General features: G+C 30.1%; 57 protein-coding genes and 1 other annotated feature (2 of these 58 only partly in view). Of the genes, 5 read left to right on the forward strand and 52 right to left on the reverse strand.

Features of this window, described 5'->3' with window-relative positions:
* The 26 genes from B5X81_RS10850 to B5X81_RS10970 all read right to left on the reverse strand — a co-directional run.
* A protein-coding gene (locus B5X81_RS10850; protein ID WP_079491691.1) for a zf-HC2 domain-containing protein crosses the window boundary here: on the reverse strand, nucleotides 1-523 show its 5' portion. Its footprint begins 191 nt before the window's first position; 523 of the gene's 714 nt are visible here — the first part of the coding sequence; it begins with the start codon at nucleotides 521-523; its stop codon lies beyond the left edge, outside the window.
* On the reverse strand, nucleotides 520-990 hold the full coding sequence (locus B5X81_RS10855; protein WP_079491693.1) for an RNA polymerase sigma factor: 471 nt from the start codon (nucleotides 988-990) through the stop codon (nucleotides 520-522). The genes B5X81_RS10850 and B5X81_RS10855 overlap by 4 nt, the downstream gene beginning before the upstream one ends.
* Nucleotides 991-1,902: 912 nt before the next feature.
* Entirely contained in the window at nucleotides 1,903-3,168 is a 1,266-nt protein-coding gene (locus tag B5X81_RS10860) for a radical SAM protein (protein ID WP_170917377.1), read from the reverse strand.
* Nucleotides 3,169-3,666: 498 nt separating this feature from the next.
* Entirely contained in the window at nucleotides 3,667-3,912 is a 246-nt protein-coding gene (locus B5X81_RS10865) for an ATP-binding protein (RefSeq protein WP_079491697.1), read from the reverse strand.
* Nucleotides 3,913-4,059: 147 nt separating this feature from the next.
* Nucleotides 4,060-4,962, reverse strand: a complete 903-nt coding sequence (locus tag B5X81_RS10870; protein WP_079491699.1) for a DUF3298 domain-containing protein — start codon at nucleotides 4,960-4,962, stop codon at nucleotides 4,060-4,062.
* Nucleotides 4,963-5,010: 48 nt separating this feature from the next.
* Complete coding sequence (locus tag B5X81_RS10875; protein WP_079491700.1) at nucleotides 5,011-5,523, reverse strand: sigma-70 family RNA polymerase sigma factor; 513 nt, start codon at nucleotides 5,521-5,523, stop codon at nucleotides 5,011-5,013.
* Nucleotides 5,524-5,855: 332 nt separating this feature from the next.
* Nucleotides 5,856-5,993 carry a CRISPR-associated endoribonuclease Cas6 gene (locus B5X81_RS28755; protein ID WP_139380317.1) on the reverse strand — a complete coding sequence of 46 codons (138 nt, stop codon included), beginning with the start codon at nucleotides 5,991-5,993 and terminating at the stop codon, nucleotides 5,856-5,858.
* 557 nt (nucleotides 5,994-6,550) lie between these two features.
* A complete protein-coding gene (locus B5X81_RS10880) occupies nucleotides 6,551-7,174 on the reverse strand; it encodes a class I SAM-dependent methyltransferase (RefSeq protein ID WP_079491702.1) in 624 nt (207 codons plus the stop codon).
* Nucleotides 7,175-7,311: 137 nt separating this feature from the next.
* Nucleotides 7,312-7,947, reverse strand: coding sequence for a hypothetical protein (locus B5X81_RS10885; protein WP_079491704.1), 636 nt, complete (start codon nucleotides 7,945-7,947; stop codon nucleotides 7,312-7,314).
* 42 nt (nucleotides 7,948-7,989) lie between these two features.
* Nucleotides 7,990-8,745, reverse strand: coding sequence for an AAA family ATPase (locus B5X81_RS10890; RefSeq protein WP_079491705.1), 756 nt, complete (start codon nucleotides 8,743-8,745; stop codon nucleotides 7,990-7,992).
* Nucleotides 8,746-8,960: 215 nt separating this feature from the next.
* A complete protein-coding gene (locus B5X81_RS10895; RefSeq protein WP_079491707.1) occupies nucleotides 8,961-9,668 on the reverse strand; it encodes a DUF5131 family protein in 708 nt (235 codons plus the stop codon).
* Between the two features lie 11 nt (nucleotides 9,669-9,679).
* Nucleotides 9,680-10,132 carry a hypothetical protein gene (locus B5X81_RS10900; protein WP_079491708.1) on the reverse strand — a complete coding sequence of 151 codons (453 nt, stop codon included), beginning with the start codon at nucleotides 10,130-10,132 and terminating at the stop codon, nucleotides 9,680-9,682.
* Nucleotides 10,133-10,340: 208 nt separating this feature from the next.
* A complete protein-coding gene (locus B5X81_RS10905) occupies nucleotides 10,341-10,844 on the reverse strand; it encodes a GNAT family N-acetyltransferase (protein WP_079491710.1) in 504 nt (167 codons plus the stop codon).
* 480 nt (nucleotides 10,845-11,324) lie between these two features.
* Nucleotides 11,325-11,732 (reverse strand): DUF5673 domain-containing protein, encoded by a 408-nt coding sequence (locus B5X81_RS10910; protein ID WP_139380303.1) that lies wholly within the window; start codon nucleotides 11,730-11,732, stop codon nucleotides 11,325-11,327.
* 292 nt (nucleotides 11,733-12,024) lie between these two features.
* On the reverse strand, nucleotides 12,025-12,231 hold the full coding sequence (gene thiS, locus B5X81_RS10915; RefSeq protein ID WP_079491713.1) for a sulfur carrier protein ThiS: 207 nt from the start codon (nucleotides 12,229-12,231) through the stop codon (nucleotides 12,025-12,027).
* Complete coding sequence (locus B5X81_RS10920; protein ID WP_079491714.1) at nucleotides 12,213-14,105, reverse strand: aldehyde ferredoxin oxidoreductase family protein; 1,893 nt, start codon at nucleotides 14,103-14,105, stop codon at nucleotides 12,213-12,215. Before B5X81_RS10920 ends, thiS begins: the two co-directional genes overlap by 19 nt.
* Before the next feature lie 110 nt (nucleotides 14,106-14,215).
* A complete protein-coding gene (locus B5X81_RS10925) occupies nucleotides 14,216-15,427 on the reverse strand; it encodes a M20 metallopeptidase family protein (protein WP_079491716.1) in 1,212 nt (403 codons plus the stop codon).
* Between the two features lie 204 nt (nucleotides 15,428-15,631).
* Complete coding sequence (locus B5X81_RS10930) at nucleotides 15,632-16,297, reverse strand: ribulose-phosphate 3-epimerase (RefSeq protein ID WP_079491717.1); 666 nt, start codon at nucleotides 16,295-16,297, stop codon at nucleotides 15,632-15,634.
* Nucleotides 16,284-17,603, reverse strand: a complete 1,320-nt coding sequence (locus tag B5X81_RS10935) for a PTS galactitol transporter subunit IIC (RefSeq protein ID WP_079491719.1) — start codon at nucleotides 17,601-17,603, stop codon at nucleotides 16,284-16,286. The genes B5X81_RS10930 and B5X81_RS10935 overlap by 14 nt, the downstream gene beginning before the upstream one ends.
* Before the next feature lie 15 nt (nucleotides 17,604-17,618).
* Nucleotides 17,619-17,897 (reverse strand): PTS sugar transporter subunit IIB, encoded by a 279-nt coding sequence (locus tag B5X81_RS10940; RefSeq protein ID WP_079491720.1) that lies wholly within the window; start codon nucleotides 17,895-17,897, stop codon nucleotides 17,619-17,621.
* Nucleotides 17,898-18,107: 210 nt separating this feature from the next.
* Nucleotides 18,108-18,575 carry a PTS sugar transporter subunit IIA gene (locus B5X81_RS10945; RefSeq protein WP_079491722.1) on the reverse strand — a complete coding sequence of 156 codons (468 nt, stop codon included), beginning with the start codon at nucleotides 18,573-18,575 and terminating at the stop codon, nucleotides 18,108-18,110.
* Between the two features lie 11 nt (nucleotides 18,576-18,586).
* A complete protein-coding gene (locus B5X81_RS10950) occupies nucleotides 18,587-20,539 on the reverse strand; it encodes a BglG family transcription antiterminator (RefSeq protein ID WP_079491723.1) in 1,953 nt (650 codons plus the stop codon).
* A gap of 12 nt (nucleotides 20,540-20,551) precedes the next feature.
* Entirely contained in the window at nucleotides 20,552-21,064 is a 513-nt protein-coding gene (locus B5X81_RS10955) for a YjbQ family protein (RefSeq protein ID WP_079491725.1), read from the reverse strand.
* 3 nt (nucleotides 21,065-21,067) lie between these two features.
* Nucleotides 21,068-21,748, reverse strand: a complete 681-nt coding sequence (locus B5X81_RS10960; RefSeq protein ID WP_079491726.1) for a triose-phosphate isomerase — start codon at nucleotides 21,746-21,748, stop codon at nucleotides 21,068-21,070.
* On the reverse strand, nucleotides 21,741-22,583 hold the full coding sequence (locus B5X81_RS10965; protein ID WP_079491728.1) for a class II fructose-bisphosphate aldolase: 843 nt from the start codon (nucleotides 22,581-22,583) through the stop codon (nucleotides 21,741-21,743). Before B5X81_RS10965 ends, B5X81_RS10960 begins: the two co-directional genes overlap by 8 nt.
* Before the next feature lie 606 nt (nucleotides 22,584-23,189).
* Entirely contained in the window at nucleotides 23,190-23,624 is a 435-nt protein-coding gene (locus tag B5X81_RS10970) for a MarR family winged helix-turn-helix transcriptional regulator (protein WP_079491729.1), read from the reverse strand.
* 265 nt (nucleotides 23,625-23,889) lie between these two features.
* Here B5X81_RS10970 and B5X81_RS10975 point away from each other — a divergent pair, with 265 nt between their 5' ends.
* From B5X81_RS10975 to B5X81_RS10985, 3 genes are read left to right on the forward strand one after another with little or no spacing between them, the layout of a single operon-like run.
* Nucleotides 23,890-24,639: a gamma-glutamyl-gamma-aminobutyrate hydrolase family protein gene (locus tag B5X81_RS10975; RefSeq protein ID WP_079491731.1), complete on the forward strand. Its 750-nt coding sequence runs from the start codon at nucleotides 23,890-23,892 to the stop codon at nucleotides 24,637-24,639.
* A 12-nt stretch (nucleotides 24,640-24,651) separates the two neighbouring features.
* The gene (locus B5X81_RS10980) at nucleotides 24,652-25,827 is read left to right on the forward strand and encodes a M20 metallopeptidase family protein (RefSeq protein ID WP_079491732.1); all 1,176 of its coding nucleotides are present in this window, start codon (nucleotides 24,652-24,654) and stop codon (nucleotides 25,825-25,827) included.
* Nucleotides 25,828-25,874: 47 nt separating this feature from the next.
* On the forward strand, nucleotides 25,875-27,287 hold the full coding sequence (locus B5X81_RS10985; protein WP_079491734.1) for a YfcC family protein: 1,413 nt from the start codon (nucleotides 25,875-25,877) through the stop codon (nucleotides 27,285-27,287).
* Between the two features lie 361 nt (nucleotides 27,288-27,648).
* Here B5X81_RS10985 and B5X81_RS10990 read toward each other — a convergent pair whose 3' ends face one another.
* Both B5X81_RS10990 and B5X81_RS10995 read right to left on the reverse strand, forming a co-directional pair.
* Nucleotides 27,649-28,650, reverse strand: coding sequence for a choloylglycine hydrolase family protein (locus tag B5X81_RS10990; RefSeq protein ID WP_079491735.1), 1,002 nt, complete (start codon nucleotides 28,648-28,650; stop codon nucleotides 27,649-27,651).
* 320 nt (nucleotides 28,651-28,970) lie between these two features.
* Nucleotides 28,971-29,798, reverse strand: a complete 828-nt coding sequence (locus B5X81_RS10995) for a MerR family transcriptional regulator (RefSeq protein ID WP_079491737.1) — start codon at nucleotides 29,796-29,798, stop codon at nucleotides 28,971-28,973.
* A 92-nt stretch (nucleotides 29,799-29,890) separates the two neighbouring features.
* On the opposite strand from B5X81_RS10995, the gene B5X81_RS11000 reads away from it, so the two are divergent.
* The gene (locus tag B5X81_RS11000) at nucleotides 29,891-31,216 is read left to right on the forward strand and encodes an MATE family efflux transporter (RefSeq protein WP_079491738.1); all 1,326 of its coding nucleotides are present in this window, start codon (nucleotides 29,891-29,893) and stop codon (nucleotides 31,214-31,216) included.
* Nucleotides 31,217-31,368: 152 nt separating this feature from the next.
* Here B5X81_RS11000 and B5X81_RS27820 read toward each other — a convergent pair whose 3' ends face one another.
* Nucleotides 31,369-31,518 (reverse strand): hypothetical protein, encoded by a 150-nt coding sequence (locus B5X81_RS27820; RefSeq protein ID WP_208985040.1) that lies wholly within the window; start codon nucleotides 31,516-31,518, stop codon nucleotides 31,369-31,371.
* Between the two features lie 451 nt (nucleotides 31,519-31,969).
* Between B5X81_RS27820 and B5X81_RS11005 the strand changes: the two genes are divergently transcribed.
* Nucleotides 31,970-33,505 carry a recombinase family protein gene (locus B5X81_RS11005; RefSeq protein WP_079491740.1) on the forward strand — a complete coding sequence of 512 codons (1,536 nt, stop codon included), beginning with the start codon at nucleotides 31,970-31,972 and terminating at the stop codon, nucleotides 33,503-33,505.
* An 8-nt stretch (nucleotides 33,506-33,513) separates the two neighbouring features.
* Here the strand turns inward: B5X81_RS11005 and B5X81_RS11010 are convergent, their stop codons facing one another.
* The 23 genes from B5X81_RS11010 to mnmA all read right to left on the reverse strand — a co-directional run.
* The gene (locus tag B5X81_RS11010) at nucleotides 33,514-33,954 is read right to left on the reverse strand and encodes a sigma-70 family RNA polymerase sigma factor (protein WP_079491741.1); all 441 of its coding nucleotides are present in this window, start codon (nucleotides 33,952-33,954) and stop codon (nucleotides 33,514-33,516) included.
* A gap of 92 nt (nucleotides 33,955-34,046) precedes the next feature.
* Nucleotides 34,047-35,741, reverse strand: a complete 1,695-nt coding sequence (locus B5X81_RS11015) for a peptidoglycan D,D-transpeptidase FtsI family protein (RefSeq protein ID WP_079491743.1) — start codon at nucleotides 35,739-35,741, stop codon at nucleotides 34,047-34,049.
* Nucleotides 35,742-35,800: 59 nt separating this feature from the next.
* Nucleotides 35,801-36,448, reverse strand: a complete 648-nt coding sequence (gene udk, locus B5X81_RS11020) for a uridine kinase (RefSeq protein ID WP_208985041.1) — start codon at nucleotides 36,446-36,448, stop codon at nucleotides 35,801-35,803.
* A gap of 1 nt (nucleotide 36,449) precedes the next feature.
* Entirely contained in the window at nucleotides 36,450-37,685 is a 1,236-nt protein-coding gene (locus tag B5X81_RS11025) for a peptidase U32 family protein (protein WP_330397370.1), read from the reverse strand.
* On the reverse strand, nucleotides 37,678-38,349 hold the full coding sequence (locus B5X81_RS11030; RefSeq protein ID WP_334293309.1) for an O-methyltransferase: 672 nt from the start codon (nucleotides 38,347-38,349) through the stop codon (nucleotides 37,678-37,680). The genes B5X81_RS11025 and B5X81_RS11030 overlap by 8 nt, the downstream gene beginning before the upstream one ends.
* Nucleotides 38,350-38,487: 138 nt before the next feature.
* Nucleotides 38,488-39,531, reverse strand: coding sequence for an endolytic transglycosylase MltG (mltG, locus tag B5X81_RS11035; protein ID WP_170917379.1), 1,044 nt, complete (start codon nucleotides 39,529-39,531; stop codon nucleotides 38,488-38,490).
* A 224-nt stretch (nucleotides 39,532-39,755) separates the two neighbouring features.
* Nucleotides 39,756-40,352, reverse strand: a complete 597-nt coding sequence (locus B5X81_RS11040; RefSeq protein ID WP_079491749.1) for a lysine exporter LysO family protein — start codon at nucleotides 40,350-40,352, stop codon at nucleotides 39,756-39,758.
* A gap of 2 nt (nucleotides 40,353-40,354) precedes the next feature.
* Nucleotides 40,355-40,642, reverse strand: a complete 288-nt coding sequence (locus tag B5X81_RS11045; protein WP_079491751.1) for a LysO family transporter — start codon at nucleotides 40,640-40,642, stop codon at nucleotides 40,355-40,357.
* Between the two features lie 185 nt (nucleotides 40,643-40,827).
* Nucleotides 40,828-42,495 (reverse strand): ribonuclease J, encoded by a 1,668-nt coding sequence (locus tag B5X81_RS11050; protein ID WP_079491752.1) that lies wholly within the window; start codon nucleotides 42,493-42,495, stop codon nucleotides 40,828-40,830.
* 511 nt (nucleotides 42,496-43,006) lie between these two features.
* A complete protein-coding gene (locus B5X81_RS11055; RefSeq protein ID WP_079491754.1) occupies nucleotides 43,007-43,441 on the reverse strand; it encodes a Fur family transcriptional regulator in 435 nt (144 codons plus the stop codon).
* A gap of 100 nt (nucleotides 43,442-43,541) precedes the next feature.
* Nucleotides 43,542-43,715, reverse strand: a complete 174-nt coding sequence (locus B5X81_RS27415) for a hypothetical protein (RefSeq protein ID WP_170917380.1) — start codon at nucleotides 43,713-43,715, stop codon at nucleotides 43,542-43,544.
* Nucleotides 43,716-43,816: 101 nt separating this feature from the next.
* A complete protein-coding gene (gene sfsA, locus B5X81_RS11060) occupies nucleotides 43,817-44,518 on the reverse strand; it encodes a DNA/RNA nuclease SfsA (RefSeq protein ID WP_079491755.1) in 702 nt (233 codons plus the stop codon).
* A gap of 132 nt (nucleotides 44,519-44,650) precedes the next feature.
* Complete coding sequence (locus tag B5X81_RS11065; protein WP_079491757.1) at nucleotides 44,651-44,896, reverse strand: DUF1292 domain-containing protein; 246 nt, start codon at nucleotides 44,894-44,896, stop codon at nucleotides 44,651-44,653.
* 67 nt (nucleotides 44,897-44,963) lie between these two features.
* Nucleotides 44,964-45,383, reverse strand: coding sequence for a Holliday junction resolvase RuvX (gene ruvX / locus B5X81_RS11070; RefSeq protein ID WP_079491758.1), 420 nt, complete (start codon nucleotides 45,381-45,383; stop codon nucleotides 44,964-44,966).
* Between the two features lie 17 nt (nucleotides 45,384-45,400).
* Nucleotides 45,401-46,348: an aldo/keto reductase gene (locus B5X81_RS11075; protein ID WP_079491760.1), complete on the reverse strand. Its 948-nt coding sequence runs from the start codon at nucleotides 46,346-46,348 to the stop codon at nucleotides 45,401-45,403.
* 96 nt (nucleotides 46,349-46,444) lie between these two features.
* A complete protein-coding gene (locus tag B5X81_RS11080; protein WP_079491761.1) occupies nucleotides 46,445-48,607 on the reverse strand; it encodes a hypothetical protein in 2,163 nt (720 codons plus the stop codon).
* A gap of 37 nt (nucleotides 48,608-48,644) precedes the next feature.
* Nucleotides 48,645-48,920: an IreB family regulatory phosphoprotein gene (locus B5X81_RS11085; protein WP_079491763.1), complete on the reverse strand. Its 276-nt coding sequence runs from the start codon at nucleotides 48,918-48,920 to the stop codon at nucleotides 48,645-48,647.
* A gap of 63 nt (nucleotides 48,921-48,983) precedes the next feature.
* The gene (gene alaS / locus B5X81_RS11090; protein ID WP_079491765.1) at nucleotides 48,984-51,635 is read right to left on the reverse strand and encodes an alanine--tRNA ligase; all 2,652 of its coding nucleotides are present in this window, start codon (nucleotides 51,633-51,635) and stop codon (nucleotides 48,984-48,986) included.
* 60 nt (nucleotides 51,636-51,695) lie between these two features.
* Nucleotides 51,696-51,976, reverse strand: a binding site (T-box leader).
* Nucleotides 51,977-52,216: 240 nt separating this feature from the next.
* On the reverse strand, nucleotides 52,217-54,568 hold the full coding sequence (ppsA, locus tag B5X81_RS11095; RefSeq protein ID WP_280175266.1) for a phosphoenolpyruvate synthase: 2,352 nt from the start codon (nucleotides 54,566-54,568) through the stop codon (nucleotides 52,217-52,219).
* 476 nt (nucleotides 54,569-55,044) lie between these two features.
* Nucleotides 55,045-56,271 (reverse strand): AI-2E family transporter, encoded by a 1,227-nt coding sequence (locus B5X81_RS11100; RefSeq protein ID WP_079491768.1) that lies wholly within the window; start codon nucleotides 56,269-56,271, stop codon nucleotides 55,045-55,047.
* 146 nt (nucleotides 56,272-56,417) lie between these two features.
* Nucleotides 56,418-56,603 carry a hypothetical protein gene (locus B5X81_RS11105; RefSeq protein ID WP_079491769.1) on the reverse strand — a complete coding sequence of 62 codons (186 nt, stop codon included), beginning with the start codon at nucleotides 56,601-56,603 and terminating at the stop codon, nucleotides 56,418-56,420.
* Between the two features lie 86 nt (nucleotides 56,604-56,689).
* On the reverse strand, nucleotides 56,690-57,229 hold the full coding sequence (locus B5X81_RS11110) for a PRC-barrel domain-containing protein (protein ID WP_079491771.1): 540 nt from the start codon (nucleotides 57,227-57,229) through the stop codon (nucleotides 56,690-56,692).
* 130 nt (nucleotides 57,230-57,359) lie between these two features.
* Nucleotides 57,360-57,671, reverse strand: the final stretch of a protein-coding gene (gene mnmA / locus B5X81_RS11115) for a tRNA 2-thiouridine(34) synthase MnmA (RefSeq protein WP_079491772.1). It continues 792 nt past the right edge of the window; only the last 312 of its 1,104 coding nucleotides appear in the window; its start codon lies off the right edge, out of view — the gene reads right to left on this strand; its stop codon occupies nucleotides 57,360-57,362.

A 57,671-nucleotide genomic window follows, 5' to 3' on the forward strand; every position in this document is an offset into this window, starting at 1 on the left:
GCTTAACTTCATTCTTATGTGGCTTTGAGAAATATTTAGTCCAGATAGAATCAGTGTAGTAAACAAAGACAACATCTTGCTCTATACCATTTTTTTCAATTGTCTTAGTATACGTATATATGCAATGATAGTCTTTGCTATTAAATAGGATATTAATCACTCCATCGTCTGCTATATCCACACTTAACAGTTCATCTTCATACAAAATTGGAATCTCATAGTGAAATATAAGAGAAAAACCTGCTAAGAATACTACAATTGCACATAACACTGAAACTGCTGATATCATCATTGTTTTTCGAAATAGTTTCTTTTTGAGTCCTTTTAATCTATCAAATTTTGCTTGCTCCGTTGCTTTCTCAATATTACTTTGAATGAAATCATTATTCATACTGTCAAGATATTTTTTACAATCATTACATTCTAGTAAATGTTTCTCAACCATACTACGACTTTCGTTACTACAAACATCATCATGATAGAGAGGTAATAAGTCTTTAACTATTTCACATAAATTTTTCATTTTAAGCCCTCCTTAATTTTAAGCTTTGCACGATAAAATGTGACTCTTGCCCAGCTTTCTGTTCTATCAAAAAGCTCAGAGATTTGTAAAAATGATAATTCCCCAAACACTCTTAAAGAGAAGACCTCTTTATATGGTTCATTTAAAAAATGGAGTTTTTTGTGTATCTCCCACGCTGTTTCTTTATTCATTAACTTTTGCTCTATACTTTCACTTTCTTTTTCTTCATAAGGTTTATCTATAACACGCTTACTCTTTCGGTATAGTGAAAAGTAAGTGTTTTTTGCTATTTGGCACAACCAAACTCGCATTTTACAGTTGCCTTCAAATTTATCTATACTTCTCAAAGCTTTAAAAAACGTTTCTTGAGTTATTTCATTTGCCAAACTATCATTACGACATAGTGACAAAGCATATTTATAAACATCACCAAAATATTGAGAATATATTTCTTCAAATTCAGTCACAATTTCACCTCTCTTTCATTCATAAGACCCATGGAACTAAATTTCGTTACAATTTTTCAAAAAAAATTTAAGCGTGCTGTTTGACACGCTTGCAAAATGTATGTAAATTGCTCTAAATAAGTCTCTTGATTTCTACTAAAGATTAATTTCCTTATTTCTGCTACAAATATGAACTTTTTTATGATTAAATCAATTTTAATTTCTTTGCATATTATACCATGTTTTGATAGCACCTGACTATAAAGCATTATACGCATTTCAATTCCAAAAATGCAAAATTTAGATTCTATTATATCCTCTACAAAACTATTATTTATGGTCTATTTCTATTTTACCAAAGTCAAATATCATTAAATGAATGTTAAATAATATGGTTTACTATAAATAAGATAAATCTTTTGTTAGAAGACAACTTTGCCACAAAAAGAAAGCAGGTAGGCCTACGCCCTGCTTTCTTTCACTTTACTGCATTAATTAATGCTGCAAAAGCTACAATTAATTCTGTCCCGATATTGTTGATATTAAAGATTTTTTAATAGAACGTTAATATTAAGATTCCATTTGTCATATTCAACAAAAAGTCCAGATCATTCCCAGTTTCTATCTTTTCTTTTACATATATTCTAACGCTACCACATTCTTTACATAAATCAGCATAGAACCATTAAATTTGCGAAGTAAAGAAATTAATGACTTTAACATCTTAATATTTGATTGGTCAAAAACCTTCTAATATTCTTTGCGAATCATGCGTATTCTTGAAAAAACATATTGTACCATATTCTCAGATTAATTTTAAGTGATTCCTTAGAGTAATAAATTTCAAAAAGTCACTTCTAAATTATGTAATAACATATAACAATATTAAATCTTTAAAGGCCCCTCGTAAAGTAATTTCACATGCTGTAATACTTAACAAGCGTTGTTGTCTCTTATTTCTATAACCTTTGAATCTGCCTTTTCTTGTAATAAAAATTCGTATATATCCTCGGGTTTAAGTGGAACCTTATCACATATATCTTTAAGTGTAGATCTTTTTTCAATAGCTCTAAGTATCTTTATTCCCTCGTTTGTGTATTCAGTAGTTATACCTAGATTAGGATAAAATATCTCGGACTCTATAATAGCATAAGGCTTACATAGCTCAAAACTCACTTCATAGGGAAGATCAAAACTTCTTAATCTCTTTAATGCCTCCTGACATAAACTTGGCATAGTTTCCCTTGTGCTGAATGGACATGGTATACAAACATCTTGATATTTACACTCATTACATACTTTATTAATATTGTTTTTATGTAGACTTTCTAGAAATGGCTTCATAGATTCTCCAAAATCATTATTCCAATTATCTCCATTTTCAACGTTTATATTAAAGTTTGTATATGTCTGACATGGAGATATGTTACCATATGGATCTGCATATATTTCACTAGATAATGCTGTACACCCAGAGCTATCTGTAGATAAGTTTGAGCCAGTTTTTTTGTTGAAATATTCATTTATAATAGGAAATTCATTTAAAATAGAAAGCTTTACACCTGGATTTTTTATACCATATCTTAATAAATCCTCAAAAAAATCTAAAGTTTCACTAGTCTTCATTTCAAGTAAATCCTTATTTATATAAGCATTTCCAGCGAGTGTTAGCTTTGTAACCTGATATATTATATCCAAGTCCTTGGTTAGCTCTATAAAAGAATAGATATCATTTTTATTTAATTTATTTGCCACAAAATTTATACCTAGCTTAACCTTATTTTTTTTATTTCTATTTTTATTTAAATTATCTAAATACTTAAGAGAACTTATAGCTCTTTCCCATGTACCCTCACCTCTTATAAGATCGTGAGTATCCTTAAGCCCCTCTATACTAATAAATAGGGATTCAATATCGCAGCACATTATATTATCTAAAAGAGATTTGTCAACTTGTCCATTAGTTATGATTAACACCTTCATATCCTTTGAATTTAAATAACTTATAATATCAACTATATCCTCATGTATAAGTGGCTCACCGCCTATCAGATTAACAGCATCAACAAAATCACTGACATAGTCTAATAACTTTTTATAATTTTTATACTCTGATTTATTATCCTCAAGCAAATCAATAGCAGCACAATGCTTACACCTTAAATTACACTTATTAGTTATATCCCATGTTAATCTCAATCTATCACCCCATATATATAATATATTGTGGGGCTGGCTCATATATACAGAGTCCAGCCCCCAATCCTCTATAAAATTACACTTTAAATACTACCAGCAAACGTCAGTACAATGTCCTCTAGGATAAACATTCTTAGTACTCTTTTTAACTTTCTTTTCTTTAACTTTAAACATAAAATCTCTCCCTTTTGATGTTTTTTTATTGATTGATATACATTAAATAAGACTTAATATATAAAGCACAGCTTAATTTAAAAATATATCAATCTACTAATACAATAACTATGTACCTATATAAAAATTTATACATACAATTTATATTTTTTATAAAATTTTGTTAATATAAACTAAAAGAAACATAAGCATAAATTTCAGCACATCTTTTGATTAGAAATCTCGCCAGCATATTCTATTTATCTCAACCATATAACAAAAAACCACAAAATATAGTGTTTTGTGGTTTTTTCAAAACAATGATTACAAGTTCACTTATTAATTCTAATAATATACGGGGATGGCCCGACTCACTAGCTCTTCCTTTGTCATTCCTGTACCAGTATCAGAAACCTTTAAAAACCTATTTTCCTTATCATCAGTAACTTTTATATAATAATTCTCTTTATTAAAAGTTAAAGAATCATCGGTTAAATCCTTACAATATATCTTGTCAATTGTATCGCTAGAATTAGATATTAATTGTCTTAAAAATATTTCTTTGTGGGTATAAATGGAATTAATTATCATATCCAATAGCCTTTTAGACTCTGCTTTAAACTCCTTTTAATAGCTAAATATAATATTTAAAAGAAATATTTAGAAAGGAAATTCTTTTCTTAAAATAGTTTCCTTGTTATATTTATTAACAATACCTTTACTCTAACTTCTAAAAACTTATTTAATATACTCACTACCTGCTAAAATATCTTTAATTACATCCGTTGGAATAACAAATTCTGGATTGCCCATATATCCAGCAGCAACTTCATATTTATCAAATACAACTACCAATTTTCCATCTTCATTAATATAAAAGTTTTGCTCCTTAGATATTTTTTCAAATCCTTCCATAGGCTCTTCATCAGTGTCATCTGCAATCCAATAAGTCTTATCTTCATGATCCTCCATCTGTGTTCTCATTTGGCTGATAATATTTTTACTTATTACTTCTATATAGCTACCATCTTTAAATAAGCTAGGTAGCGTTATTAGAACTTGTTTCTTTTTATCGATAGTATCATATTTTAATTCTGTATAAGAAGATCCAGCTGTCTTTACCACATATCGTTTTATAGAAAATACCAAATCATTATCAGTAATTATTTCATATCCAGCATCTACACCAATATTTCCTCCCCCCTTTTCTTTTAATTCTTCCATTTCCGCTATAAATTGATCATACAATTTTTTATTCTCTTCTATATATTTTTCATTTAAACTATTCTCCAGCTCTTGATTACCTAAGCCTTGTATTCGTGGTACTTTTATATCAGCATTAAATTTCTCCTCATCCACAGTATATTCTTTAAAAGTCAATACTTTTACCATTTCTCCAACAATCGGCACCTTGGATAAATTATCTGCAAATACTGAACTTGTATTAATTCCTACTGTTAACACCCCTATCGTAGCAGCAATAGAAGCTGCTATTGTTACTGTTCTTTTAAATTTATTTTTTCTTTTCTTCATATTTGCACTGCTCTCCTTTATAGCTTTTCTAACAACATAGTCTAATTCTTTTGGAATAGGTATATCCATATATTCCTTTTTCAGACGCTCCAGATTTTTATCTTTCATGTCGAAACCTCCTATTAACTTTTATAATAATCCTTTTTATTTCATTTTTTATAGTGCATTGGATATCAACTTGTTTTCATTCTTCATTTTAATTTGTAGTTTTTCAAGACCTTTATATAAGCGAGTTTTTACCGTATTTACATTCTCATCTAATATTTCAGCAACTTCTTTCAGTTTTAAGTCTTCAAAGTATCTTAATATGATTACACTACGGTATTGATTAGGTAAATCATCTAATGCAAGCTTTAAATCAAAGTCTTCATACTTGTCTACCTGACCCGAATCATATCTACACAAAGTATCTTCTTCTACTACTACAACTCTTTTTTTCTTTCGTAGAAAATCTAGTGAAGTATTTACTATAATCCTATAAAACCAAGTTTTTATGTAGCTGGGGTTTTTTAAAGAATCAATTGATGAAAAAGCTTTATATATTGACTCTTGAACAATATCCATAGCATCTTCTGAATTTTTCACATAACTATATGCTAGTCTATAATGATTATCTTTAAACTTGATTACATAATCTGTTATTTCTTCTTCCAAACTATTTCTTTTCATGAAACATAATTGCTCCTTTCTTCTATTTAAGATACGTATCTTAGTTAACTTACACTATATAGACGGCTATGTCTTATAAAAAGTTTTAAAATTATTTTTTTTTTAATAAAGGGTACCGGATACCATCCAAATCTTTTGAACCTTTTATATTGTTATCCACCCCTAATAGTAAAAAAAACTCCGGGAGGTCAACAACAACTATTTTAATTATAAATGAAATAGTAATTGCAATGTATAAATAGGTTTTTATAGTACCTACTAGGAATTATGCAATTTTAAAAAACTGTCTGATTTATATTAGTTCTAAAACAGACAGTTTTTTGCAGTTTTTCTTATACATTCTTAATATGGTTTATACATTCAAATCTTTGAAATTTTTTTGAACATAGGCCACATCCTATAGCAATATTTAGAAATCTTGTATTTCTTTCTAACTCAAAGTATCCGCTCCATCCCTTTATTCTAACTATTTTTCACTGAATTTTCTGGCGGCTTGAATTTTTAGTTTAAAAAATCAAAATTATAATATAATATAATTGAAGGGAGCTTCAGAGCTCTACATTAAACAATCGAAAATACATTGTTAAAAATGTCGGCAACTATTCCATCGGGCATCACCCCTTTATCTTCTGTTTATGCTCATCATCAGCTCCCATGATATGTACAAACCCATTTTCTTGCATCTGCAATGGGTTTAAATCCATCACCAAGATATCCTAGTCTATATTTTAAAATTCTAAACCCAGCTTCTGAATATAGATTATCATTACTTACTCTTGGTCTTGAATAAGAAATAAATATTTATAATATATATCTTAAAGTAAATACCTCGAGTGTTACCAATTAGAATGAAAGGTACCAGGTATCTTTTTATTTGTAGAGGGAACTAGATGAAATAGAAAAGAAATTAAAAAAACAAAAGAAAATTTACATTAACAGGGATTAAAACGCCTAGATTTTAATCTAAATAAAAAGATTAAAGACTAGACGTTGTTTTTTAAGAATATTATAAGAATTGTAGGGGATTTTATTTCTTTTTAGCAGAAATAAGTAGCATCATTGGTCTACGTAATTCATCTTGCATTTCAGAACTATCTTTTAACATAGACTCCTCTGGCTTAGGTTCTATAAGCTTTGTCACTTCAAAATTAGCCATAATCAAGTTATTGATATAAGTAGTTAGTGTTTTATGATATTTTATAACTTCTTCGCCTAAGAAATTGGCTTTGCGAATACCTTCTATAAAATATCGATCTACAGGCCAGTGTAAGCGATTGCCTTGTTCATCATAATACCATTCTTGATTTCCATATGATGTAAATATTGGATGTTCAACTGAAAAAATAAATTCTCCACCACTTGAAAGACAATAATTTATTTTTTTACAAATGTCATCAAAAGACTCGATGTAATGAAAAGTGAGAGAACTAATTACAACATCAAAGGTATTTGGATGATAATCTATGTCTTCGATAGGCTTTTTTATGTACTCAATTAGTGGAGATGTAGTCATCTCCTGAGCTTTTTTTAACATCCTTTCGGATATATCAATACCGATTACAGATTTTGCTCCTTGCTCAATTGCATATCGGCAATGCCAACCAAAGACACATCCTAAATCCAAAACATGTTTTCTATATATGCCTTTGATTGTTTAAGAGCCATATGTGCACTACGATTGGGTCTGAATCCATAGCTATATTCAGAGAACTCTTTATCAAATACTTTATTTAATACCTAAGCGGTAATATACCTTCAAGAACTTTTAGAATGCTTTTTATTCATAGACTATTCATTACAGTAGTCACTTGAAAATGAAAAATCCAGTACATACTTATAATTTTCATTTCCTGTATATTCTCCCGTTTTATTATCTCGTCTACAAGAATCAACATGATGAATTTCTTTACCATTATTAGTGATTTCAAATATTTCTACTTTTGTATACTCTTCATTTTTTCTAAATACACATACATTAGGATTTTCACAGTCATTTAATCGATTAATGAAAAGCTTATGTATTTGCAGGATAGGTTTATCATTTACATCCCCGCCCTCATATTGAATCACTGCATTGCCATCATTTAAGTTTACAATTAATATTTTTTCATTTTGTTGGTCTAGTTGATCAGTTGAAACATATACGTAATGGTTATCATCTAGGAACTCACCAAACATGACCTTTCGATTCTGTGTGTTTTTTAATGTTTCTGTGAATTTATTGATTAATTCCTCTTTTTCTTTTGTGTCCAGTTTAGTATTTTGCTTATTCTCATTTTGTTGCTCAATTGCTCCCTTATCCATTGATTTATCAACATCAATTTCCTCCGTGGCACTTACTTTGTTTTCATTACTACATGCTGCTAATGTAAAAATAAGTGCTACAATTAATAGAACTTTCCCTACTGCGATTAATTTTTTCATAATTTCATCCTCTTTTTCTATATATTATATTACTATATAATTTTATCTCTCCTCCATTAATATATCTAACATCTTTTGTTTATTATTAATGAAAGAGCTCATGACTTGATAATGCTCCGTTTCTTCATATTTAACTTCTTTAAAACCATTGTTTATCTCATAAATAACTGAATTAGGATATGCCATTATTATTGGTGAATGTGTAGCTATTATAAACTGACATCCCTTCTGAACTAATTCATGCATTCTTGTTATCATAGACATCTGTCTTGATGGAGATAAGGCAGCTTCAGGTTCATCCAATATATATATCCCTTCTCCTCTAAACTTATTAATGAATAATGAAAAAAATGACTCTCCATGAGATTGTTTATGTAATGAAATTCCTCCATAAGAATCTATGATTCTAGGTCCTGGACCATCTTTATCAAGTTCATCTATATTTGATGCTACGTTATAAAAACTCTCTGCTCGAAGAAAAAATCCATCTTTGGGCCTCTTTACACCTTTAACTAATTTAAAATTACTATATAAATTTGAATGTGTATCCATTGACGAAAAGTTGAAGTTTTTAGTCCCTCCTTCAGGATTAAATCCATAAGCTATTGCTATTGCCTCTAAGATAGTTGATTTTCCAGTTCCATTTTCTCCAATTATAAACGTAACACTTGGATGAAATCTCAACACATTTAGTTTTCGAATAGCTTGTAGAGAATATGGATATTCAGAGAAAGAACGTATTTTTTCCCGATTTAGTTCTACACTTCTAATGTATTGATTGATATTTTCTAATTCCATTCTACTCTCCTTATGCTTAATAATATGTCGAATATTATTCTTGTAAATATGGCTATGTTCTATAAAAAGCTATAAAAGACTACTTTGACATTGACATTTCCTATAACACCCCAATATTTGCGACGTCTCTGAACCGTCCCCCATAGATAGCCCTTCGCATAATATAAAGGATGCGTTATAACTGAAACAACATATTTTGCTCGTTAGCTTAAACTTTAGAAGTTAATATTAGCTTTTTTTGCCTGCCTACATAAATCTTTAACCCTAAGTAAATATTTTTTTCCATCTTTAATAAAATGAGTCCCACATTGTCTAAATTCAAAGTGAGTTCCTGTTTCTATACATTGTTGTCTAATAGATAAAACCCAATCGTAGTCCAAAGGTCTTGCATTTCTATCAGACTCTCCCCCTACCACAACCAATTCAATATTATTTAAATATTTCTTAATGTTTATGCTTTCAATTAGTGGTTGACAGATAATGTTTTTATGCTTTATAGTCAAAGTATCAAAAATTGCAAGTCTATTATCTGCTCGTTCTTGATTTTCAATAGTACATCCAACCGTTACATTTTCGTACCCATCATTCCAGTTATCCGGAATACATTTTAAAAAACGCTCAATACGCTTGGTTAAAAAGATAAAGTGCAAGTCACTTCGCTCTTTCATCATCTGCCAGCACTCATTTCTCCACTCATCAGCTTCTTCAATCAAAAAGTCGGTCGAAAAGCATAGGTAAACCACTTGCCCAGGTTTAATCCTATATTCCCCTTTTTTATTCTTCGTCACAGGAGCATAAAAATTATTAGTTTTTACGATCTGATTTGTGTCTACATCTCGTTTCGCATCACCTTTGTGTATGTAGCAAAATTTACAACCTTCACTGTATTTATGACATCCACGCCACGGATTCCACATTACCATAGAATATCACCTTAAAACCTAGACTTTTCATAGTTATAAGGAATGCTTGTTCCAACAACTACATCTTCTATTTTTTCAAAAATAAGCCAATCATCCATATTACTCTGACGGTAAAAATCCAGTGGCTCTATTCTCTTTGTATACTGAAATTCAACCAAGCATATACATTTTTTACGCCAGCGTTCCTGTTGCTTTCTTGATAGATTCAGTTTAAATTGATTCTCCTCTAATATATCGTCTATCTGTTCCTCTGTCAATTTTACATAATTTTGAACACTTTTAACGGTTGCGGTTGCAGAAATTTTAGCAGTACCCTTTTTCATAAAATATAGAGTTTCACCTTCAAAAACACGGCTATGAGGAATTTTCCTACCTGCAGCTGCACGAATAATCATAGTCTTAGAACCATCTAAAATCTTTTCCAATACCTTTTCTTTATCATCACAATACACCAAATGTACCAAAATATTCACCTTCCTTTAATATATAGTCTTTAGAGTATATCTATCTTTATTTCCTTGTAGGTCATGCTTGCACCCGGTGAAGGGATGTGGCATGGCAATTCTTATGAGATGACTCCTTCATTCTTATCCCCATTGGAGACCCTACCATAGCCGAAGCGTAAGTACTTTGTTATATAATGTTATTCTTCCCCTTCCGATTCTATTTTTCCTATTCAAAATTCTCTAATATCTTTGATACAATATCTCCTTTAAACTCACTTGCAAGTATATCCATATATATTTCACCATATTTCTTATCTCCGAAAGTAATAGCTTCCCTTCTAATTCCAATAACTTTAAACCCACATTTTTCATAGCATTTAATAGCACGCTTATTAAATCCCCTAACTCTTAGCATAATATTATTTAAATTTATTATATTGAATCCAAAATTCAATATTAATTCTATTGCTTCCTGGCCCAAGCCCCTATTCCAGTATTCTTTATTCCCTATAAAAATCCCTAGTTCTGCTGTTCTATTTATAAAATCTACATTAAGCAAACCACAATTTCCAAGTAACTCATCCTTCTCAAAATCTACAATTGCAAAATTGTATCCTTCTACACTAAGTCTCTCTAATATCTCTCTTTCTTTAGATAAAGGTATTACTTGAGGTGCTGAAACTAAATGAATCCCTAGTTCCAAGTCATTTAACCATTCTGTATATTTCATACAAATTTTATGAAAATTGAAACAAATCGAATCCTACGAAATCCTGCTCAACCATTCCAATAAAAGGGAAATAATAATGTTATATAACTTAGAACTTTTATGTCGCAAACACTTCCAAATAAGTGTATTACATGGCTAGTTGTGTCGGTAATACTCTCCTATATATGAAATAAACTTTTTATATTATATAACATTCTGGTAATATTTTACTTAAAGATATTATATATGTCAAACCCCATATAATAAAGATAGAATTTAACTCTATTTCTAATCTACCGATAAACTATTCTTTTACAAAAAATCAAGACCGTTTTTCCAGTCTACGCTAACTAAAATTTTAGTGTAATATCTTTTAATGATTATGAAAACCTGGGAATATGATGAAATTATAGATAAGTCATCAGCAGGAATTATATGTTATAAAGAATCATTGGATAGCCCTTTCTACTTTTCAATAAAGATTAAAGTCATATAATCATTTTAAATAATAGATGAGGAAAGCTTAATATATTTTTGCAAAATTTTATCTATTTGCTTTTTATTTTTACAAGAAACTTTAACTTTTTCTTCATACTCATTTAAATTTGAGCCTTGGATTTTAAATTTAATGGTATCAGGAGACATCCATTCATAGTAGTAAATTTTATTCCAGCTATAAAATCCATTTTCAAGGTAAATTCCTTTTTCTCTTATTTCTGAGTATTTAAAGGTTTTTGAAATATGTAATAAAGATATAAAAATCCATATTAGTGAAAGTATTATATCCATAAAATCTTTGTGTCTATTAAAAATTATATAGGTTTTTAAGTTTAAAAATAGCAAGTGGATGAAAAAGACAAAAGAAGCAATGAGAAAAATTAATAATCCTTTTCTATTTTTTAGTTTCATTATATATTTTCCCTTGGCATTTCTTATATCAAAGGTTTTAAATATAAAAATAATAGTAAGTAGAAGTATAAGCAAATGAGAAAATAATAAGGTTTTCATATAGGCCTCCAGTATAAATATAATGAAATAATACTTATGTATTTCTATTATAATGGATTATCAATGTCAAAATATATCAAAAAAGCTGTTTGATATAAGTCAATATAGAAAGGTGTTGATTGTCAAGTAAAACTGGGTTTTTCATCAAATTTGACGAAAAAATAACCATCCCTAAAAAGGAATGGCCTCTATTCTAGCCTCCACCAATAAAGCTATATATTTCTATATTACTATCTTTATCTAATTTCTCATTATAATTTTCTTTAGGTATCCTTTTTCCATTAACCTTTACAATTACAATATTTTTTGGAAACCCCATAGTTTCAATTAGTTCATCAATAGTAATATCTGATGGAAAATCCTTGCTATTACCATTAACTATCATATTTCTAATAACCATCCTAGGGAAAGCTTCTTGAGACTCCCCTTTGTAGGATTACCTGTTTCTAAGTCCCATCCAGCTGTGCTATAATAAGTATTCAATGCTTCATTGAACTTTTCTTTATCCATGGCTATTCCTTTAGATGGTCCTTCTTCAAAAGGTTCAAATACCCTATCTGGAAGATAATCATCTTTCTTATCAAATCCAATTTTAGAGTTAAAATACCTCATCATATTTATCCTTCTCTCTCCAATAAGCATCAGCTCATGGATAGATGTATCCCATCCAATGGCTACTTTAGCAAACTCTACTAAATCTTTTGGCCCAAATGCTTCCCAAGAAGGTCCCCATACAAACTGACATAAACAAAGTGTATCCATTAATGAAAAGAAACATTGGGTATTAAATGCAAATCTTACTTTCTCATCATCGAGTTCCATCATATTATCATAACCCTTCCAAACTCCAAGATGGCTTAAATTAACTCTTTCTTTGCTATCCTCTGGTAAAGTTAATACTGGGTCATGTTCATGGGATTGATGATCTGCTCCAAATGGATTTACTGCATATATAAGACCGACAGAGGACTTCATCTCTGGCATATGAGCTGGAAGCTCTTGACCTTTTACTGAGATACTATATTTATAAGCTTCTCCCCCTATTTTCTTAGCTGCTCTATAGCTTCCTTCTGCTAATAAATCTCCTACTCCTTCTCTTTTAGCTATCTTTTCGATTATAATAGGCATCACATCGTCATTTCCAAAGGTTAATTCTAATCCATTTGTATGGGATTTATCTATAATACCTTTTTCAAAACATTCCATAGCAAAAGCTATAGTACCTCCAGTAGAAATGGTATCCAACCCATACATATTACACAATTGATTTCCCAATGCAACAGTTTCTAAATTAGTAATACCACAATAAGAACCTAGCCCTCCACAAGTTTCATATTCTGGTCCTCCATATAAAGGATCTACCTTTCCTGGAACTTCTACTACCCTTTTGCATCTTACAGTACAAGCATAGCAAGTATCCCTTTCCTTTAATATGGTTTTAGTCATAGTAGGACCCGATATATTATTAGCCCCTTCTGGAAACCATCCAGTAGACCAATTCTTTGTAGGTAAAAACCCTTCCTCATTAAAAGGTTCAAGGTTTATATCTGTGCCATGTTCTCCTAGTCCTAACAGAGGTTGATTAGCAGCTAATCTTTCTTTTATACTACCTGCCAAAGCCTTAAATCCTTCTTTATCTACCGGTTGTCTGCCCGTTTTTTTCTTAACTGCAATGGCTTTCAGATTTTTAGACCCCATAACTGCTCCAGTACCATTTCTTCCATTAGCCCTATTACACATATTAATAATACATGCAAATTTAACTAAATTTTCTCCTCCTGGTCCAATCTGTGCTATATCAATCTTATCTTCTCTTAATTCTTTCCTAATAACCTTTTCTGCTTCACCAGTAACCTTCCCCCACGCATTGGACCCATCTTTTAATTCAACATCTTCTCCATCTATATACAGGTATATTGGTTTTTCTGCCTTTCCACGAAATACAACAGCATCCCAACCATTTCCTTTTAAATATGCTGAAAAAAAACCTCCTGCTTGACTATCTCCAATTGTATTAGTCAAAGGACTTTTTGTAGTAACAGTCATTCTATTTGCACCACTAATAGGGAAACCTACTAAAGGCGATACAGAAAAAACTAAAATATTTTCAGGAGATAAAGGTTCTACCATTGGATCCATTTCATTCAATATAATATATAAACCTAAAGCTGAACCTCCGGGATACATTCTATATATTTCCCCTGGTATTGTCCTTTTCTCTATCTTTCCATTAGTTAAATCCACATCAAGTATCTTAGCATCTGGAAAAATCATAGATTCACTCCTTTAAAAAATTTATTCAGTTAGCCTTCTACTCAAATAAAAACTAAAACATTATTTTAGTTAATAATGTCTCTTATTACCATCTTCTTTAAAAAGAATACCTATATAGAATCATTTTTCACCAAATTTTTTTCTAAAAAATTATATACCAATGTAGTTACAGCTTCTACACCTAAGGTTAAAACATCTTCATCAAAATTATAATCAGGATTATGCAAATCAGTATGCCTATTATCTTCTCTTGCACCTATAAAAAAATACATCCCTGGTACAATGGATAAATATTGAGAAAAATCCTCACTAGCCATTCCTGGATACTTTAACCATTCTACTTTTTCATCTTCCATAGATTGCTTTAATTCCTCATAAGAAGTTTTAGCAATATATTCATCATTGACTGTTAGAGGAAATACATTGGTATTTTTAAATAAGAATTTTGCATTATGTGCTTTAGAAATTCCTTCTACAATTCTTTTTATTGATTGAGGAATTCTATTCTGTACTTTTTCATCTGTAGACCTTATGGTACCACTAATCTTTACTCTTTCAGGTATTATATTAAAAGCAGTGCCTCCATTTAAAGTTCCTATAGATACTACTGCTGTATTTCTTAATAAATCCATTTCTCTACTAACTATGGTCTGAATAGCTGATATAATCTCTGCAGTAACTATTACTGGATCAATTCCTTTATAGGGTTCCGCACCATGACTGCCTTTCCCCATAATCTCAATATCAAATTTATCACCTGCAGACATTATAGTCCCATCTTTAATCCCTATTTTGTTTTTTTCAAATTCTGGCCAAATATGAAATCCAAATATAGCATCTACCTTCGGATTTTCCAAAGCTCCATCATCTATCATTTTTTTAGCACCTAAACTTAACTCTTCAGCTGGTTGAAATATGAACTTTACATTTCCCTTTAATTGAGACGCATATTTTTTCAATAATTTAGCAGTACCAAGAACAATAGCCATATGACCATCATGACCACAAGCATGCATATATCCTTTATTTCTAGAACTAAAAGGTAACTCAGTACGTTCTTCAATAGGTAAAGCATCTATATCAGTCCTTATTGCTATTGTCGGTCCTGGATAAGCTCCTTCAAGAGTAGCAGCTATTCCTGTACCTCCAGCTAACCCACTTCTAAAGGGAATAGAGATTTCCTCTTCCAAATACCTCTTAATAAATTTACTTGTCTCATGCTCATTAAAACCAATTTCAGGTATTTTGTGTAAACTTCTTCTTATTTCAACCAATTCATCTCTCATATTTATTGCATCTCTTTTAAAATCTATATATTTCATACTCTGTTACCTCCAAAAAATTCTCTTAAAATTTCCTCATAGAGTTTAGTAGAACAAAATCTGTTAAAACCTATAATTTGTTAACTTCTAGGTCTTTCTTTTTATCAAAGGTTGGTGCTCCTACCTTTGATGATTTTTAGAAAAAGTTGTAAGCATGTTAAATCTTATGCCTACAACTTTTTAAACAGAAGTCTACTTTCTTATTTATAATACATTTATAATCTTTTCATAATTCATCTTAAATGGATCATTATTATATAATGCTGACCCTAGAACAAATCTATTTACACCTTGTTCATATAACACTCCTAAATTATGACCCTTGATTCCGCCATCTAGCTGAATTTTTAATTTATAATTCAAAGATTTTTTCAAGTTCATGATTTTGCAAATTTTACTAGTCATAATAGCCTCTGAATAGCTATTTCCTCCAAAACCCTCTTCTGAACTCAAGAGTAAAACAAAATCAACAATATCTAAAAGATTAATCACAGACTCAATGGGCGTTTCTAACTTCATTGCAATTCCCGCTTCAGCTCCAGAGTTCTTGATTTGATGCAATAATTTACGACTAAAATAAGTAGATTCTGGATGTATTGAAACCCTATCTGGATATGCATTTAGATATTGTTCTAACACTTGTTCAGGTTTTTCAACCATTAAGTGGACATCTGTAACCACATTAAAATTCTTTTTAATATCAGCTATAGTTTGTGGTCCCCATGTAATACTTTCAACAAATTTACCATCCATAATGTCTACGTGAATGAAGTCTATATTAGAACTAATAGCTTCTTCTACAGCTTCACCAATATAACAAAAATCAGCACTTAATATGGAAGCTCCTATTTCTATATTATTGGGCCTCATTTTGAACACTTCTCTTCTTCATTAAAAGTGCAAAAGCAATAGTTACAATTACCAAGATTATAGTAAATATCCATCCGTGTCTTGCAATTTGTGTAATAACAAAATCAAAAAGGTTACCATTCCACAATGCTGTTGACTGTCCCTGAATATCTAAAGTTCCTTTAGCTAACTCTGTAAAATATGGTGCAAACCATGTAGCAACATATAATGTAATAATCATATTTATAGTTCCACTAATTAATGTCTTTAAAATATTTCCTTTGTGAATAATCGTTGCCATACAAATAAAGAAAGCTGCAAATGCTAAGTCTCCCATAGGTAATACTTTGTTACCAGGTAGAATAATTGCTAAAATAAGTGTTAATGGAATAAGAATAGTTCCAACAATTTGTGTTACAGGATGTCCTAAGGTAATAGCTGAGTCTAAACCAATATATACTTCTCGTCCTCCAAATTTTTTATTAAAATAACCTTTAGCTGACTCAGAGATAGGCAATAGTCCTTCAACAATTATTTTAACCATCCTTTGGAATAGTATCATAATTGCTCCTACTCCCATAATAAGATTACTTGCCTCGTGGAAATTATAGCCTGCTAGTAGTGATAGAATTATACCTAAAATTACCCCTACGATTACTGGATCAGCAAACATACCTATCTTTTTCTGTACATTTCCAAGATCAAGCTTGGAATTTCTTAAGAAAGGAATTCTATCATAAATCTTATCCAATAATACGTATAAAGGAATTGTACTTGCAGCATAACCTTGAGGAATAGATACCCCTTCAACACCTAACCCCTCTTGAACCATCTTAGCTGAATAATCTGCAGACAATAAAGACCAAACTGCTTGAATTAGAGCCGCTATCATACCAAGCCATACATTATCTGCAACTAAGGCAACAACACCTCCTGTAAATGCATAGTGTGAATAATTGAAAATATCTATATTCATTGTTTTAGTTAAACCTAAAGCTAACATAACTATATTTAAGATAAATACAGCCGGGATAATTAAAGCACCTACCACCGTTCCAAAAGCTACCCCAGCAGCTGCTCCCGAACCCACATCAATAACAGTTAGTTGTAAGCCAAATCTTTCAACAATATTATTTACTGCTGGATCAAGTACATTGGCAATTAAAGAAATTGCTAAATTTAATCCTATAAATCCAACACCTACTGTCACACCACTTTTAATGGATTTCAAAAACCCTTGTCTGAGTATTAACCCTATAATTATTAATACAATTGGAACAAACACAGTTGAACCTAATGATAAAAAATATTCAATTACGCCTTGCATATTTATTCCTCCTTTTTAATCTTGTAAATACTTTAGTATCTCTTGTTTAGTTTTGTCTTCATTCATTCCAATTAGAAATGCAGTTCCCGATACAACTGGTGTTTCATAGTCATTTTCCACTTTCATTGAAGTAATAAATAAATCAAATTTCCCATCATTAAAAGCTAATTCATCCAATCGTCCCTGAGTAATGGAATAATCTATACTCATTCCATCTAAAAATTCACCAACTTTTTCTGCAATCATTGTTGACGTTGCCATTCCAGTTCCACATGCAACCAATATTTTTTTCATAAGCTAACTCCTCCTGCCTTCTCTATTATATTTTTGCTATATTTAAACACTTTATATAAATTTGGTTGTCTTGCTATAATTCTGATATATCTATAGTCAAATTTTATAGATAGAAGAGAAAGACACACCAAATAAAAGCCTTAACTGATACTTTAGAATATACGTAAAATCTTAACCTTTATCTTCCATGGTAATCCCATTCTCCATATTTTATTTAATACTGTCCACATTATTTATATAGTTATCTAAAACCTGAAATAATTCTTGAGAATTTTTAGTTTCTTTTACCGCTGCAATAAAATCATCGTCTAAAAAAACACTTGATATAGTTCTTAATATATTAAGATGATTACCACTATCCTTTAGTAAAAGTATAAAAATCAAATCAATATTAAGCTTCTCCAAGTTTTCAATATTTTGAAATACAATTTTATCTTGTGGCTTTATAGCACAAATTTTATTGTCTAATGAGTATTTAGGATCTGCATGAGCAATAGCAATATTAATGCCCTTTAAAGCTAACCCTGTTGGATACTCTTTCTCCCTATCAATCAAGGCTTGTCCTAAACCTTTTATAGCATACTTTTTTTCGACTAAAAACTCTTCAATTTTCAAAAATAATTCTTCTCTTGATTTTGTTTCAATATCAAAAAAAACTAAATCTTTTTCCAAATACATATTAAATCCCTCTATTCTAATAACATTTTTTTTATATCTTCCGGTTCATTTAACCTAACTAAATTATTAATAAACTGATAATCTAATACCTTCTTATACAATACTGGCAAGTCTTTAATGGTCTCTTTAATTTCATCACTCTTTATAGCCAACATTATTACTAAATATACTCTATGTTCATCCCAAAAAACTCCATTTGGAAGTAATAGAACAGATATAGCACTTTTTCTTACATATGTTGGCATAGCATGGGGAAAGCTCACACCTAAAGATAAATATGTGCTGCCCAAAGATTCTCTTTCATAAATGTCGTCTCTAAATTTCTTATCTACACAATCATCTTCATAAAGATTCTGAAATAAATAGTCCAAGCACTCTTCTTTAGTTTTAAAATCGTTTTCCATATAAATATGTTTTAAATTCATTAAACTAGGAATTAATTTCATGATTTTTTGCTTACTATGATTAAGCCTGCGTATTTCACCTTTAGAATATTTTAAATAGTAATCGTAAACTTCTCTTAATTCTTCGTCGTCCACCAAAGGACTTACTTTTATATATGGTTTATACGAATTTTCTAATTGAACAGTAGAGATAATAAAATCTACATTTTTTGTATTTTCCTCATTGAGTTCATTAAGAGGAATTACATTCACTTCAACTGAAGATGGTAAACTTTTTCTAATTCTATTTACTAATAGTTCAGATGTCAGTAATCCTGTTTTACAAACTACGATAACATGCCCTCTAGAAGATGCCCTCTCTATAGCTACTTGTAAATGTATTGTAATAAACGAAACTTCATCTTCTGATAAGAAAATATGAAATTTGTTAGATATCTCATTTAAATGAAACCATGAGAGATTAAATAATACAGGATAATTATTTTTAACTTGATTTAAAATTGGATTCTCTATGCTAACATTAGATCTAACTCTATAAATCATAGGAACCATATGACAAATTAAAGCATCATACAATTGTTGATCATTGGTTAAATTCAAGCCTAAAGATTTACTGATACTATTTATGAAGTATTTTATATCCTTTGAAAACATATTTTCTAAATATTTATTATTGATACTTAGTTCAACTCTGTGCATAAATAATTGATAACTAATATAATCGATTTCATTTTTAACAAATTGAATTCCTAACCTCTTTTTAAATTGATTGCTAATTTCAACTGCTAAATGGTAATTACTTAATAATTCAATACCTTCTTGATTTAAAATTTCAAAATCCACTATCAATTCTCTTCCACTTTTTTTTCTTGATGCAATAGTCACCAAGAAAATAAATAATGAATTTAAATAATATTCCTCTAATAATCTTTTTAATATGTCACTAAGGGAGTCTAAAATATCTGTTACAACTGCAATTACAGAATTAGGGTAATAACTAGAAAGTACATCTGAAACCACTTCTATAGAAGCATTAGGATAACATTTATTTATATAACAATTAAAAAATTGCTTGAGTAATTTTTGTTTCCCATATTCTGTTCCTTTCACTCTAGTGCCATTTCTATCTGAAATAATTTGACAGTAAGAATTTTGAAACCTTTTAAGATTTTCCATATCTTGATAAATAACTGAAGAATTAATGTACAGCTTATCAGAAAGATCTTGATACGTAACAACTTTTCCATATAAAATTATCTCTCTAATAATTTCTGCTTGTCTTTTATATCTTTCTTTTAGGGAATCTATATTTCCATTGTCATAGAAGTTCGTAATAAGGTGTTTAAAATTCGCTTCTTTTCCCTTCAACAACACGCCATAGTTAGGTCTTTTTTCTAATATCAAATCATATTTTTTAAATATTCCATCAAGATCATTTAAGTCATTAGATATAGTTCGACTGGAAACATCTAATTTACGAGCATAATAAGACATAGGTTTATATTCTCTTTCCTGGCATAACATTTCAATTAGTTGATATTTCCGTCTTTTAATCTTCAACTTTAACACCTCTTATTTTCCTATAACTTGTACTTTACAATTCCTTGTTCTTTTTCTATTTTGATCCCAATCTATAAAATAAATATAACCAACTAAACCAATTTGTAATTCTCCATTTTCTATTATAAAACTCTCACTTGTTCCTAGCAGCGAACTACGTAAATGAGCATCTGTATTCAACATGGTATAAGCCTCTGGACTTATTTTCCCTTTAAATTCTTCTAATCCTACTCTAATATGTTCAGGTCCTGGATGATGATATTGACCTTCAACTTCACATTTTGGAATTAGTTGATCCATTAATTCATTCAAATCTTGCTGAAGATATTCGTATCCTCTAAAATTTTTATCATAGGAAAGTTCTTCAAATATCACAGAACAAGTGGTATGAGGAGATACAACTGTACATAAACCTTCCTTTACACCGCTCTGTTTTACTATTTCACGAACTTCATCAGTTATCTCATGATACGTAACTTTATTTCCATCTGACTCTAAGTTTAATGTTTTAGTTTCAATTATCATTTACTAATCCTCCTTTACTGCATCTATCATTGCTTCTATCATTTCCCTTAACAGCGCTTCCCTATCTTCTGCATTTACAAAAGCTGATGTTGCACCAGTTCCATCAGAACCAGCCTTGATTATTTTATATACATCTTCGTAATTCTTCACTCCAGCAGCCTGTTCTACTAAAATATTTGGACTGATACTTCTAATTAATTTATTTGTTTCTTTTACATAAGATAAATCGCTTGTTTGTCCTGTACCAATTAGCTCCGTTGGCTCACATAAAATAACTGTTGGATCAAGTAATGCTAGAGCTTTCGCTTCTAATATAGAATCACAGCATACTACAGTATCAATATTCAAATCATTGCATTCTTTCACAACAGCAATAATATCCGAAAAATAAAGCCTATTTTCTGCATGATTCATCACTATCACGTCAACGCCTATCTCTTTTAAAGCTTTTGGTGAGACCTTTCCCATTCCTGTTCCTTCAGGAACAGAATCTACATGTTGAGAAGCTATTAGAATATTTTTTGTTTTTTTCTTAAGATTATATAATTCAGTAAAGGGCCCAGTTAATATTAAAGTAACATTATATTCTTCTGCCAATTTATCAGCAATTGATGCCATTTCATATAATTCTTTTTGATTAAAGTAATTCTTAGGATTTATTACTAAAAATGGCTTTTTAATCATTTATTTCACTCCACTTCCTTGTACCAAATAGATCAATATAATGTTTTAGACAATTTTCAATTCCTAAATTAATTTGATCTAAAACTGTAAAGTAGTCTTTGCCACAATCCATTTGTTTATTAATGCTTGTCACTACATCAGTAAAAACATTTATTTTGCTGATACCAAATTCAATTGTTTTTCTTAAATTATCATCACCACTTGAAGAACCACCATGCAATACTAAGGGAATATCCACAGATTTATTAATATCATTTAATCTATTAAAATTTAATTTAGGGATACCTTTATAATGTCCATGGGCTGTTCCAATTGATACAGCTAAGCTATTCACATTTGTTTGATTAACAAATTCAACAGCATCTTCAACACTTGTATATATTGAATCTGTTAATTCGTCAGTCTCATAATTTTCTCCTGCACCTACATGACCAATTTCTGCTTCTACAGCAATACCTTTTAACTGAGAATACTCTATAATTTCCTTGGTCATTTTAACATTTGTATCAAAATCATGCATTGAACCATCTATCATAACTGATGGAAAACCTAAATTAATAGCCTGTTTTACCACTTCAATACTTTGACCATGATCTAGGTGCAAAATAATTGGAACATTAGTCTTACTTGCATAATGTTCATAGCTATATAATGCTTCTTCTAGTTCCATATATTCAAGATGTGCTTCCGCTAAAGAAATTATAATCGGCGCTTGCAGAGAATTTGCCACTTCAATATATTTTTTTATCATCAATGGATTAATGGCATTAAACGCAGGTATGGCATATTTATTTTTTTTAGCTTTGCTTAATTCAATTTTCATATCTCCAATCATAATATCACCACTTCCTTATTTATATAGTAACAAAATTTATGTTTTTAAGCATTTTAATTTTTTTCAAGATATTGTGGAAAAATTAAATTAAAAATATCAGCATGAAAAAAAGTAAGTGAAAATTGAGAGAGTCTCATTTCATTCTGTGATTCTCTATTAAATGCACATATAATGCTGTTTACAAACGTATCTTTACAAAAATAGTAATCATCTATTGAATCGTCTAGTAAGTCAAGACACAAAATTTTTACGCTTTAAGATCTTCTCAATCCTTTTGTTTGATCTATTGCAATACCCTTTAATTATTGCTCCTTCCTTTATATAGTACTTTTTTATTTTTAAATGGTTGCAGACTTCATCAAATTTGACGAAGAACCACTTTAAATTGTAAATCAATATTTATTTACTGGCGTGGATCATAATATCAAGAATATGGTTATTCTCCTCTCCAAATAGGAGAAGATTTTGCTGGGCAATTTTAAAAAATTTCAAAAATAACTTAGGGTGATTTTCCTATAGAAAACCACCCTGTTTTTCAACAACGACTCACACAATTGTTATAAATATTAATCAAATATTTTTATCATTCATTTCAATAAAAATATTTTAACTAGATTTATAGCTCATTGTATTTTCATATATCTTATTTAAAGTATTTAAAAATGCTATTCTCTCTTCCTTACTTATCTCATTTAAATTCTGAATCCAGATATCTTCTAGTACTATTTTTATTTTATTCACAATCATTACTCCTTTATCAGATAAAAATAATTTATAATACCTTCTATCATCATCATCAAGTACCTTATTTACAAAACCTCTTTTTTCAAGATTTCTTAAAGTTTTTGATACTGTTGCCTTATCTATACTAAGAATATTAGATAGCTCCATTTGATTAAGTCCTGGATATCTATTTATATTAACAAGGTGAATTGATTGATTTGTTGTTATTTTCAAATGCTTTAATTCTCTTGAAATAATTTCCATACGTTTTCTATATAATCTTGAAAAAATCGAACCTATTTGCTCAATTAACTCCATTAGCTTTCCCTCTCTTTCTTTTTAAAATGAAACATTAATTGTTTGTTTATATAATTTTAAATTATTATCACTTCTGAATTATAATAAACTACCTCTTTATAATACCCTTAAACTGCTTACTCTTGCAAGTATTTCATAATAATCCAATCAATCTATTTTTTGTTTTTTCACAAAATTCTTTACTTTGAATAAGGGTTATGCTATAATTTGTTAAATAGTTGATATTTTCAACTGTTGAATAAATCAATTTTAGAAGGAGAGTTTTATGAAACCGATAATTGGAGTAACAGTTAATTATTCTTATGATGATGAAGTTGGGAAACTAACTCACTTGGGCGGTCCAAGACAAGAGTGGCAACTCCTTGCAAATGATTATATTAAATCGATCGAAAAAGCTGGTGGTATTCCGGTAATGATTCCTGTTTACGGTGATTCATCTAATGCTAAAAATATTATTAACAAACTGGATGGCATTCTATTTTCTGGTGGAAATGACATTGACCCAAACCACTACGATGATCAATTTTCAAACAAAGTTGGTAACATAGTACCAGAAAGAGACATGCAAGAACTTATTCTTATAAAAAAAATTCTAAATGAAACAAATATTCCAGTTCTTGGAATATGTAGAGGACATCAACTTTTAAATGTTGCATGTGGTGGAAGTTTATATCAAGATATGAACTCAGAAGGGCTTGAAGATCACTTCTTTTTAGCTTCTCCAATGAATTATGTAATCCACACAGTTAATATACAAGATGACTCTAAATATAAAGATATATTTTCATCAAACAAGATTAGTGTAAATTCCTACCACCATCAAGCTATTAAAAAGTTAGGAGAAAGTCTTGTTCCTACTGCGTATGATGATAAGGGTATTATTGAAGCAATTGAATTAAAATCTGATAATAATAGATTTGTTTTAGGTGTACAGTGGCATCCAGAAACCCTTGTTGATAGATATGAAAATCATCTTAATATATTTAGAAAATTTATTGAAGCATGTAAGAAATAAAGGAGGAATTTCATGGTTAGCTTAAATGATGTAAAAGTTGTTCATGAAGATATTAAATCTTACTATAAAACTCTTCATGCTTGTCCAGAACTTGGATTTGAGGAATATGAAACGTCAGCATTTATTGCTAAAAAACTTCAAGAATTTGGTCTTGAAGTAACTAAAAATGTAGCAAAAACTGGGGTGATAGGAGTCATCAAAGGAGGTGAAATAGACAAAACCCTAATGCTTAGAGCAGATATTGATGGTTTACCACTTAAAGAAGAAAGTGGACTTGAATATGCATCTAAAAATGAAGGAAAAATGCATGCATGTGGTCATGATGCTCACGTATCAATGCTTCTTGGAGCTGCTAAATATCTATCTGAGAACAGACACTTAGTAAAAGGTACTGTAAAGTTTGTTTTTCAACCTGCTGAAGAAGGCCCAGCACCTGGAGGAGCATCTGTAATGATAAAAGAAGGCGTTCTAGATGATGTAAGTACTTGTCTTGCAATTCATGTTTCCCCTCTTTATAAAACTGGAGAAATTATGGTTCAACAAAAGGAAGCCATGGCATCTACTGATTTTTTTAAAGTAGAAATTACTGGTAAAGGTGGACATGGATCTTCACCCCATTCAGCAATTGATCCTATTCCTGCTTTAACCGAAATAATGGCAGCATTTAATCTTCTACCTTCGAGAGAAATAGACCCACTCGATCCTTGTGTAGTTACAATAGGAACTGTTAATACTGTTTCTTCATCATGGAATATTATTCCTGAAAAAATCGAAATTACCGGAACATTTAGAACTTTTTCTACTGAAGTTAGAGAAACAATCAATAAAAGATTAAAGGAAATCTCTGGAAACATTGCAGCAGCTCACAGATGTACTGCAGTTTATACAAGAGGTAAAGGTTATATGCCAACGATAAATAATGATACAATAGTTGAATTTGTTGTTTCAACAGCTAAAAGATATCTTTGTAAAGATAAAATATTTCTTGAAACTAAACCTTTCACCGGTGGAGAAGATGTAGGCGCATATTTCAAGAAAGTTCCTGGTGCATTAATTTGGCTAGGATGTGCAAATCCTAATAAGGAAAGTCCAGTATCTTTACACAATCCTAGATTTAAAGTTGATCTTGAAGCCCTTGCTGTTGGTGTACAAGTTCACGTAAATAACGTTATATCCTTTTTTGAATAGGTATATGTTAACCAAAATATGAAATTTAAACTAAAGGAGGAAAAACCATGAGTAAACCCATAAATAGAAATAAAAAAGAGTTTAAAATGATTAATTCTTTCGCGCTGTTATTTTTTGTAATTATATTTGCAGCTATTCTAACGCATATTATTCCTGCTGGTCACTTTGATACAATCGAAGTAAATGGAAGAATGGTGATTAATCCGGATTCATTTAAATTCATAGAATCTAATCCAGCTAGTTTTTTTGATATATTTAGAGCAGTCCCATATGGACTTGTTGCTTCTGCAATGCTTGTTATTGGTACCATGATGATCGGAGGAAGTATTGGTGTTATTCAAGAAACTGGTGCTCTAAACATAGGTATTTCTAAAGCTATTTCAAAACTTGGTAACAAAGGTGGGAATCTTGTATTAGTTCTTATATTTTGTATTTTTGCTTCTTTAGGTGGCTTTCTTGGATTTATTGAGGCATCTATTCCTTTTATTCCACTTGCGATTTCTATTGCTGTTGGTCTTGGATATGACTCAATTACTGGAGTTGCTGTAGCTCTTTTAGGTGCAATGATTGGTTTCTCAAGCGGTCCTACGAACCCACTAACTGTTGGTATTTCACAAAGTCTTGCAGGGTTACCAATGTTCTCTGGCTTAAGTTTTAGAATCGTTATTTTTGTAATTACAATTATCGTATCACTTCATCATATTCTCAAATATAGTAAGTCAATTAAAGCAGATTCAAGTAAGAGTCTTATGCACGATATTGATACCAGTGATTTAAGCTTTGATGTTGATACATTTCAAAAAGAAAAATTTACACTGGCCCATAAATTAATTATTTTAACACTCATTGGTTGTTTAGGTCTATTCATTTACGGAGCTATAAATTTTAGATGGTACTTTAATGAATTAAGTGCACTATTTATTTTAATCGCTCTAGTAGCAGGTGTTCTTGGTAAACTTGGTATTAATAAAACAGCAGAAGTATTTGTAAAGGGTGCTTCAGGTATTGCTGGAGGAGCTTTAATTATCGGAGTTGCTCGAGGTATTCAATGGATTCTTGAATCTGGAAACATCATTGATACAATTATTCATTCAATATCCACTCCACTTAGTACACTACCTCCTGTAATCTCAGCCATTGCAATGTTACTATTTATATGTGTTATAAACTTCTTTATACCATCTGGTAGTGGTAAAGCAGTTATTACAATGCCAATCATGCTCCCAATGGCAGATATCGTTGGTATTTCAAAACAAACTGCAATCTTAGCTTACCAATTAGGTGATGGTATTACAAATATAATTTATCCAACACTTGGAGTTGTTCTAATAGCACTAGCATTTGGTAAAGTTCCATATGATAGATGGTTTAAGTTTACCATATCACTTGTTATTAAATTATTAATACTTTCCATTATATTCTTATTTGTTGCAATTCAAATAAATTATGGTCCATTCTAGGATCATACAATTATGGATTATATTCACGTAAAAGAACCACTTGTATAAGAACTGATTCCTTTACGTCCTATATCTTAAGACGCTCTAAAAGTTCTTCCAACTGCTATAACTTTTCAAAGTACCCCTATAAAAGGGGTACATTTTTCCTCTTCTTTAAATACTTACTCACTCAACTTATTTAACCCTCAATTCAAACCTCTATAATATCTTGCTATATAATTTTCATTAACAGAAAATATTTTCAAAAACCGTTATTACTTATGATACTGTTCACCGTACCACTGTAACTGCAGTTTTCAATTTTGGTAAGATTACTTTATTAGAATCCCTTCAATATATATCGATAGAATCGTCCCCTTGCTTATAGTTCTATCAACTCATTAAAAAACATTGGATGTGCTAGTTTGCCAAGACTGAAAGGCTGATCTAACGGTTTGTGGTTATCAAATAAACTTGCTTTTACAATCTGCATGTTGTCATATGTTTTAAAAAAGTATTCACATGTATTTGTATTGATGAAAGCAGTATATTTTGTATAGTCATATGTATTTCTTGAGGATATTACAGCACCCCTTGGAATAGACACACTTTCCATAATATGAAAGCATGATACAATTGTTTCAATAGCGTTTTTAGGTGTTGGTACATGGGTTTTCAAATATGCAGTCCTTACAAAACGTTCCGGAGATGTATAACCTCCTGGAAGTAATGTAGTTCCTCCAGCTTGACCAAATGGCTTTAACCTAATATTTTCCCAAAAAACTTCTTCAGTCTGTTCTGGAGAAACTTCCATGTAGTTTCTCAAATTAGTCATATGCCATTGAAAATCAGGACTATTGGTCATAACACCGATGGGATTGTCAAAAAGCTTCAAGCCTTTTTTTGTTTGCTCAATAACAACGCATTTTCCGGTCTTATCTGCAGCAATCCAATGGAGCGGAGCTATTGTCTGTGTAACAGGATCTGGCAAACCTATAATAGATATATTATTTAATGCTATTCTTAAGTCTTTTATTGATGAACATCTTCCTAAAATATAGTGAAGAAAATCAACTGAGGCTATCTGCTGAGAAGTTAAATAGGGCAATTGTCTGTTGTACTGAGCGTATCCTGCAAAGTATAATGATGCTGCTGCAAATCCTTCTTCATTTACACCATCGAAAAAACCAAAAATTCCGTCAAGCTTCTGCCCAATTCCGATAAAACTGTAGTAATTGCGAATCGAAGTCATGTTCAAAGTGTTTTTCCATATATAGTTTTTAGGTACTATATAAAGCTCGGGTTGAATATCATAAGAAAAATCCATAGTTCTTCCAAAAAATGTTTCTACTTGTTGAGACTGTAATGTTATTGCTGTACACATGTTGTATCCCCCTTTCCTATACAGTATATGAGAGCACATTGTTTTAATACGTAAAAGCAACTATAAAATTCAAAATACTAGTCTCAACAGTTCTATGAAAAATATGTTGGATGAAGTTGAATTTATATAACTTTTTACAAATATATGACAAATATGTTCTAGTAAAATATTAATGATAAATCTTTAATATTTTACTACTGTTTCCTTTCATTTTTAGCCTCTTCCTAAAAATTTAAAGAAGATCATATAAAAATAGAGCATATAAGAATAGGAAAGTAAGCTATTATCAGATGATGAAAGAAAAGGTACCCGGTATCTTTTTATTTAATTTTTTGTACTTGTATAGATAGCTCTATTAAATATTTTTCCTGTGATTGAGCTGAAAGATATCCTATAAGTTCATTTTCATAACCATCTCCAATAATTTCATATCCACTTTGTTCTATAAAATCTATTAGCTTTTTATAAGAAATATGTGTTGTATCATAACTTCCTCTATGATTAATACATGCATAAATCCCCTTTGGTTTAACATTCACATCATCAGTTATAGTTTTATTATCTATAACAATATAAATAGCATTTATGTTATTAAACTTTTCATTAAGTATGTCTTCCTTTTTTATAATCCCTCCAATGGAATTTCCATTATCAAATACTTCTTTTTCCCTACAACGATTAATAAAATCAATAATTTTTGCCATTATTTCTTTATAATCCTTACTTTCAACACTAGAAGTTAAAATATATGTAGGGTCACACCTTTTGAAATAAGGTTCCTTAATAAGCCGCTGCTTAATAGCTTTTTCTAACTTTAAAGATTTATTTTCTATTTTGTTGCTAATATGTCTTAGCTTATTAATTTGATTCTTTATTGCTTCATTTTTATTCTTAAGTAGCTCTACTAAACCTTCTATATCTTTGTCACTTAGATATTCCTTAATCTCTTTTAGTGGTACTCCCATTTCTTTCAAGCTTATTAATGTATCTAATGCCTCAAATTGACTTAAAGAATAGTACCTGAAATTATTTTCATCCTTATACATAGGAGAAAAAATACCATACTTATCATAATAAATTAAAGTCTGCTTAGATACATTTACTAGCTTTGCAAACTCTCCTGTAGAAAAATATTCTTTATTCTTCATATTTATAATTCCTTTCAAAAAATCCTTGACTATATAGTTACTATATACCTTATTATTCTATTAGTAAACACTTAGAACAAGGAGGATTATACATGGAAAATACATTTTCTCAAAAAACATCATTAAAAGAATTCTTTAAATTTATTTCCCCACCAATTCTCTCTATGCTTTTTTTATCATTGTATACAATTATGGATGGTATATTTGTATCTCACAAAGTTGGATCTGACGCATTAGCTAGTATTAACATTGTACTCCCTATGGTTAACTTATTGTGTGGTATTGGTGTTATGTTGGCAACTGGTGGTAGTGCTTTAATATCTATTTCATTAGGGAAAAACAACTTAAAAGAAGCTAATAATGGATTTAGCTTAATTCTTTTATTTTCTTTGATAATTGGCGTTATATTTAGTGTCTTAGGACTTGTATTTAATGAAAAAATTTTTTCCCTTTTAGGTGCCACAGAAGCTTTAATGAATTATTGTAAGAATTATGGAATAATAATTTTATTATGTGCTCCATTCTATATACTTAAAATGATTTTTGAGTATTTTACAAGAGTGGATGGTGCCTTTAACTTTAGTCTATTAGCTTCTTTATTAGGTGGATTAATTGATTTAATACTTAATTATGTATTCATATATCACTTAAATTTTGGTATTAAAGGTGCCGCTTTATCAACACTTATTGGCTCTGCTTTTTCTACTATTTTATGTTCCTTATATTTTATAAGTAAAAAATCCACATTAAAATATGTTAAGCCATCATTAGACTTAAGGTTATTGAAAGATACTATATATAATGGTTCATCTGAAATGGTAACTCAGTTATCTGTCGCAATAACTACATTGTTGTTTAATTACACTGCCCTTAAATATGCTGGTGAAAGCGGGGTAGCGGCAATTACAATAATATTGTTTATTCAATTCGTAATGACATCAGTCTATTTAGGACATATAGCAGGTATTTCTCCTATTATTAGTTTTAATTATGGTGCTAAAAATCAAAAAAAAATTAAAGAATATAATTTATATTCAAAAGTTTTTGTTATGATATCTTCATTAATTATATTTATTATTTGTTCTGTTTTTTCTCCAATTATTGTTAAGATATTCATCTCCAAAACAAATATTGTATATAATATAACATTGAAAGGATTAAAAATTTTTGCTTTTTCATTTTTAGCTACAGGTTTAAATATTTATACCTCTGGATTGTTTACAGCTTTATCTAATGGAAAGATTTCAGCATTACTTTCTTTTTCAAGAACCTTTATATTTTGTATTATAGGTTTTTGGGTATTACCTAGTCTTTTTAAACTAAATGGATTATGGTTAGTAGTTCCATTTGCAGAATTTTCATCGCTCTTTGTTTCATTATTCTTTTTAAAAAGATATAAAAGAGTTTATTTATATTAGAAAATTACATAATTGAAACCATTAGAAATTCTATTTGAAATTGATTACAAAATAACTTCATCCCACTTATGAATTATTAACAAATAGCATGAAAATGTTGTTGGCTTTTCATGGTATTTGTTTATTCAATTATATTAAGTTAGGAAACATATCTATACATAGGATATCTTTATCGTCATTACCATTTGAATTCGATTTATGATCTCTTTGTATTTTAATTTATTGATTTTTAGCTTATCTGTATTAAAGTTTAAAACATCTATATATATTGATATTGCTGCCATTACCCCTATTCTTTCCAAGTATTCTTATGAAGCATTCTGCATTTCCATAATTTTAAAATGCTTCCCCACAAAACCGCAGTTACAGCGATACGGTGAACCAAGCCATATCCAAAATCTTTAGTTAAAATTATTACACATATTCTAATGCAAGTAAAATCATAACTGCTTTTAAATAACAGCTTTTATTCCTACACCAAAAATCATATAATTGTAATAAGGTTTATATAGTAAAACTTAATTTATACATATGAAAATATCCAATGCTTCTAAGGATTTTTCATGGGTATAAATTAAAGTCTTTACTTAAATCCCTATAATTAAGATATAATTAGATAATTTAAATTTAGGACAACTGCATAATATATATAGTAGTCTTCTAGAGCTTTTAAAGCTGGATATAGTAGATGGCTTTTGCAAAAGGTAATTATGCAGTTTCTTTTATTAACAAAACAACAAAAAGGTGATAGCTATGGAAAAAATCTGTATGTATTTACGTAAATCTAGAGCCGATGAAGAAGCTGAAAAACGTGGTGAAGGGGAAACCTTATCAAAGCATAGAAAAATATTACTTCAAACGGCAAAAAAATTAAATTTAAATATAGTTAAAATCCGTGAAGAGATTGTATCTGGAGAAAGTCTTATGCATAGGCCAGAAATGCTAGAACTTTTAAAGGAAGTTGAAAAAAGCATTTATGATGCAGTTCTAGTTATGGATATGGATAGGCTAGGTCGTGGTAATATGCAGGAGCAAGGCCTTATCTTGGAAACCTTTAAAAAATCTAGAACTAAAATAATAACTCCTAGAAAAACCTATGACCTAGAAGATGAATTTGATGAAGAATATTCAGAGTTTGAAGCCTTTATGGCCAGGAAGGAATTAAAGATTATTAACCGCAGACTTCAGCGTGGTAGAATTCGTTCTGTTGAAGATGGGAACTATATATCACCCAATCCTCCTTATGGATATCTTATTCATGAAACAAAGGATTTTAGAACCCTCAGGCCCCATCCACAGCAAGCCCCAATAGTTAAAATGGTCTTTGATTTATATGTAAATAAAGGCCTTGGCGGGGGGAAAATTGCCAATAGATTAAATGAACTGGGATACACTACATATACAGGCAAAAAGTGGCATAATAGCTCTGTTCTTATAATAATTAAAAATCCCGTTTATAAAGGTAAAGTTATATGGAAGAAAAAAGAAATAAAGAAATCCAATAATCCTAATAAAGTTAAAGATACAAAAACTAGACCTATAGAAGAATGGATTATCGCAGATGGTAAGCATGAAGCCCTTATATCGGAAGAATTGTTTGATAAAGCCCAAAGGATACTAAACAAAAGAACCCATGTACCATACAATACTAAAATCATAAATCCCTTAGCCGGCATAATAAAATGCGGTATTTGCAGTAGAAACATGGTATATAGAGAGTACAGTCATGCAGCTCCTCGCATTTTATGCTACAATTCCCTTTGCAGTAATAAAAGCACTAGATTTGAATATGTTGAAGAAAAAATACTTGAAGGGTTAAATGAGTGGCTTAATAAATATAAAATTAAATGGAATGATGAATATATCAATGCTGCAAGTGATGATAATTCTATGATAGATATTTTTATGAAAACCCATAATAAATTGAAAAATGAACTTGAAGAATTATCTAAACAAAAGGGGAATTTACATGATTTATTAGAGCGTGGAATATACAATGTTGATACATATTTAGATAGAAGTCAAATATTAATAGAAAGAATTGACAGCACTAACCAATCTATTGAAAAAGTATTAAAGGATATAGAAATGGAAAAGCAAAAAAACTTGGCTCAAAAAAATATTATTCCAAAGGTAGAAAAAGTTCTAGATATTTACCCTAAAACCAAAAGTTCCTATAAAAAAAATAAGCTGCTAAAATCAATTCTTGAAAAAGCAGTTTATACAAGGTTCCCTAATCAAAAAAGCAATGAATTTACCCTAGACCTTTATCCTAAGCTAACTAAGTGACTATAGCATTAATGTGTATAAAGGGTTGATGGTAATTCATTGCCCTCTTTATCTATTCCTATAGGTTCTTGAATAGATACTTCGTTTTTGATTTTTTTACCAGCTCTTATTGTCATTAATATTTCATTTTCTATACACCTAGCAGCATAAGTAGCTAGTCTTGTACCCTTATCTGCATCAAAGGTAGTTATTGCCTTTATCAGACCAATTGTACCAATAGATATTAGATCGTCAACATTATAACCTGTATTATGGTATTTTTTTACTACATGGGCAACTAGCCTTAAATTTTTTTCAATCAGTATATTTTTAGCTTTTTCATCTCCCCTAGAATACAATGATATATATTTTTTTTCTTCATCGGGGCTAAGCGGCTTAGGAAATGAAGTATTATTCGTTACAAATGCTGATAAAAGAAATAAAGGAAGTGATAAAAAAGTTAACCACATACGGCTGCCACCTCCATATTTTTGGTCACTATAAATTATATGTTTTGAGTTTGCCTTTTGTGCATGTCTTGAATTTATTTTTTATATTGTTTTCACATTCCCATATCTAGCATTCTCTCAGCAATATCTTTAAACAGAGGAGTGGCTATTCTTCCTCCACTTCCTTTATCTTCAACAATTATTGTTACTACATATTCAGATTTTTCACCTAAAAAGAAACCAGTAAACCATGCATGAACAGTCTCACCATTTTTCCCAACAGCTTCTGCTGAGCCTGTTTTACCATAACTCTCTACTCCTTTTATATTAGCTCTTTTTCCTGTACCACTTTCCACAACCTTTTTCATCATTCTCTTTATTTTATTGGATGTATCACTGGAAATAACTCTTTCAATTTTTCTATTATCATAATCAATCAAAGTTTTATTATTATCATCTACTAATCTATCTACAAGTCTTACACCAACATCTATACCATCATTTGCAATTACGTTTGTAAATCTTGCAACCTGAAGAGGTGTTACCTGGACTGTCCCTTGTCCAATTGCTATATTCCCTATACCTGGACCCTTAACATAATCATCAGATGGTAAAATGCCCTTCGTTTCCTCTTTAAGCATTATTCCCGTTTTTTCTCCAATTCCAAATTTTTTAGCAGTTTCAAGAAGTTTTTCTCCTCCTAAAGTCTGTGTTGCCTGTATAAATGCGGAATTACATGATAATGAAAAAGCATCTTCAAAGGTCAGCTCTCCATGTCCACCCCTTTCGTAGCTGTTGCATTTAATCATATTTACACCTAACATTTCATATCCATTGCAAACTAGTTTATCATTTAAATCAATAACATCATTCTCCAATAAAGCTGCAGTAACAACTACTTTAAAAACTGAACCGGGAGGATATGAAATCTGAACAGCTTTATTGAACAATTCCTTTTCATTACTATTTAAATGAGCTCCTACATCGTTTTGATTATAGTTTGGTCTACTTGTCATTGCTAAAATTTTCCCTGATTTACTATCTAAAACAACTATACTTCCCAAGTATTTATTTTTATCCAGTTCATCTTCACATATTTTTTGTATATCAATATCTAATGTAGTGATAATATTCTTTTTAAGTTTTTCTTTTTCTTCCATAACAATATAACCAAAGCCGGGTATAATTCTATTTTGGGCATCAAGTATAGCACCTACTCTTTTCTCTCTATTTTCCCCAAGCTCTTTATTAAATGATTTTTCAAGTCCTGAAACACCAGTGTTTTTAGATTTATTTATATATCCCACTACATGGGATGCCAATCCTTTTTCATCATATCTTTCAAAACGTTCTACAGAGGCTGCTCCTTTATTTCTTAGAATTTCCATTATCAACTCTTCATTATAATTTTCAATAGGAAGTTCAACCCTATTTCCCTTTGACATAATACCAATGATTTCATTTTTCCCTATATTGGTTAACTCCTGTATAACATCGATACTATGACTATCCAGACTAATTCCAGGTTCTAATATTAAATATTTTTTTTTAGTCATATTAGTTAATAATTTTCTGTTTCTGTCATAAATCCTTCCCCTATCCGCTATAGTTTCTATTACTTTAAACCATTGCTCAAAGGCCCTTTTACTATAATCTTGGCCTTTAATAATCTGTATATAAAATAATCGTACAATTAATAGGCATAAAACAAAGGACACAGTAATAAAAATAGTAAAAATTCTTTTCTTCCTTACACAGGTGTATTTATTTTTCCTTGTACTTACATTTTCCTTTTCGTTTTTATCCATAAAAAAACCTCCTATTAGGATACTCTAAGTATTGCCATATAGGAGAAGGGGTATACTTTTTATATATAAGAATTATTATTTTTCTGTTTTTCAGAAATTATAGCTTTTACCTTTGCTACTACTATATCAATTGCCACTTTATTATGCCCGCCTTCTGGTATAATTATATCAGCATATTTTTTGCTTGGTTCAATAAACTGTTGATGAGCAGGTTTTACAGTTTTTAAATATTGAGTTATTACCGACTCTAAACTTCTATCTCTATCTGTTATATCTCTTAATATTCTTCTAATAACCCTTACATCAGCATCAGTATCTACAAAAATTTTTATGTCCATTAAATCCCTTAATCTTTCATCCTCTAAAATCATTATTCCTTCTAATATTATAATATCTTTAGGAATCACTCTTATTGTTTTATCTCTTCTTATATGATTAGAAAAATCATATATTGGTTTTTCTATAGGTTTACAATCAAGTAAAATATTTAAATGCTCAAGCAGCAAATCGGTATCAAATGCCAAAGGATGATCATAATTTGTTTTAGTTCTCTCTTCAAAAGATAAATGCTTTTGATCCTTATAGTATGAATCCTGTTCAATAATACATATGTTTTTCTCAGACAGACTCTCATATATGGCCCTTGTAACTGTAGTTTTCCCAGAACCAGTCCCCCCTGTAATTCCAATCAGAATCGGCCTATTCAAATTAATCATCCTCCCTTTTCTTCCTCAATATATAATACTTATCTACAGGCCTATCCATTCTTATTTTTATCTTTTGTTGTGCATGGGGAGCCACATCTATTTCTTTATCTTTTTCATCTAGGATTATTTCAATATTCTGATTAAATCCTTCATAACTTGGACCTATTACTTCAATATTATCGCCCTTAAAAATCCTATTTCTTTGTTCAATTAGGGCCATACCAGTATTTTCATCATACTCAAGTACAATACCTATAAAATCATATTCCCTTATGTATGAGCTGGAAGCATATAATTGATCCTCTTCAGTTGGCTTATTTAAGTAAAAGCCTGTTGTAAATTTCCTGTGGCTTACTTTTTTAAGCTCTTCTAACCACTTAGAATCAAAATTATAGTTTTCAGGTGCTTTCATATATTCATCAATTGCCTTTCTGTATACCCTTACAGTATTGGCAACATAATATATACTTTTCATACGACCTTCAATTTTCAAACTATTTATTCCGGAATTTATTACCTCAGGGATATGCTTTATCATACATAAATCCTTAGAATTAAAGAAATATGTCCCCTTTTCGTCTTCTACAACGGGAATATATTCACCAGGTCTTTTTTCTTCAACAATATAATAATTCCATCTGCAGGGGTGAGCACATTCTCCCCTATTGGCATCCCTACCAGCCATATAATTACTTAATAAACATCTTCCTGAATAAGAAATACACATGGCACCATGGATAAAGCCTTCTAGTTCCAAATCATCTGGTACATTTTCCCGTATTTCTTTTATTTCTCCAAAGGATAATTCCCTAGCCATTACTATTCTTTTAACACCTTGCTCATACCAGAAATTAGCACTCATATAATTCGTATTATTGGCCTGAGTACTTAAATGTATTTCCAAATCCCCGGCATATTTTTTTACATACATAAGGGTTCCAGGATCAGAAAGTATTACTGCATCAATATTCAATTCACTTAGCTTTTTTAAGTATTCCGGCAATTCCTTTAAATCTTCGTTATGGGGAATAATATTTATTGTAACATATACCTTTTTTCCTCTTTCGTGGGCAAATTTTATTCCTTCTTCCATATCTTCTATTGAAAAATTCTTTGCACTGGCACGAAGTCCAAATATTTGTCCTCCAATATATACTGCATCAGCCCCATAAATACATGCAAATTTTAGTTTTTCTAAATCTCCAGCAGGAGCTAACAACTCAATTTTTCTATTCACCATAATTCCCTCCTAATTTATATGTTAATGCAACACCGTCACCTATAGGTATAATACTTGTAGTAAGTCTAGGATGATTTGATATGTAATTTAAATATTTTCTCATTCTCTTAACTATTGTTATCTTTCTTCTTACTACATATTGGTTAGATGCAACCATTCCCTTATATAATACATTATCTGAAACAATAATTCCATTATCATTTAATCTATCTATACATGATAATAAAAATTTTTGATAATGTCCCTTAGCAGCATCTAAAAAAATCATATCAAATTTTCCTTCAATCTGTGGCAGTACTTCTCTTCCATCCCCTAATAAAATATCTATATTAGCCTTTTGTCCTGCTTTTTTAATATTATTCTTAGCAAGATTATACATATCTTCACTTTTTTCAATAGTTACTATTTTCCCTTCATTTCCCATGGCCCTAGAAAAAATTAAAGCTGAATATCCTATTGCTGTTCCCACCTCTAAAATGCTTTTAACCTTACTTATCTTTATTATCACATCCAAAAACTTTGCCACCTCAGGATGAACAATAGGAATATTGTTATCCCTTGCAAATTCTTCCATTTCTTTTATTATACCTTTATTTTCAGGGAGCATATCCCTTATATATCCTTCAACTAATTTATCTACAATATTACTCAATATAAACACTCCTTTATCCAAGACCTTTAATAACGCTTTTGTAGTTCTAAATTGTAAGTCCTAAATTTTCATGTATTACCTTTAGTATTATAAGCAAAATTAATACGTGGCTGCTACCACGTATTAGTTTTTCCAAAATTTTAAAAATTAATTATATCTATTCTTTGCCTTTAAGTGTTCATTATATGTTTTGCTAAATACATGGGAACCATCTCCCTTAGCCACAAAATATAAAAACTTGGTATCATCAGGAAATAGTGCGGCATATATTGAGGCCTTTCCAGGTGATGCTATTGGCATAGGAGGAAGTCCTAAATTTTTATAGGTATTGTATGGTGAATTGATTTCCAAATCATCATAGGTTAATTGCTCTTTTCTTTCACCTAAGGCGTATTGAACAGTTGCACAGGACTGAAGTAACATTTTATTCTTCAATCTATTATGAAATACACTTGAAATTATTGGCCTTTCCTCTTCTACCCTAGCTTCTCTTTCAATAATGGATGCCAAAACAATAACATCCTTTACACTCATATTCAGCTCTTTAGCCCTCTCATAATACTCTTTTTTAAAGATACTATCAAATCTGTTTAACATCTTTAAAACTATTTCTTCTTCAGTTATATCATTTGTAACCTGATAAGTATCAGGAAAAAGAAAACCTTCTAATCTATTCTTGCCTTTAGGAATTCCCTTTAAAAAGTCAAAGTCAAAATCCCCATTACCTATAATATCCTGCAGCTTCTCTTTATTAAGATCAACATTTTTATTACCTGCAAGCCTTTCTATTATTTGTTTTACTTCAAAGCCCTCAGGTATTGTAATTTTTATGGATTCAACATAAATCTCACCTTTTACTAGCTTATCAGCTATTTCATCTAAATCCATTGCTTTGCTTAATTTATAATTTCCCGCTTTAAATTTCCCACCAATTTTTCTCTGTTTTGATATAAGCCTAAAATAAAACCCATTTCTAATAAGCTCGTTTTCCTTTAAAATATCAGCTATTTTAGCAGTAGAAGCTCCTTTAGGTATATTAATAATAATATTCTCAGAATTTGTCTTATCTACAGGTAATTTCAAGGAGTTATAGTATTGGTATCCTCCATATACACCGATTACCAAAAGGATAATTAATACTAGATTAATTTTTTTGATTATTTTTTTCGTTTTCTTCGTAGAGGTGTTCATAATATTTCCTCCAAGGTCTAAAATTATTCTTGAATTTCTTATATTATTATACATTTCACGTCAAAATTTTACAAGTTATTCTTTCTCATTTTAAAAAGAACCCAAAATATCAGGTTCTATAAACTCATAAAATAATCTAATGTATATATTAGAATCAAGATTAATACTTGTCTATTTATTTTAGCAATAAAACTTGCAAAAAAGCAGCCTCTTTATCATAAAGCTTAATTAAAACTAATTATCAAAGGTACTAGTATAGGTACAAGCATAGACAATACTACCCCCGAGAAAAAAGCTAATATGGCTATGCTGCTATTTGTTGCCTTTGTAATAACAGGTAATAATGTATCCATAGAAGGTGCTCCAGCAGCAGCAATAGTTTCTATATGCCCTATTTTTTTTGCAATTATTGGTATAAGAATAAGAGCTATAACCTCCCTTGATACATTAGCTAAAAAAGCTATAGTACCAAGTTCAGCACTATATTTTGAAAGCTCAATTGCCGACAATGAATACCAGCCTAAGCCAGCTCCCACAGCCACAGATTCAAATAAAGAAAGTTTTAAAAAGAAACTTGCTAATACACTTCCAAATAATGTTCCTAGCACTACTGTAATTGGAATTAAAAGAATTTTTAGGCCATACTTTTTAATATTATTAAAAGTATCCTTATTCTTGCCAATATCAATTCCAACAAAAAATAATAGCAAACATAAACCAAAATCAATTATAAAATCAATATTCTGAACCACCATTTCCGGAGCAATAAAGTACCCAAATACAATTCCAACAACTATAGATATTAATATGTGTATAGTCATAACTACTTTACCTCCTCTTTAGAAAGTATGAAATTCGAAATCAATTTTACCCCCAATACACTAAACCCAATTGAAAAAATCGATATAATTATAGCACTAAATCCCAATTTATGAAAAGACGAAAGAACTTCTTTATTTATACCAATTTTAATACCCATAACAAATAGTAAAAACAATAAACAGATATATTGAATAGTACTGATTTTACTAAATATTTTTTCAGAAACTAAATCCTTATAACCAAATAAAGCACCTAATAAAATGATCATAATATAAAGCAATATTTTCATATACCTAACTCCTTACAAAATTTATTTTGGTCTTTAAAAAATTTTATTTAAAAACTAATTTAGGATTACACTCAAATTATACTAAATTTTAAGCTTATTTAAAACCTAAACTGTTAATTTAAAGAATAAAAAAAGCTGAAAGATTATTTCAAAGATTTAATAATCTTCCAGCTTTTTTTTATTTTTTAAACTTCCATAATAATTGGTAATATCATCGGACGCCTTTTTGTTTTTTGGTATAAATAACCCTTTAGTACATCCTTTATTACAGATTTTAATGTAGCCCATTCTTTAACATTGTTACTCTCGCATTTTTTCAATCCTTCTCTTACAACTAGCTTCGCTCCATCGATTAAATCTTCTGATTCTCTAACATATACGAATCCTCTAGATATAATATCCGGTCCTGCTATAACCTTTCCATCCTCTTTGGAAATAGTAACTACTACTACCATTAATCCATCTTCTGAAAGATGCTTCCTATCTCTTAAAACTATATTTCCAACATCTCCTACTCCCAGTCCATCAACTAATATATTTCCTGAATCTACTGTTCCTGCGATTCTTGCAGAATCATTTGACAATTCAATAACCTTTCCATTATCTATTACAAATATATTATCTCTTGCCATACCTAATGATTCTGCCAATGAAGCATGCTGTCTTAAATGTCTATACTCACCATGAACAGGTATAAAATACTTAGGTTTTACTAAAGAATGAATCAGTTTTAACTCTTCCTGACACGCGTGTCCAGAAACATGTACATCAGCTAAGGATTCATAGATAACATCTGCTCCCTTTTCAAACAATAGATTAATCACATTTGACACCTTTATTTCATTTCCAGGGATTGGAGTAGCTGATATTATAACCTTATCTCCAGGTTGTATTTCCATTTTTCTGTGTTCTGAAGACGCCATCCTAGATAAAGCAGACATTGGCTCTCCTTGACTTCCAGTTGTTATTACAACAATCTCATTGTCTGGATATTTGTTTAAATCACTGACATCAATAATCATATCCTTAGGAACATTTAAATATCCCAGTTCTATAGCTACATTTGCCACATTTACCATACTTCGCCCTGAAAAAGCAACTTTTCTATTAAAGGTTAATGCAGCATTAATAATTTGCTGTACCCTATGAACATTTGAAGCAAATGTAGCAACAATTATTCTCGATTCAACATTTTTAAATATATTTTCGAAGGTTTCACCAACTGTTCTCTCAGACATTGTATATCCTGGTCTCTCAACATTTGTACTATCAGCCAGTAATGCTAAGACTCCCTCACTACCCAGCTGGGCAAATCTATGAAGATTCATAATATCTCCATCTATAGGAGTATAATCTATTTTAAAATCTCCAGTGTGAATTATTTTTCCTAATGGGGTATCTATAGCTAAACTCACTGCATCCGGTATACTATGACTTGTCTTTATAAATTCAACTTTAAACCTTCCTAATTTTATAATATCACCGGGCTTAACAATATTCATGTTTACATCACTAAGCATATTATGCTCTTTAAATTTATTTTCAACCAATCCCAAAGTTAGTTTTGTTCCATATATGGGAACATTAACTTTTTTTAGTACATAAGGCAATGCTCCAATATGATCTTCGTGTCCGTGGGTGAGCACTATTGCTTTAACCCTCTCCCTATTCTTTAATAAATAACTTATGTCAGGTATTACAACATCTATACCTAACATCTCATCCTCAGGAAAACTTAAACCACAATCAACAATTATTATTTCATTCTTATATTCAATCACGGTCATATTTTTCCCTATTTCATTTAATCCCCCCAGGGGAATTATCTTTAATTTTGCATCCTTTCTTTGCACATTATCACTCTCCTAGTCTATCTTAAAAATAATCAACTTCAGGGTTTAATAAATTAGAAATAAAAATGTAAAAACATTCATTATTTACCTTGAAATTTATAATTATATTCACACCGAATATATTCATATCAAAATTGCACAATTAAATTCATTATACTTTATGTCATATTATTTAGCAAGAAATAGACTCTTTTAAAAGTTTAAAATACAGTCTATTTCCTATATTAAAGCTAAATTATGTATATGGGCTGTTCCTTTTTAAACTACACTAAAATTTATCAACTTAAACGAAAAGGTTATTTCTTTATAATTTTATTATGTACCTAATTACTTTTTTTCATAATATATAAAATAAAATATATTTCCCAAAATATTAATATATTATATGTATATGATTATCCTTCAAAAATGACATTATTTTTCCGTTGAATTCAAATAAGTTATCCATAATATTGTAACAAATAGGAATTTTAGCAAATAAAAATAAACCCTGCAACTGAAGCTACAGGGTTTATTTACACTTAGAGCACACACCAAAGAATTTTACTTTATGATCCTTTATTTCAAAACCATAATTTTTTTCAATTTCTTCTTCTAAATGTTCTAATAAGTCAACCTCAACTTCTATCACTTCACCACATTTCGTACATATAACATGATGGTGCTGATGGTCATCACTGTTAATATTTAGTTCATATCTTGCACATCCATCGTCAAAATTTATCTTGGTTATAATCTCTAAATCATCCAAGAGTTGTAAAGTTCTATATACTGTAGCAAGGCCAATTTCCGGGCAATCCTTTTTCACATAGTCATATACTTCCTCACTACATAAATGCTTTCCTTGATTTGATATTATTGTATTTAAAACTGCTCTTCTCTGGGGAGTAAGCTTGTAGCCCTTTTCCTTCAAAACATCCCTTAATTTATCAACAGAATCTATCATTGTATAACCTCTCTTATCAATTAATAATATCCTGATAATTATAAGTGTAACCATTTAATAATCAATTGTCAATAATAATATGAAATTATCAGACTATACCTTAATCCTTATTTATATCTAATGGACACTTTTTATCACCTTTTTTATTGATACTAAACAAACTACAGCCCTGGCATTCAGAGCATTTATTAGGTAAATTAATTAAAGCATTACACCGAGGGCATCTTTTAGCTGTTATAGCATTAATTTCCAATCCGCAACTTTTACACTTCACAGTTGGCCCTCCTTATCATCTGATAATGATTGTCACTTATAAATATATAGTAACACTTTTAAACATCTTTTGCAACTAATTATTTATCTTATACCCTTTTTTCAATTTATAATAACAGGTATTTTTTGTTTTATTTCTATCGCTTCTATTGTAACATCACATATATAGGCATAAAATTCAACCCCCTTTAGATATGCTTGTTTTACAGCATCCGCAAAACTTTCATCCATATCTCTATTGGGAGTAAATAACACAGCATCATTTCTTTGTACAATGAAAAAAACAACAGCCCTATATCCTTCTTCCTTTGCCTTTATAAGTTCTAAAATATGCTTACGACCTCTTTCAGTGGGAGCATCAGGAAATGTGGCTGTTCCATTATCTTTAACAAGAGTAGCACATTTACATTCTACTAAAACCTTTTCCCTATTATTGCTTAGCCCTATATCGAATCTGCTATTTATATACTTAACTTCCCTCTTAATATAATCATACTTACCAAAATCCTCTAAGCTTACTTCTCTAAAGGCCTTTTCAATAAGTATATTAGGCATTTTGGAATCTATAAGTACTAATGTATCATTTTTATAAACCATAACCAAATCATAATTTGTTTTTCTATTGGAATTATCAACTTTTCTCACAATAACCCTTGTTCCTTTAATTAAAAGTTCTTTCATTCTTCCAGTATTAGCAACATGGGCTACTTGAACCTTATCTTCTATTTTAATATGAGCTATAAATCTATTAATTCTTTCTAAAAAAATTCCTTCCATTAATTGGCCCTTTATTTCAACCTTCAAAATTATGCCTCCCAAAACAAAGCCCCTTAGTTATTTTGTTAGTTCTAAGTTCAAAGTTCTAAGTTTTGCGGCCATTCTTTTAGGTATTAAAAAAATGACCCTAATCTTAGAACTTACCACTTAGAACTTTCTCTACTCCTCCATAAGCTCCTCATAAGCCTTTGCCACCAAGTCTATCTCTTTATCACTTTCAACATATTGCAGTACTTCTTCTCCATCTTCTTCTATTATTTTGAAAACCAATCCTTCGTTAGTATCTTCATTTAAAGGAAGTAGTATTGCATATTCAGTTTCATTTACTTCTAAAGTTGCTATGACCTCAAATTCCGTCTCTTTATTATTCTCATCTACCAATCTTATAATATTTTCCTTATTCATATTATTTTCACCTCATTTTTTCTATTCACTATAGGGATTTAAGTAAAGACCCTAGAGTTGTTTATCTTTATAACTTGTTCTTATTGCTATCCAAATACCCCTGTAAAATATATACTGCTGCAATTTTATCTATAACTTTTTTTCTTTTTTTCCTGCTCACATCAGCGGATATTAGCATTTTTTCAGCTGCAACAGTAGTCAATCTTTCATCCCATAAAACAACTTCAATATCAATTTTATCCTTTATCTTATCAACAAAGCTCAAAACCTTCTCACCTTGGGGTCCAAGGGTTCCATTCATGTTTTTAGGAAGTCCTACTACTAGCTTTGTGACATTTTTTTCCGATATTAATTCCCTTAACCTGTTTATTGCCACTTTATTACCAGTTCTTTTTATTGTTTCAACACCTTGGGCAGTTAATCCTAATAAATCACTTACTGCAACACCAATGGTCTTATCTCCTACATCTAAACCCATTAATCTCATATTTTAGTATTTCTCCTTTATACTACTTTGATACAAAACTGAGGACAATAGCTACTACAATATCCACACAATACACATTTTTCTTCATCAACTACCAATTTATCTTCTACTATTTTTAAGGCATTTAACTTACAAGCCTCAACACATCTGCCACATCTTTCACACCAAAACCCAATATGAAGCCTTCTATTCTTAGTTGATAAACTCCTTAAAACCTCTTCAGGTATCTTTTCTCCATTGAATCTACTGACATTGGCAATTACTTCTTCTACTCTTTGCATACCAACAGCTATTGAGTCAAGAAAAGGAAGATTCAACACAAAATCAAAGCATTCATCTATTGAATTTAGCAAATTTCCTCCTCCAAGGGGCTTCATACCATATATACCCTTGTTATTCTTCTTAGCAGCCTTTATTGCATCCATCATATCATTTAAGCTTCCATCCATTATACCTAATCCGTTTTTATTTATAATAGGATGAATCACCTCTATTTCTTCCATATTCGCTGCTGCATTAACTGCTGCTACAGCATGAGTTGAAATTCCAACGGCCCTTATATACCCCTTTTCTTTCATTTTCATGTAATATTTCAAGGCTTCATAATGTCCTTTAAGGGTGTACTTACTTTCCTGTTCATGCAAGAGAAAAATATCTATATAGTCCCTATCCAGTTCCTTTAAGGCTTTTTTAAGACTTTTTTCAGCGGTTTCATTTGAATAGGCATAGGATTTTGTTGACACAACAATATCCTTATTAGTAGATTTTAAAGCTTCCCTTATGTGTCCATAGGTTTCATATAGCTCAGCAGTATCTATAAAATTAACGCCCCTATTAAAGGCCTCAGCTATTACCCTTCCACCTTCCTTAATTGATAAATTAGCCTGCAGTGGTCCTACAGTTAACCCTCCAAAACAAAGCTTTGACACCTTTATTCCCGTATTACCTAAAACATTATATTCCATTACTAATACCTTCTTACGTCAAATTTAAATTCATTAAAGCAAATATTAAAATCCCTGATACAGAAACTAACGCAAAAGTTAAAACAAAAAGTTAATCTAATATTGTTTATTTGTATTCAAAACTTCTATAAAAATTAAATACATTAAACTCATAGCTAAAAATATCATTGATGTTGCTGAAGCAACTACTCCAGAATCATTTACCAAAAATGAAACAATACATCCAATCAATATTCCCAAAAGTCCAATGGAAAGGTTTTGATATTTACTAAATATTTTTTTAGCTATTCCAAAGGGTCTATAAAATAATATTCCTAAAAAAATAAGAGAAGAAACTAAAACTTTACTCCATATTGAAACTCCAAATAGCTTTAAATTCATCGAAATCTTTCTTCTTATTATAGAATAAACTACATTAATACCATCATTATTAATTTGCTTAATAGCATTGGCTAAATGGGAACCACTTTTCAAAAAATATAAATCAGCTATTGCAATTAAAAAAATTAAAATAAATATTGATGCAACAATATATGTATAATGGGTAAATTTTAGCTTTGAATTATATAACTTTAAAGTTACAAACATAAATGCAAAGGCTGATGTTATAGTTCCTCCAACATTGGCTCCAAACCCTGGAAATCCAATGACTATTGTAATAAAAGCAAATATAAAAACAACTAAAATTTTATTTATTTTATATCTATCCAATAGAGATGTGGCAAAAATTAAAGCAGCACCAACTAAAATCCCCATAAATTCATTACCTATTCCATAATACCTTGCTCCAATAATAGGATCATAGCCTAGAAATGACATTTTTATAAGCTTAGAATCCATAATTATATCTATACTCAGCAAAAAGCAAATCAACCCTGATAAAAAAATAATACTATCTACAGATTTTTTTCTTATATAAACAGAAATAAAAACTATAACTATTGTAAGAATAATTATTTTTATAAAAGCTTCATAAATATTATTAGCCTTAATTAATGGTAAAACTAGAAGCGCTATTGGAATTGCCATATTTGATAACAATAAATACTCAAAGCATCTATAAAATTTAAGTTTATACTTGCCTATAAGCTGAATACTCACAAAGGCTAAAAAAGACACAATTATTTCAAAAACAGCAAATGTAAAAAGAACATTTAGTCTATTTGTATAAACAAATGCAGTATCATTGTATAATTCCTTTATATATGAATTTTTTTCCTTGTTTTCCAATACATATATGGGTTTTCCAGTAAAAAAATTCGTATTACTATCAAAGTATGCCGCTATATATGGAGCTATATCAACATTTCCAATTATACCTTCTCTTCTTGTAGTATCAGACGATAAGATTCCTTTACTCATTCCGTCTCCAGCTAGAATAATTGGAGTTAGCTTTTTCCCAGATGCTGAGGCAAAAGAAGAAGAACTAGGACTTATAAGTAAAAACCTAGTATTCTTCCCATCAGCCAAATTGTATATATTCTCAATAAAGGAATCTATATCCTCTAATATATTTTCTTTATGTTTTTCATACATTTCATCACTTAAATTTAATTTATATCTATCAAGCCTATATAAATCTCCAAGTTCAAATATCACAAGACTTGATTTATTAATCAATTCATCAAAGCTTTTTCTCATTAACTCATAATTTGATCTTAACCCATAAGGATAATCAGGAGCTTCAATATTTGCGTCTTTTCCTATTAATCCAAAATCAACAAGTCCATACTCATCCATTCCCACCAAAGCACCAAGTCTGACTTCTCTTTCATCAATATCAGAATTTCCAATAACGGAAATTTTATTATTATTCATCTTAAGACTATTTCCCAGAGCCCCTATAATAGGACTAAAATCATTCCCTGAGTTAATATCCTTTAATCTGGCTATATCCAGATTGGCTATTTCTTGGTTTTCTATATCATGCCCGGTTCTTCTCTCATAGGCAGATAGATTTTCTTTACTAAGATTCACTGACCTTGAAGTATAATAACTAGCCTCTGACCTTGTTCCAGAGCCAATGGTAAGAGCACTACTGAAATCATCACTATTACCATGGGCTCTGGTATTCATAAGTCCAATTGCATATTTTTCACTTAACTCTTTAGTAAAGTCCATATACTCAATATCTTCAAGATCAATCCTGTTTATTAAAAAAACAATAAACTTCTTTTCTGACCCCTGAGAATATACACATACTGAAGTCAAAATTATGAATATGGTTGTTAGGAAAAAAAACTTTGTAACTTTTCTCAATATTTTTCGCTCCTAAATAAAAGCCTTATTGATAAGATTAATCATCTGATGAACCTATTTCTTTTAAATAGGTTTTTAGCATCTCTTCTAGCAATTCATCTCTCTCAAGCTTTCTAATGATATTTCTAGCGTTATTATAGCTGGTAATGTAAGCAGGATCTCCTGACAAAAGATATCCTACTATTTGGTTAATAGGATTATATCCCTTTTCCTTAAGGGAACTATAAACACTAGCTAAAATATTCCTTGCTTCCTTATTCTTGTCTTTTTCAACATTATACATAACAGTTAAATTATCTAGCTTATCATTCATATGATCCCCTCCAAATATTTATTTACATTTGATTCTATTTTTATACATGTTTGTTATAAATTGTTATTGTTTAATATACTCTTTAACTATCTCATAGCTCGCTGATATAGCTTTATCTATTTTTGATGGATCTTTTCCTCCGGCTTGAGCCATATTAGGTCTTCCACCACCACCTCCACCAGTGATTTTTGCTATTTCTTTAATTATCTTTCCTGCATGAATTCCTTTTTTAACAACATCTTCAGAAGCAATTGCAATAAGATTTACTTTGTCTTCCTTTGCGCTGGCTAAAACTACAAAATATGATTCTAATTTTTCCTTTAATTTGTCACCAAGATTTCTAAGGCTATCCATATCTAAATTTTGTAATTTATAAGCAATGACATTTACTCCATTTATTTCTTTAGAAGCCTTTACCATATCATCCATTGAACCACTAGCTAATTTACTCTTTAACATTTCATTCTCTTTTTGCAGTTTTTTAATTTCATCATTTATTGCTTCTATTTTTCCTTCAATATCATTAATATTTGATTTTAAAGCATTAGATATACCTTTAAGTCTATTATCTGTATCTGTAATATGTCTATATATTTCTTTTCCTGTTATAGCTTCTATTCTTCTTACACCAGCAGCTATACCTGTTTCACTTAGTATTTTAAACATCCCTATTTCACTAGAATTAAGCACATGGGTACCGCCACATAATTCAATACTATACTCTCCAACATTTACTACCCTTACCTTTTTACCATATTTTTCACCAAAAAGTGCTGTTGCACCATTCTTTTTTGCTTCTTCTATATCTGTTATTTTAACATCAACATTTAACGCTTCAAATATTTGCTCATTAACTCTCTTTTCAACCTTAACCAAATCTTCATTAGATACCGGTTCAAAATGTGTAAAATCAAATCTTAATTTTTCTGGTGTAACCAAAGAACCTGCCTGCTCCACATGTTTCCCCAGCACTTCCTTCAAAGCTTTGTGAAGCAAATGGGTAGCAGTATGGTTTCTGGTAGTATCTGCTCGTTTTTCCATATCAACTATAGCCTTTACTTTTTCATCTTTCTTGAAATTTCCTTTAACAACCTTTCCCTTATGAATAATAAATTCATCATTTCCTCTTTTTATTTTATTAGAAGCTAAAACTTTTATTTTTCCATCTTCTTTATAAATTATACCAGTATCTCCAATCTGACCACCACCCTCAGGATATAGGGGAGTCGATTCAAGGATTATATTTATTTCATCACCCTCATTTACCTCATCCAACATCTTCCCATCTTTTATAAGACCCAAAACTATTGTATATATACTAAAGTTATCATATCCAACAAAATCCGACTTAGCTTTTTCTCCTATAAGAATTTCATGTCCACTTTCCCAGCCTAATTCTTCAATATCCTTTCTAGCTGCCCTTGCTCTTTCTCTTTGTTTTTCCATTTCCCTGTTAAAACCTTCTACATCTACTCTAATATTTTCTTCCTGTAATATTTCCCTTGTTAAATCCAGAGGGAAACCATAGGTATCATATAGTTTAAATGCTTCTTCTCCCATTAAAACCTTTTCATTACATAATACTAGATCATGAACATATTCCCTTAACATCTCCATTCCCTGATCTATAGTCTTTTGGAACTTTTCTTCCTCTAGAGATATTATTTTTCTAATATAGTCTTCCCTTTCTACCAACTCCGGATATGACTCACCATATGATTCTATCACCTTATCCAGCAGATCAGTTAGAAAACTCTCTCTTAGTCCTAAAAGCTTACCATGTCTAGCTGCCCTTCTAAGCAATCTCCTAAGCACATAACCTCTTCCTTCATTGCTTGGAAGAATTCCATCGCTTACCATAAATGCAACTGCCTTTATATGGTCTGTAATTATTCTTATTGAAATATCATCTTTTTTCCTTTTTCCGTATTCCTTATTGGATAATTTCAATACACCATCTAATATATGCTTAATAGTATCTATTTCAAAAATTGTATCTACATTTTGCATTATACAAGCTACTCTTTCAAGGCCCATACCAGTATCTATATTAGGATTAGGAAGCTTATGATAATTTCCCTCTTCATCCTTTTCAAATTGAGTAAATACATGGTTCCAAATTTCTACATATCTATCACACTCACATCCTGGTTTACAATCTTCACTATGGCACCCATATGCTTTCCCTCTATCAAAATATATCTCTGAGCAAGGTCCACATGGTCCTGTTCCTATTTCCCAAAAATTATCCTCTTTACCAAGTCTAACTATTTTCTCTTCAGGAATACCAATTTCTTTATTCCATATTTCAAAGGCTTCATCGTCTTCTTTATATATTGATACCCATAATTTTTCTTTTGGTAACATTAAATGCTCAGTACAAAATTCCCATCCCCAAGCTATAGATTCCTTCTTAAAATAGTCGCCAAAGGAAAAGTTTCCAAGCATTTCAAAAAAAGTTGCATGCCTTGCTGTTTTTCCTACATTCTCAATATCCCCTGTACGTATACATTTTTGACAAGTAGCCATTCTCTTGGCAGGTGGAATTTTTGTCCCCATAAAATACGGCTTCAATGGTGCCATACCTGCATTTATCAATAATAAACTTTTGTCTTCTTCTGGAATTAAGGAATAGCTCGGTCTTATATAGTGACCCTTGCTTTCAAAAAAGTCTAAAAATTGCTTTCTAATTTCATTTAATCCCATCTTTTTCATATGTTCTCCTCCTCGTTTCATTAAGTTTGTAATAAAAAAACTCCCGTTCCTATATAAAAATATAGGGACGAGAGTTTGCCCGCGGTACCACCCTAGTTATTACTTAATAGATACGCTTAAAACTATCTATAAAAGTAATCTCTTAATAAAATGCATTTTAACGTATGCAAACCGTTAACCTCTAATTATACTTAAAAGTATATTTTTCAAAGTTAAAGCTCCGGAGCTGCTTCATATATCCTTAAACAAAAGTCTTTCAGCCCAGGGTAAATAAAATAAACCCTTTGTACTTTCTCTCTGTAGATCAGGTATAAATTACTGTTCTCCTTCAAAGCAAAAACTATTAACTTTTTGTGTTGATTATATAAAATATATACAAATTTGTCAATGGAGAAACTTGAATAATTAACATTATCAATTTATTTTAGTATTCCACTTTTACGAAAGTTTATAAAAGAATCTATTTTAAATATAATTTAGAGAGTCTTAATATTTCAAAAGAAATACTAAGACTACTGCTATAGAAACCAATATAAACTGAATGTCAATAGACAATTATCTTACACAGATTCTGATTAACTCTATAATCCTCTTATTTTATTCATTATTATCCTCTGTTCAACTCCTGCAACTAACCTTCGAGTATAATCTACCGTATCAGGATTCACACTCATACTATCTATTCCAGACTTAACTAAAAACTCGGCAAATTCCGGATATTGTGATGGCCCTTGACCACATATTGACACAGTTTTCCCGTACTTATGGGCAGCTTCAATAAGTATCTTGATTGCCCTTTTGACCGCCATATTTCTTTCATCAAAATATCCCATACTGTTGAGTATTCCAGAATCACGATCAGCTCCCATTATTAATTGAGTTAAATCGTTGCTTCCTATACTAAACCCATCTACAAGCTGAGCAAACTCTTCTGCTGCAAATATAACCGATGGAACCTCAGCCATAATCCATATTTTAAAATTATTACTTTGCTTTAGTCCCTCAGAAGCCATTATCTCTTTAACCTTTTCAAGCTCCCAGGTAGTTCTAACGAAGGGAAGCATAGCCCAAACATTGGTTAGTCCATACTCTTCTCTAACTTTTTTTAGGGCCTTACATTCAAGTCTAAAGCCTTCCTTATATTCATCGGATATATATCTTGAAACTCCTCTCCAGCCAATCATTGGATTATTTTCAATAGGCTCAACTTCATCTCCACCCTTTAGCCCTCTAAATTCATTGGTTCTAAAATCACTTAACCTTACCACTACCGGTTTGGGATAAATTTCCTGTGCTACTTTAGTTATCCCTTCAGCCATTTTATTTATAAGTATATCTCCCTGACCTGTTTTAACTAAATACATAGGATGTACTCCCACCATATTTGTAAATATGAATTCGGTTCTCATGAGTCCTATACCCTCAAAGGGTAAATTTTTATACTTATTAATAATAGAAGGTTCTCCAAGATTCATATATATTTTTGTTGCAGTTATTGGTGCTAATTTATAGATTAAATCCTCAGTAAGACCAAGAGTTTGCTTAGTACCTTTATTTTCTTCTTTTTGCTTTTCGCTTAATACTTTTCCATCATATATTATTCCCCTTGTGGCATCTACGGTAACTATTTGACCTTCCTTTAATATTTCACTTGCATTTTTTGCCCCAACTATACAAGGTATGCCTAATTCTCTAGATACTATAGCAGCATGACATGTTCTTCCACCCTCGTCAGTAACAACGGCCTTAGCCTTTCTCATAGCAGGTACCATATCGGGATTTGTCATAACGGTAACCAATATATCTCCATCTTTAACCCTAGCTATTTCATCCATGCTCTTAATTATCTTTACCTTTCCACTACTAATTCCGGGAGATGCCCCCAGTCCCTTTGTAAGAACTCTTAATTCCACATCTTTCTTTTCTTCCACTTCTTTTTCCCTCTCCTTCAAAGTAGTAATAGGTCTTGCCTGTAATATATATAAATTCTTAGTATCCTTATCAAAGGCCCACTCAATATCCTGATAGGAATTATACAATCTTTCTATTGCCAATCCATCCTTAGCTAATTTTTCTATTTCTTCATGTTCAAGACATTGTTCCTTTACCTTCTCAAAGCCTAAATAATCCCTTACACTAACTTCTACAGTTCCTACGCCATTATCCTTTTTTATTATCATAATATTTTTATCTGAAATATGTTTTTCCTTAATAGAAATGCTTTCTTTATCGAGAATGTACTCATCAGGTGTTACAGCTCCAGATACTACTGCTTCTCCCAATCCCCAACTAGCATTTATCATTATTTCATTTTCATTATTGTTAACAGGATTAGCTGTAAACATAACCCCTGACTTTTGACTGTTAACCATTTTTTGTACCACTACACTGAGGGAAACATCGAAATGGTCAAAGCTTTGTTTTTCTCTATAATATATTGCTCTAGCAGTCCACAAGGAAGCCCAACACTTTTTAGTATACTCTAAAACTTCCTTCAATCCACTTATCTCTAAATAAGTATCTTGTTGCCCTGCAAAAGAAGCCTCAGGTAAATCCTCTGCTGTAGCTGAACTTCTAATTGCAACATATGGATTTTCTATGTTTATTTCTTTACTGAATTGGATGTATGAATTCTCTATATCACTATTTATTTCATCAGGTATAGATGAGTTTATAATAAGCTCCCTAATAGTTTTACTCTTGATTTGTAGTTCCACAGAATTTTCTACATCAAGATTATTCATAATTTCCTTTATTTTATCCTGTAAATTTGATATAGTAATAAAATCTTTGTAGGCAGAAGAAGTAATACAATATCCCGGTGGAACATTTACTCCGTTTTGTGTTAGCTCACCAAGGTTCGCCCCCTTACCTCCAACTATTGGAATATCCTTTTTATTGATTTCATTAAAACTCTTAATATATTTACTCAAATCCATCACCTCTCAAAATATTCTACAAATATATTGTAGCACATTTATATAAATGTGCTATACTTTTTTCAAAAAAAGTTAATTTTTTTTGTATTTTTTAGTTTAAGGAATATTTTTATAGATTATTTTAGATTTTATATAATTATTAACATACAATTGCCTAAATTTTAGATTATGTGTTATACTATTTTGTATATTTATATATGACTATAAATTTATCTAAATTAACCCGCTGTACTAGTTCTTATAGAGGGAGTTTTAAAACAGTCTCATAAAAATCATTCAAATGAAATATTAAAGCTCTCTATATTGTATTGAAAATAAATTATACAGTCTATTATTATTCATGAACTGAAAAAAACATACTTGAAACTAAAAAATAGTCTCAAGTATGTTTTTTCAGTTTTTATAGCATTATTTTATATTGTTTAATTATTTCTAATTTAAACCATAGAATTATCTAAATCAATTTAATATTAAATCCTCACTAATATTCTTACTATATGGTTTAATACTACTCTAATACTTGCAGCTATTGGAACCGCAAATAAAAGTCCTGCAATTCCTAATAGATCCCCTCCAATTAACAATGATAATATTACAAAAACAGGATGAAGCCCTACACTGTCTCCCACAATTTTAGGTTGTAGAATAGCACTTTCAATTTGCTGTATTGTAAAAAAAGCTACTATTACCCAAATTGCTTTTATAGGCTCATCTAAAAGTGCAATAGCAACTCCCGGCACGGCCCCTATTATTGGCCCAAAATAAGGTATCACGTTTGCTATTCCCGCAATAGCACCTATAAGAAGTGCAAATTCTATCTTTAAAATCAATAAAGCTATAGTGCTTAATATCCCTACCAATGCTGCCACTATTAATTGTCCTCTAATAAAATTATTTAAAAGTTTATTTATATCCTTAGATATATTTATTACATCTTCTCTTATTACTTTAGGTACAGCTTTTAATGTCTTTCTCCTAAAATAGCTTGTATCCTTAAGAAAATAAAATGTATAAATGGGTACTAAAACTATTCCCACCAAATTTGAAAAAACATTCAACCCTTTTTCAGTTATATTTTTCAATAGATCTATAATATAAATTTCAATACGATTTAAGTATTCACTAAAAGCAAATTCAACTCCTATAAATTCCCTGGGTAGATTACTTATACTATCTAAATATTTTATATAAATGTTGTTAAAAAACTCTATAATTTCATTGGTATAAGCGGGCAATGTCTCTGCAAGCCCTTTTATTTCCCCAGTTATTCTAGGGATAATGGTTATTGAAAATACAAAAAACAATAATATTATTCCTATATAAATAATTATTACGCTCCATAATCTAGATATTTTAAATTTTTCCATCTTATTGACTAAAGGATTTATAATATAAGCTAGAACTATTGCCCACAATATTGGTATCAATATAGATATAATAATATTTCTTAAAACATAAATCAGTATTACTAATATTATTAATACAATAGATAGTAATATTACTATTTTATATTTTTTATTTAGCTTAATTTTCTTTCTATACACAACATATTTATTACCTATATTGACTAAATAATAAATAGTGAATATTAAAAACAAAAAAAGTAATATATTAACAAATACTTTGGTTAATATATATGTATAGTTTAAAGACTGGCTTTCTACAGCTAATGTTGAATAGGACAAATTATTATTCATTTCATCACCACAAAACTAATATTTTTTAAAAGCAGCTTTTAGAGTTCATAAATTATAGATAACCAACGTTAAAATTTATTATATTTTAGAGTTGGTTATCTTTAAAAATATTACTCGAATCTCTATAAGCTGCTTTTTTATTTTCACTATCTAAACATATCCATTGATGCTACTGTACCCATTATTTTTGATGCATTTCTTGCCATTCTTGAACCTTTTCTCATTATCCTACGCCTCTGCCTAGGTGTTGATTTATTTAAAGCATACATTCCTGCTGTAACACCTAACAAACTTCCTGCAATAACTCCAGTTACAAATCTATTGTTATTCATCAAATTTCACTCCTTTTCGGAAAAATTTCTTAGATCATATTTTAAATATACAATACATTTCTGTATATTATTATTTTGCGAAAATTTTATTGTTCTAATTCAAGTAATTTTTTCAAACCACCAATATTTTTCAAAATACTTTTTCTTGAATTTCTTGAAATTATAAACTTGTTCTTATTAAATACAATAGGCCCATCTAAAGGTAGAATTTCCATTCCATTAAAAATATCGTCAATAACACCATTTGTGAGAATAAAGCCTAGAATATTTCCACTTTTTTCTTCAAAGATTACATCTTTTATAAATCCTAATAATTTTCCTTCATTTTCTACAACTTCAACACCTACAATTTTTTCACTTTTTTTCATGAATTTTTCATTCAATTTAAAATTTTTTATTTGTTGAATATTTTTCTTGAATTTAACTATGACTTCGTTTTTGGATATTCCATAAATACTGTTAAAATCTATCACTCTGGTATAATGGATAATACTACCATAGTCAATTATAAGTCCCGATAGCCTACAGGAATCTAAATCCAATATTGCATCCTTTACTTCCCCAATAAAATTTTTTTCATCGGCACATAATATAGGAAAACCAATTAGATCACTTGTTTTTAACATTATATCACCACTTTTTCTTACTGATAAATTCTATTTCACATTAATATTTTCTCTTATAAAACAAAAAATAATGCACTAAAAAAGCGCATTATTAAATCAAATTTTTACATTTTTAAATTTTTTGTTAAACTTATTCAAATGCTTTTACTATTGTTCCTCCTCCAATAAGAAGATTTTCATTATAAAAGACAACAGCTTGTCCTGGAGTTACAGCTCTTTGAGGGTTATCAAATTCCACTTTAACCCTATTTTCTTCTAGAGGATACACAGTTGCAACAGATGGTTTTGCAGAATATCGTACTTTAGCTTCAACCTTCATAGGGCTTTTTAGTTCATCAAAGGGAATAAAGTTTATATTTTTTGCAATTAGTTTACCCTTAAAAGCATCTTTATTATCACCAAGAACCACTTGATTTTTCTCAGGTATTATATCTACCACATA

Origin of the sequence: Maledivibacter halophilus (genome assembly GCF_900167445.1) — a bacterium.
GTDB classification, from domain to species: domain Bacteria; phylum Bacillota; class Clostridia; order Peptostreptococcales; family Caminicellaceae; genus Maledivibacter; species Maledivibacter halophilus.

Coding starts and splice junctions, on each gene's coding strand:
- B5X81_RS10890 (WP_079491705.1), bottom strand. CDS start 8,745: ATGGAATTAGAAAATATCAATCAATACATTAGAAGTGTAGAACTAAAT.
- B5X81_RS11055 (WP_079491754.1), bottom strand. CDS start 43,441: ATGATAGATTCTGTTGATAAATTAAGGGATGTTTTGAAGGAAAAGGGC.
- B5X81_RS10975 (WP_079491731.1), top strand. CDS start 23,890: ATGAAACCGATAATTGGAGTAACAGTTAATTATTCTTATGATGATGAA.
- B5X81_RS11110 (WP_079491771.1), bottom strand. CDS start 57,229: ATGTTAAAAACAAGTGATCTAATTGGTTTTCCTATATTATGTGCCGAT.
- B5X81_RS10925 (WP_079491716.1), bottom strand. CDS start 15,427: ATGAAATATATAGATTTTAAAAGAGATGCAATAAATATGAGAGATGAA.
- B5X81_RS11015 (WP_079491743.1), bottom strand. CDS start 35,741: ATGGATAAAAACGAAAAGGAAAATGTAAGTACAAGGAAAAATAAATAC.
- B5X81_RS10985 (WP_079491734.1), top strand. CDS start 25,875: ATGAGTAAACCCATAAATAGAAATAAAAAAGAGTTTAAAATGATTAAT.
- B5X81_RS11040 (WP_079491749.1), bottom strand. CDS start 40,352: ATGACTATACACATATTAATATCTATAGTTGTTGGAATTGTATTTGGG.
- B5X81_RS11075 (WP_079491760.1), bottom strand. CDS start 46,348: ATGGAATATAATGTTTTAGGTAATACGGGAATAAAGGTGTCAAAGCTT.
- B5X81_RS10870 (WP_079491699.1), bottom strand. CDS start 4,962: ATGAAAGATAAAAATCTGGAGCGTCTGAAAAAGGAATATATGGATATA.
- B5X81_RS10960 (WP_079491726.1), bottom strand. CDS start 21,748: ATGATTAAAAAGCCATTTTTAGTAATAAATCCTAAGAATTACTTTAAT.
- B5X81_RS10940 (WP_079491720.1), bottom strand. CDS start 17,897: ATGAAAAAAATATTGGTTGCATGTGGAACTGGAATGGCAACGTCAACA.
- B5X81_RS10905 (WP_079491710.1), bottom strand. CDS start 10,844: ATGAAATATACAGAATGGTTAAATGACTTGGAACTAGGGATTCATTTA.
- mltG (WP_170917379.1), bottom strand. CDS start 39,531: ATGAACACCTCTACGAAGAAAACGAAAAAAATAATCAAAAAAATTAAT.
- B5X81_RS10895 (WP_079491707.1), bottom strand. CDS start 9,668: ATGGTAATGTGGAATCCGTGGCGTGGATGTCATAAATACAGTGAAGGT.
- B5X81_RS10980 (WP_079491732.1), top strand. CDS start 24,652: ATGGTTAGCTTAAATGATGTAAAAGTTGTTCATGAAGATATTAAATCT.
- alaS (WP_079491765.1), bottom strand. CDS start 51,635: ATGAAAAAGATGGGATTAAATGAAATTAGAAAGCAATTTTTAGACTTT.
- B5X81_RS10945 (WP_079491722.1), bottom strand. CDS start 18,575: ATGTATTTGGAAAAAGATTTAGTTTTTTTTGATATTGAAACAAAATCA.
- B5X81_RS10910 (WP_139380303.1), bottom strand. CDS start 11,732: ATGAAACTAAAAAATAGAAAAGGATTATTAATTTTTCTCATTGCTTCT.
- B5X81_RS11085 (WP_079491763.1), bottom strand. CDS start 48,920: ATGAATGATAAGCTAGATAATTTAACTGTTATGTATAATGTTGAAAAA.
- B5X81_RS11100 (WP_079491768.1), bottom strand. CDS start 56,271: ATGAATAATAATTTGTCCTATTCAACATTAGCTGTAGAAAGCCAGTCT.
- B5X81_RS10955 (WP_079491725.1), bottom strand. CDS start 21,064: ATGATAATTGAAACTAAAACATTAAACTTAGAGTCAGATGGAAATAAA.
- ruvX (WP_079491758.1), bottom strand. CDS start 45,383: ATGAGATTAATGGGTTTAGATGTAGGAGATAAGACCATTGGTGTTGCA.
- B5X81_RS11105 (WP_079491769.1), bottom strand. CDS start 56,603: ATGAATAACAATAGATTTGTAACTGGAGTTATTGCAGGAAGTTTGTTA.
- B5X81_RS10995 (WP_079491737.1), bottom strand. CDS start 29,798: ATGAAGAATAAAGAATATTTTTCTACAGGAGAGTTTGCAAAGCTAGTA.
- B5X81_RS11010 (WP_079491741.1), bottom strand. CDS start 33,954: ATGTGGTTAACTTTTTTATCACTTCCTTTATTTCTTTTATCAGCATTT.
- B5X81_RS10885 (WP_079491704.1), bottom strand. CDS start 7,947: ATGAAAAAATTAATCGCAGTAGGGAAAGTTCTATTAATTGTAGCACTT.
- thiS (WP_079491713.1), bottom strand. CDS start 12,231: ATGGTTATTAGAAATATGATAGTTAATGGTAATAGCAAGGATTTTCCA.
- B5X81_RS10935 (WP_079491719.1), bottom strand. CDS start 17,603: ATGCAAGGCGTAATTGAATATTTTTTATCATTAGGTTCAACTGTGTTT.
- B5X81_RS10930 (WP_079491717.1), bottom strand. CDS start 16,297: ATGAGGCCCAATAATATAGAAATAGGAGCTTCCATATTAAGTGCTGAT.
- B5X81_RS11005 (WP_079491740.1), top strand. CDS start 31,970: ATGGAAAAAATCTGTATGTATTTACGTAAATCTAGAGCCGATGAAGAA.
- B5X81_RS10865 (WP_079491697.1), bottom strand. CDS start 3,912: ATGATAATTAATTCCATTTATACCCACAAAGAAATATTTTTAAGACAA.
- B5X81_RS10970 (WP_079491729.1), bottom strand. CDS start 23,624: ATGGAGTTAATTGAGCAAATAGGTTCGATTTTTTCAAGATTATATAGA.
- B5X81_RS10965 (WP_079491728.1), bottom strand. CDS start 22,583: ATGATTGGAGATATGAAAATTGAATTAAGCAAAGCTAAAAAAAATAAA.
- B5X81_RS11045 (WP_079491751.1), bottom strand. CDS start 40,642: ATGAAAATATTGCTTTATATTATGATCATTTTATTAGGTGCTTTATTT.
- B5X81_RS10920 (WP_079491714.1), bottom strand. CDS start 14,105: ATGATTTTTCCAGATGCTAAGATACTTGATGTGGATTTAACTAATGGA.
- B5X81_RS11000 (WP_079491738.1), top strand. CDS start 29,891: ATGGAAAATACATTTTCTCAAAAAACATCATTAAAAGAATTCTTTAAA.
- B5X81_RS11065 (WP_079491757.1), bottom strand. CDS start 44,896: ATGAATAAGGAAAATATTATAAGATTGGTAGATGAGAATAATAAAGAG.
- B5X81_RS10875 (WP_079491700.1), bottom strand. CDS start 5,523: ATGAAAAGAAATAGTTTGGAAGAAGAAATAACAGATTATGTAATCAAG.
- B5X81_RS10990 (WP_079491735.1), bottom strand. CDS start 28,650: ATGTGTACAGCAATAACATTACAGTCTCAACAAGTAGAAACATTTTTT.